The following is a 55993-nucleotide window of genomic DNA, read 5'->3' as shown; positions in this document are numbered from 1 at the left end:
GCCTACCGCGTCGAGCTGGCGCCCGACGAAGTGCTGCTCACCGCCGACACCATCGTGTGCCTAGACGAGCAGGTACTCAACAAGCCCCAGGATGAGGAAGAGGCCGTGCGCATGCTTACCCAGCTGCAGGGCCGTGCCCACGACGTGTACACCGGCGTGTGCCTGCTTACCGGCACGGGCCACCAGGTTGTGTTTTCCGACCAGACGCAGGTGCATTTCCGCGCCCTCAGCGAAGCCGAAATCCGCTTCTACGTGCAGCGCTACCAGCCGCTTGATAAAGCCGGGGCCTACGGGGCCCAGGACTGGATTGGGCTGGCCGCGGTAACCCGTCTGGAGGGCTCTTACTTCAACGTGATGGGGCTGCCGGTACACCGCGTATGGGAAGAACTGACGAAGCTGGCCCCCGGCCTTCTGCCCTGCTAACTGGCTGTCCACTTACACAAAAAGGCCGCTGAGAATACCTCAGCTGCCTTTTTTGTTGTGACATTGTGCCGTAAACCAGCTTAGTAGGGCTTGGCTTCGTGGCCTACTTCCTCAGCCTGCTGCGAGGCTTCGCGCTGCTGGCCTTCGTTGTACTGGTTCCCGCCTTCACTCTGCTGACCGCCGCGAGCCGCCGCCAGACCATCGGCGAGGCGCTTGCCCCAGTCCGGGTCGCAGTTCGTGCACAGCTCCACCATCTTGTCGCTCACCTTGCGGTCGGCATCGGCCAGGGCGCCCACCATGTTGCTGATCAGGTCGTCCCGCTCCCAGTCTTCGTGCAGGCGGTACCGCTCCCCGGCCTGCTTGAAGTTGTTCTGCCGGTCGAGGGTCTGGCGCACCACGCGGCCGCTGTACTGGGGCATGTGGTCGGGGGCGGTGCGGGGCGCTTCCTTCAGGCCGTTGAGGGAGCTGGGCTCGTAGTTGATGTGGTTGTTCTGCCCGGGCGCGGAGTCCACGTGGTAGGCCATCTGGCCGTCGCGCTGGTTCGTGGCCACGTGCTTTTTGGGCGCGTTAATGGGCAACTGCAGGTAGTTGGTGCCCACACGGTAGCGCTGGGTATCCGAGTACGAGAAGGTGCGACCCTGCAGCATCTTGTCGTCGGAAAAGTCCAGTCCATCCACCAGCACGCCGGTACCGAAGGCCGACTGCTCCACCTCGGCGAAGTAGTTTTCGGGGTTGCGGTTGAGCGTCATCTTGCCCACGGGCAGGTGCGGGAACTGGTCCTCAGGCCAGATCTTGGTGTCATCCAGCGGGTCGAAGTCCAGCTCCGGGTGCTCGTCGTCGCTCATGATCTGCACGCGCAGCTCCCACTCGGGGAAGTTGCCGGCCTTGATGTTGTCGAACAGGTCCTGGGTAGCGTGGTTGAAGTTCTTGGCCTGAATGGCTTCGGCTTCCTGGGCCGTCAGGTTCTTAATGCCCTGCAGCGGCTCCCAGTGGTACTTCACCAGCACGGCTTCACCGGCGGCATTCACCCACTTGTAGGTGTTCACGCCCGAGCCCTGCATCTGGCGGTAGTTGGCCGGAATGCCCCAGGGCGAAAACAGGAAGGAAACCATGTGCATGGCCTCCGGGGTGTTGCAGATAAAGTCGAAAATCCGCTCCCCCGTCTGGCGGTTGTGAACCGGGTCAGGCTTCTGGGAGTGAATCAGGTCGGGGAACTTCATGGCGTCCCGGATAAAGAACACCTTGAGGTTGTTGCCCACCAAATCCCAGTTGCCGTCCTCGGTGTAGAACTTCACCGCGAAGCCGCGGGGGTCGCGCAGGGTTTCGGGCGAGTGGCCGCCGTGGCCCACGGTGCTGAAGCGCACGAAAACCGGCGTCTGCTTGCCGGGGGTGTTGAACAGCTTGGCACGGGTGTACTTCTCAATGGGCTCATCCCCTACTTTGCCGTAGGCTTCGAATACGCCGTGGGCGCCGGCGCCGCGGGCGTGCACCACGCGCTCAGGAACCCGCTCCCGGTCGAAATGACTGATTTTCTCCAGAAACGCGTACTGCTCCAGCAAGGCCGGGCCGCGGTTGCCGAGGGTACGCAGGTTCTGGTTGTTGGTCAGCGGATGGCCCTGGCGGGTGGTCAGCGTCTGAGCGTTTTCGCCCTCGGCCGTGCGCTCATCCTGAGAAGAGCCGCTGCCCGTTACCGCAGTGCCGGTGCCATCGGCGGGAGTGTGCTGACCGTTGCCAGCAGAACCATTGTGGCCGTTTTGGGGAGGATTTTCGTGGGAAGTACTCATGTGCGGGCTGGTTGGTTAGTGGTTGCAAGTATACCAACGAGTAGCCCAGGTTGTTTATCCTAGTGGAGAATAATTCTTATCTAGCCCATAATACTGTACCTTCTCTCTGGTTGTTCGGTAGTCGTTTTTGGTTGTTGATTTTTAGCTGTTCCTACCGAAACACGAATTCCGATCTACGAATAACAAACAACCCATTAGTGCCCGCGTGCCAGCAGGGCAATGCCGCCTACAATAAGCAGCAGGCCCAGCATCTGCGGCAGCGTCAGTACTTCGCGGGCTACCACTACGCCGAGCACGGCCGTGAGCAGCACCGAGCCCCCCACAATGACGGGCGTACCCACCGAGGAAGACACACCCCGGCTGAAGACCACGAACGTCAGAATTTCGGCCAGGCCCACGCCCAGCCCGGCCGCGGCGGCCAGCCATAGTCCTTTGCTGGAGAGCGGCAGCGGCTGGCCCTGCAGCTTAAGCCTAAGCAGCCACAAGCCGCCCAGCCCTGCGGCTACCAGCTGCAGCACCACCGCACCCACGGCGGCCGGCACGTGCTCGGAGGCCAGCTTGATAAAAAAGTTATAGAATGCCAGGCTGAGGGCCGTCAGCAGGGCCAGAACAAGCCAGGGCATAGCCTATTCCTCCTCCAAACGGTTCAGCAGCCCCTGCAGCTCCTGCTGCCAGGCATCGGCGTCGGAGGTTTCGGCCCAAAGCTCCTGCAGCTCCGACTGCTTCCGCACGGCTTCTACGGCTTCCTGGGCCAACTCGCGCAGGTCTTCACTTTCGCCGGCATCGAGCTTCACAATCACCGGAATCAAGTCGGCGGGGAAGTCTTTGGATGGCTTTCCCAAGATAGCGGCCACAATTTCGGCGGCAGCCAGGGCCTCACTGGCATCGTCGGCGTCAATATATTCTTCTTCCTCGGCCGCTGTGGCCAGCGCTGCCAGCAGCAGCGCCTCGCTGGGCTGGTCGCGGAAGTCGGCGGCAAAGTCAGCGGCCGTGTCGTTGTCGAAGTTGCGGTATCCCCAGGTGCCCATAGAAAGCAGAAGTCAACGATGAAATAACATGAAAGACGTACCGGAGTGCTACCGGTACGGCAGCATCACTAAGAACCGGATGTTAGTCAGAAGTATCTACGGGGTCTTTTCATAAAGGTAGTACCGTCGAGGCGCCCCACTCTCCTGAATTCACTGCTGCATAGATCGTTCCACCGCCCAGTAGCTGCTGATAATCACCAGAGAAGATACAGTCACAGGAAGCATCTTACGCCACCAAGCAGAACCAACTACAGAAGCGCGAAATACGGCCACCATAAATACCGTCACTGCTAGGAGTAGTATTCCAGCTATTACCGGAGCCAAACCAGCAACCAGGTTGAAATACAGCACAGGTAGCAAATGCAGCCAAGCCAAAACCAGCAGCAATCCATTACCAATGTCAACTAGCCGCTGCCTCACTTCTACTTAAACTTCTCCTTGAGCAGCTCAATTTCCACGGCGGGCGAAATCTTCTCGTAGAGAATATGGTACGCAGCGGAGGTGATGGGCATAGGCACCAGCAGCTTCTTGTTTAGCTCGTGGATGCTTTTCACGGCGTAGTAGCCCTCGGCCACCATGTTCATCTCCATCTGCGCCGACTTCACGGAGTACCCGCGCCCGATCATGTTGCCGAAGGTGCGGTTGCGCGAAAACTGCGAGTAGGCCGTCACCAGCAGGTCGCCGAGATAGGCGGAGGCCGACAGGTCGCGGGGCTGGGGATTGAGGGCGTGCACGAAGCGGCGCATTTCCTGCACGGCGTTGCTCACCAGCACCGCCTGGAAGTTGTCGCCGTAGCCCAGGCCGTGGGCAATGCCGCTGGTAAGGGCAATGATGTTCTTCATCACGGCGCAGTACTCAATCCCGTCGAGGTCGTCCATGGGGTGGGCCTTCACGTAGCGGTTGCGCAGCAAGCGGCAGAAGTCCTCGGCCAGCGTGTGGTCGGGCGAGCCGATGGTGAGGTAGCTTTGCTTTTCCAGGGCCACCTCCTCGGCGTGGCAGGGGCCGGCCACCACGCCCAGCTGGGTGTGCGGGAGCCGGAACCGCTCGGCCACGTAGTCCGTCACCAGAATATTCTTGCCCGGAATCATGCCCTTGATGGCCGTAATGATGCGCTTGTGGCGCAGCTCGTCGCGGTCCAGCTTATCCAGTACGTCCTTCACAAAAGCGGCGGGTACGGCCAGCACCAACCAGTCGGCTTCACGAACCACCGCTTCTAGGTCGCTGGAGGGGAACACGCGCGTCAGATCGAAGGAAACCGACGAGAGGTAGCGCCGGTTGTGACGAGTGCGCTGCAGGTGCTGCACATCGTCCTTGCTGCGCATCCACCATCCTACGTGGGACCCGTTTTCCGACAGAATTTTGGCTAATGCGGTGGCCCAGGAGCCGCCGCCAATCATGGCAATCTTTTCCAAGCTGGGTGGGGCAGAATCTACAAATCCGGTAAAACAGGCCGCTTTTTACGGCCGGCCGATGGCCGAGTTTAGGCAAAAAAAACGGAAGGCCGGCTTCGTCTCCGAAGCCGGCCTTCCGTTGCGAGGCCGCGCGGACAGCCCCTCAGGCAGTTAGCCTGGTTAGTCTTCTTTGGGCTCTTCGGCCTTCATAGCGGCTTTGTTGATGCTCTTGGCATCTTTCACCGTTACCAGCTCACCGTCCTTGAGCGTTTTGGATACCGCCCGGAACGGCCCGCTTACTACTTCGTTGCCCGCAGCCAGGCCACTCAGGATTTCGATGTTCTGGAAGTCGCTGATGCCGGTTTTCACGGGCGTGAGTACGGCCTTGCCGTCTTTCACCAGGAAAACGACCTCCTGCACGTCGGCTTTGGGTGCTTTCTCCGCGTCGGCCTCACCTCCACGGCCCCGGCCTACCTTGATGCCACCTTTGTCGCTGTCGGCCCCGCCCTTGGCAAAGGCGCTGTCGGAGCGGGTGGTAACGGCGGCCAGCGGCACCGTCAGCACGTTGCTTTTGCGCTCGGTGATGATGTCGACGGAGGCCGTCATGCCGGGGCGGAACGGCACCTGCACGCGGCCATTGACCGTGCGCAGCAGGTGGCGGTAAGAATCGGGCAGCAGGCGGATGCGCACCTCAAACTCGGTTACGGCTTCAGCCGTGAGGGCATCCTTGGCCGTGTTGGCGATGCTGGTGACCAGGCCCCGGAATTTCTCGTCCTTGCTGGCGTAGGCATCTACTTCCACTTCCACCGAGTCGCCGAGGCTCACGTTGGTTACGTCGTTTTCGTTTACGTTCACGCGCACCTCCATGGAGTTCAGGTTGGCAATGCGCATGATTTCGGTGCCAGCCATCTGCGAGGTACCTACTACCCGCTCCCCGCGCTCTACGTTCAGCTTGCTGATGGTGCCGCTCACGGGAGCGTAGATAGTGGTTTTGTCGAGGTTACGGCGGGCCTCATCCAGGCCGGCCTGGGCGCTGCGCACCTGGCTCTGGGCTGCCCGAATGCTCTGGCGGGCCGAGTTGATTTCTTCCTGCGAGGCCTCGTAGGCGGCTTTGCTGGCTTCGAAGTCGGCCTGTGAAATTACCTTCTGCTTGTAGAGGGAGGCGTTGCGGCGGTACATCAGCTCGGTTTGCTTGGCGTTGGCAATCAGCTGCTGCATGCGGGCCTGGCTCTGGCCCACGTTGGCGCGCTGGGTGCCCACCACGGCGTTCTGCTGGTCTACCATGGCCTGGTAGTTGTCGGGGCGGATGCGTAGCAGCAGCTGGCCTTTCTTCACGGAGTCGCCTTCCTGCACGTAGAGCTCGGTTATTTCGCCGGACACGTCGGGCGAAATCTTCACTTCCGTTTCGGGCTGCACCTTGCCCGAGGCACTGACCTTCTCCACGATGGTAGCCGCCTTGGCCTTGGCCGAAATAACTTCGGTGCCCGTGGGGGCGCCGAGCCAGCCTTGTTTTTTGGCTACCACAAACCCACCCACCAGCAGCACTAATACTGCTATCAGGATGTACAGCGTACGGTTGTTTTTCATAGTTAGGGTATTAGGAACTTAGGGTCTTGGGGAGCTTCGATGGCGTTCTGAAAAAACAACCATGCGTAGGTTTACTGAAAGGGCAGCAATGTTACCAGCAACTTCACTTAGTTGCTTATGCAGTCTTTTACAGACTGATGGGGCGGCCCTGGTAGAAGTCCAGAACTTTGCGGCGGAAGATAAACTCGTACTTGGCCTGAATCATGCTCGACTCGGCAGCCGTGAGGTTGTTCTTCGAGATGTTGAACTCGGTGCCGTTGAGCAGGCCGTTGTTGAAGCGGATTTCGGCATTGCGGTAGGCCGTCGTCAGGGCCTCTACCTGGCGCTTGGCGGCCACGTAGCGGCGCTGGGCGGCCCGGGCGTCGGCGTAGGCCTGCTGGATGCTCTGGCGCAACGTCAGGCGCGTCTGGTCGGCCCGGAGCTGGGCCTGCTGCACCGAAACCTGCGCCCGCTGCATGTTGATGCGGGCCTGAAAGCCGTTTAGAATCGGCACGTTCAGGTTGAACTGCAGCTGCTTGCCCAAGTTGTCCTTGATCTGGTTGGAAAAAGCGGTGGGCTTCACATCGAAACGCGGCTGGGCCACCCCCGTCACAAACTGCGTAGGCACCGGTACGGAGCCCGGCGCGGTAGGGTCGTAGATGAATACCGGGGCGTAGTTGTAATCCACTTCTCCGGTCGGGATAAAGGAAGAACGGGCCGAGGAATACCCCGTGAAGATGCCGGCCGAAAACGTAAGGCGCGGGTAGTAGGCGCCGCGGGCCACATCCACGCCCAGGCTGCTGGCCCGCACGCGCTGGTCGGCGGCCTTCACCTCGGGCAGGGTGCTTTCGGCCGTGCGGTACGTTTCGTCCAGGTTCAGCGTCAGCGGGGCTTCGTCGTCGGGGTCAGGCAGCTGGGGCACGTCAATCTGGAAGCTTTCAGCCTCCGCCCCGGTCAGGTTCATCAACTGAATCAGCTGCAGGCGGGCAATGTCGCGCTGGTTTTCGGCCGTAATGACGTTGGTCTGGTCGGAGGCCTGCTGGGCCTGGGCGTCGAGCAGGTTGCTTTCGGCCACGGCTCCGGCGCGCAGCAGCTTGCGGGTGCGCTCAATCTGTTGCTCGGCACTGTTCACGCGCGTTTGGTTGGCCCGCACCAGCTCCTCGGCAAGCACCAGCTGCAGGTACTGCGAGGCCACGTTCAGGGCCAGGTCGTTGCGGGCCTTATCCACGTCGTTGCGGCCGGCTTCCAGCGTCAGGGCGTTCTGCTTGATGGTATTGCGCAGCTGAAAGCCCGAAAACAACGTCACCTGCGAAGACAGGGAAAAGTTGTTCGAGCGAATCGTCTGGGTAATGAACTCGTTGGTGAGCGGGTCGAGGCTGGTGCCGAAGTTCCAGGACTGGGAGGCGTTGGCCCCGGCGGTGGGCAGCAGGGCGGACCGGCTCTGACGGAGCGTGGCCTCGCTCAGATTGGCCGACAGCTGCGTCTGGCGCACATCCAGGTTGTTTTGCAGGGCGTGGTCCACGGCGCGCTGCAGCGTCCAGGCTCCGGCGGGCGCGGCCGGCACAGCGCCGGCGGGCGGCTGGGCGGGCGAGGTAGTTTGAGCCATTGCCGGCGTAGCCAGCAGGCCGGCACTTAGCAACCAATACAGATGTTTCATAGCGGAGTAAAAGAAAGAGCGGCGAAACAGAAGCCTGAGCAGAAACCCGGTGGCCGCCGGCCACGCAAGGTAGCAGCGCAGAACCGGGTGGCGGCGGCAGAATCTACCAACGCCGCCGCGCCAGCCCCCAACGGGCCCGTGCGGCGGGTTAGTCGAGGCTGGGAATGTAGGTAACGTGCTGCACCCAGCTTAGCTGGCGCAGGTACTCGAGGGTAATATCTTTCAGGCCGGAGTCGGTTTCGATGAACTGCCGGGCCAGCTCGTGCTTGCCTTTGCGACTCACAAACATGGTGGCAATGTTGCAGTCGTCGTGGGCAATGACCGAGGCAATGAAGGCAATGGAGCCCGGAACATCGGCTGCGTCAATGATGAGCGTGTGCAGGGAAGCCGAGAAATCGGACGGAAACCCATCTACCTCCACAATGCGGATGACGCCCCCGCCCCGGCTCTGGCCCACTACTTCCACCGCGTGGCCGGTACGCTCATCGCGCAGCTGCAGCTTAATGGTGTTGGGGTGCATGGTGGAGGCATTGCCCACGCTCTGAAACGTGTACTGCAGGCCGGCCTCGCGGGCGTGGTCGAAGGCCTCGCGGATGCGCACGTCGTCGGTGGCGTAGCCCAGCAGCCCGGCCACAATGGCGCGGTCGGAGCCGTGGCCCTCGTAGGTGCGGGCAAAGGAGTTGTAGAAGGTGATGGTGGCGTGCGTGGGCAAAGAGCCCAGAATGCGGATGGCGGCGCTGGCAATACGCACCACGCCGGCCGTGTGCGAGGAGCTGGGCCCGATCATCACCGGCCCGATCATATCAAAAATGCTGCTTTTCTCTGCCATGTAGCGCCGTCTCAAGGCCGGTTGCAGGCCAAAAGTAGAAGTTTCGGGCGGGAATGCAACTTCCCCGGTTGCCAACCTTTCCCGGCCGGTAAACTATTCGCGGGCCGGGCAGCGCCGGGGCACGAAGCTTTCGGGGCGTTTTTCGTTCTTTGCGCCTGCTTACCCGCCCGCTTTCTGCTTATGTCCTCTCCCACTTCCGTTTCGCCCGAAGAGTTTTCGCCCGCCGTGCTGGAGCAGCTGCGCCGCCTGCAGCAGAAATACGCCGCCGATGGGCAGGACCTGGCCGGCTACCTCGAAGGCCTCTACTACGCCGACTACGTCAACTACTGGGACTACATCGAGCTTGACACGCTGCTGAGTTTGCAGCGCCCCCTCACCCAGATTCCCGACGAGCGGATCTTCATCATCTACCACCAGATTACGGAACTGTACTTCAAACTCTGCCTCTGCGAGTACGAGCAGCTCGGCGACCTGCAGCAGCCCACGCTGCAGGAAGTGGTGCTGCGTCTGGGCCGCATCAACCGCTACTTCGAGAATTTGATTGACTCGTTCGACGTGATGGTGGACGGCATGGACAAGCAGCAGTTTCTGCAGTTTCGCATGAGCCTGATGCCGGCCTCGGGCTTTCAGAGTGTGCAGTACCGCATGATTGAGCTGGCCTCTACCTCGCTCTTCAACCTGGCCGACCGCGAAAAGCGCCGCCTGCTGGGCGAGGCCGCCGCCCATGACGAGCTGCTGGGCTGCATCTACTGGAAAGCCGGCGCCACCATCGAGGAAAGCGGCGCCAAGGCCCTTACACTGATACAGTTCGAGGAAAAGTACACCGACACCCTGCACGAGCACGCCCGCCGCTTCACGGAGCGCAACGTGTGGAGCGTGGTGCAGCGCCTCCCGGCCGAAGACCAGCAGCACCCCCGCCTGCTGCGTGCCCTACGCCAGCTGGATGTGAGCGTGAATGTGAACTGGCCGCTGATGCACTACAAGTCGGCGGTGCGCTACCTGGAGCGCGACCCTACGGCCATTGCGGCCACCGGCGGCACCAACTGGAAGAAATACCTGCCTCCCAAGTTCCAGAAGCGCATCTTCTACCCCGCCATCTGGAGCGAGCAGGAGCTCGAAGACTGGGGCAAGGGCTGGGTGGAAAGCGTGCTGGGCGAGCAGGGGTAAAGTGTTAGGCTCATGCCTTCATTAGTTATAGCGCTTGTACAGTCCTCCCATGAAGATTCTGCTTCTGCTTTGCCTGCTGCTTCCCGGCATAATCCGGGCCCAGGGACGGCGCCAACCCACGCCGGAGCAATTGTCCCGGCCGGCGGGCACCATCAACGAGCAGCCCCGCTTTGGCGGTCAGCCCAAAAACGCGGCCCAATTGGCATTTGACGCAGAGTTTATCCAGGATGCATTGCGCCGTAGCAACAGCAGTGCCCGGGCAACAGCCCTGATGCATGTTGGTTTTGGCTGGAGGTATTTGCAGGCTAATAATCCTATTACGGCTATTAAGCGCTTCAACCAGGCCTGGCTGCTGGACTCGACGCTGGCCGATGTGTACTACGGGTTCAGCGCCTTTTTGCAGCAGCAAAAGCGGGTACTGGAGGCTGAACAATACCGACGAATGGGTCAGCGGCACGACGTAGATAACCAAAGCCTCATCCGCTACTACAGTAACTTGGCCTACGGGCACGCTCATCGCCGGGAGTATGCCGAGGCAATTGCCATCAATGAGAAAATTCTCGGGCTGGATGCCAACAATTCCTATGCCTACGCTTGGTCGGGCCGTTGGTACATGCAGCAGGACACCGCCAAAGCCCGCGCCTACCTCACCCGCGCCGTGCAGCTTAATCCGCAGGACTCAACTTCCTTCCTGAACCGGGGCTGGCTTTCCTTCGGCCAGAAGCGCTACCCCGCCGCCATTGCCGATTATTCGGAGGCTATCCGGCTGAACCCGCGCTATATCAGCGCCTACGCCAACCGGGCCCTGGCCTACACCGAGCAGCAAAACTATGCCGCCGCCATTGCCGACTGGCAATCCTGCCTGAAGCTGGTGCCGCCCCGCGAAAAAGCCCCGCTGTTTGGCACTATCGGTGAGCTTAAGCTGAAAATGAATGACCAATCCGGCGGGTGTGAAAGTCTGCGCATGGCGCTGCAGTGGGGCCTCGACCCAGCACCGGAAAAGCAGGTCCGCAAGCTGATCAAGGAGAACTGCCGCTGAGCTTATGCAGCAATAAAACGCCGGCCCGGGGGCAGCTTCATGGATGAAGTGCCCCCGGGCCGGCGTTTTTGGTTTGATCCTGCAGCCTACTTGGCCGCACTCACCACGAAATCTACCTGGGCCTTTTCCCAGAGCAGCGTGACCTTGCCGGACTTATTTACCTGGAACGTGAGCTGTTCGGTAGGCGTAGCGGCGGTTTTGGCGGGTACTTTCACGCGTAGAGCGTCCTGGTCCTGCTTGTATTCGTAGGCGCCCCACTGGTCGGGTACTTTGTTGAAGATGATGGTCCACTCCTGCTCTCCGGGAATGGAAAACAGCGCATACTTGCCGGCGGGCAGTGCCTGGCCCTGCACCAGCACGTTTTTATCGACCGTGAACGTGGTGGCCTCATTAGCCCCGGTGCGCCACACCTGGCCCAGCGGCACCAGCTCGCCAAACACCTTGCGGCCCTTCACCGATGGGCGGCTGTAGTCGATGGTGATGGTGCCGGCCGGAGTTTTGGCCGTGGCCGCCGCGGGCGGGCTCGGGCGCTTGGACTTGTCTTCGGGCTTTTTGGCTTGCGCCAAGCTGTCAAACGACAGCAGCAGGCAGGCCAGCCAAAGCGTGGACAGCAGCCCGAAGCGAAGGAAATTTTTCATGGCAAAACGGGTTAGTAAGAAGTAATGGCGAAAAGATACGGGTTGCGGCGGTGGGTTGCACCAGCGGAAGCCAAACCCACGCCTCACGCATCGGCGGCCATGCGCGAAGTGGCCTGGGTGTCAGGCATGCGCCAGTAGACGAGCAGGGAAATAGCCGCGCAGGCCGTCACGTACCAGTAGTACAACGATTCTACGCCCTGCTGCTTGGCCAGCAGCGCCACGTACTCGGCCGTGCCGCCGAACACCGCCACCGTGAGGGCATACGGCAGCCCCACGCCCAGGGCCCGGATTTCCGTCGGAAACAGCTCGGCCTTCACCACCGCGTTGATGGACGTGTAGCCACTCACGATGGTGAGGGCCAGCACCAGCAGCCCGAAGGCCGCGCCCACGCTGGCGGCACTGCCCAGGGCCGTGAGCAGCGGCACCGTGCCCAGCGTGGCGCCTACTCCAAAAAACAACAGCACCGGCCGCCGCCCGATTTTGTCCGACACCGCCCCCATCAGCGGCTGCAGTACCAGGGCCACGGCCAGCGCCCCGAAGGATACCAGCGTGGCCTGGGCCTTGCTGAAGCCCGTCGTATTCACCAGAAATTTTTGCGCGTAGGTAGTAAAGGTGTAAAACGCCAGTGTACCGCCCAGCGTGAGGCCCACCACCGTCAGAATTTCGCGGGGGTGGCGCAGCAGCAGCGTCATCTTGCTGAACTCGACACCCGCCGGGGCCGCCATTTCCTGCTGCACAAACTCGGTGGTTTCGGCCATGTTGCGCCGCAGGTACAGCGCCGACACCGCCGCGGCCGCCCCCAGCACGAACGGCACGCGCCAGCCCCAGCTGCCCAGCTCGGCGGGCGTGAGCGTAGCCTGCAGCCCGAGCTGCACCAGCAGGGCCAGCAGCTGCCCGGCCAGCAGCGTCACATACTGAAACGAGGAGAAAAAGCCCCGGTGCCGGGCGCCCGCCATTTCGCTCAGGTAAGTAGCCGACGTGCCGTACTCCCCGCCTACGCTCAGGCCCTGCAGCAGCCGGGCCAGCACCAGCAGCACCGGCGCGGCCACCCCTATCTGCGCGTAGCCGGGCGTGAGGGCAATGAGCAGGGAGCCGCCGCACATAAGCAGCACCGAGAGCAGCAGGGCGGCTTTGCGGCCGTGGCGGTCGGCGTACACGCCCAGCAGCCAGCCCCCGAGCGGGCGCATCAGAAAGCCCACGGCGAAGATGGCGGCCGTATTCAGCAGTTGGGCCGTTTGGTTGCCCTCCGGGAAAAAAGCCGGCGCGAAGTACAGGGCAAAAGCCGAATACACGTACCAGTCGTACCACTCCACCAGGTTGCCGATGGAGCCACTCAGGATGGAGCGCAGGCGAGACGAGAGCAAGGGAGCAGCAGGCATAGGCTGGCAGAAGATAAGACCGGATACCCCGGCCCGCAAGGTAGTCAGCCAGCTACACTGCTACCGGGCAGACGTAGATAAAGGCAAAACGCTGGCACGAATTACATCTATTAACTTTCTCATCATCAACACTAAAGCAAGCTCACATCGGCAATATATCCTTACTACATTGAACCATTACCGTTGAATTGCCCGTTGTAGGCCCTGAATATTCCCTTCTCCCGATCTTTCACTGTATGGAACAGCCGCATGACCAACGGCTCAACGCTCGTTTGGAACAATCCTTTAAAGATGCGGACAAGGCCCGCGAAGAACTTACCGACTCGCTGGCCAACTCTATGGCTACCAACTGCGACCTGCTGCACCACGGCCTGGTAAGCGCCCGGGGCCTGGAAGTCACCACCGAAATGTACCGCTACATGCTGGCTCAGCTGCTGCGCCACCCCTCAGGCGAAGTGCGGGCCCAGGTGCTCAGCGCCTTCAACAGTTCCATGGAGAAGTTCTGGCCCCGCAAGCAGAATATCCACCACGAAGTGAAGCCCGCGGAGTAAGCCGAGTACCTGAAAAAAACAGAAAAGCCGCCGGATATGCATCCGGCGGCTTTTCTGTTTTTTTCAGTTGTCTGTTGCTAGTTGCCAGTGGCGGAAGTGTAATACTGGCAACTAGCAACAGACAACTGGTAACTGAACACGGACAACTCACTTACCAGCTTCCACCAGGCTGATGGCGTAGCCGCCGCCGGGGGCGCAGAGCTGCGTGAGCTTGGTTTTGCGGGTTACTGTTTGCTTGCGGATCTGGTAGGCCTGCGGGTTTTTCTCGTAGTGCGCATCCTTGCCGTCGGCGTAGATGGTGGCCGTGTACTTCTTGCCGGGCTCCAGGAAGCTCAGGTCGATTTTGGAGGTGCGGCCGTTTTCGTCGCAGGTGCTGCCCACAAACCAGCTGCTCTTGCCTTTGGCTTTGCGGGCGTAGGTGATGTAGTCGCCGGGCTCGGCTTCCAATACTTTGGTGTCGTCCCAGTCCACGGCTACATCCTTGATGAACTGGAAGGCATCGAGGTGCTTGTTGTAGGTTTCGGGCAGGTCGGCCGCCATTTGCAGGGGCGAGTACATCGTCACGTACAAGGCCAGCTGCCGGGCCAGGGTGCTGTGCACAAAGGAGTTGTTCTGCGGATTGTAGGCACTCACCTTGGTCTGGAAGATGCCAGGCGTGTAGTCCATCGGGCCCCCGACGAGGCGGGTGAAGGGCAGAATGGTGGTATGGTCGGCGTTGTTGCCCCCAAACGACTCGTACTCCGTGCCCCGGGCCGCCTCGTTGCCGATGAGGTTGGGATAGGTGCGCGAAAGGCCGGTGGGGCGCACCGCCTCGTGGCCGTTCACCATAATCTTGTGGTCGGCGGCCTTTTCCAGCACGTAGTTGTAGTGGTCAATCATCCACTGGTCGTAGTGGTGGTGGCCCAAGGGCACAATGTCGCCCACGTAACCGGTTTTCACGGCGTTGTAGCCGTTGTCGTTCATGAACTGAAACGCCTTTTCCAGGTGCCGCTCGTAGTTGCGTACCGAGCCGGAGGTTTCGTGGTGCATAATGATTTTTACGCCCTTGCTGGCCGCGTAGCGGTTCAGCTCCTGCACGTCGAAGTCGGGATAGGGCGTCACAAAGTCGAACACGTAGTCCTTGTGCTTACCGAACCAGTCTTCCCAGCCCGTGTTCCAGCCTTCTACCAGCACGGCATCAAACCCGTGCTGGGCGGCAAAGTCGATGTACTCCTTCACGTGGGCGTTGTTGGCGCCGTGGGTACCGTTGGGCTTCACCGTCTTGTAGTCCACGGAGTCCAGCTTGATGTTGTCCATGTTGGTATACGACCACGAGCTTTTGCCCGTAATCATTTCCCACCACACGCCCACGTACTTCACCGGCTTGATCCAGCTGGTATCCTTGATTTTGCTTGGCTCGTTCAAATTCAGCACCAGCTTCGAGAGCAGAATGTCGCCGGCTTTGTCGCTCACTATCACTGTGCGCCAGGGCGAGTTGGCGGGAGTCTGAATCAGCCCCTTGTCGCCTACCGCGTCGGGTGTCAGGTGCGACTCCAGCGTCATCGTCTTGTCGTCCAGCTCCAGGTGCATGCAGGAGTAGTCGATGAGGGCGGCCTCGTGGATGTTGATATACAGGCCATCCTGGCTTTTCAGCATCAGCGGGGTTTGCAGGCCGGTGGGCGAAAACGTGGTCTGGGAGGCGTTGCCGGTTACGGCGGCCTTCATCTTGCCGCGCACTTCGGAGAGCTTGGAGGTGACGGTGCTGTACTCCTGAGTATCGTAGTCGCCGGGCAGCCAGAAGGCCTTATGGTCGCCGGCCAGGGCAAACTGCGTACGCTCTTCCTTGATGGTGAAGTAGTCGAGCTTGGGCTGGCGCGGAAACTCGTAGCGGAAGCCCAGCCCGTCGTCGAATACGCGGAACCGGACGCGAATCGTGCGCTGGGTTTCGGCCTGCGTGAGCGTCACAGCCAACTCGTTGTAGTGGTTGCGGATGGTTTTAGCCTCGCCCCACACCGGCGTCCAGGTTTCGTCGAAGGAGCGGGTTTGCTTGTCGGTTTGCGCGAAGCCGGTCTGCAAACTGGTGGTGCCTTTCAGCTCCAGGCCCAGCTTGCTGGGTTTGATAACCTCGCGGCCCTTGTAGCTGAAACGGTACGTGGGCACGCCGCCCTGCACCTCGAAGTTGAGCGTGAGCTGCCCATTGGGCGACTTGATTTCCTCGGCCGTGGCCGCGTACCCGAGCAAGCTCAGGCAGACAAGCAGCAGCGGCGCGAACGGCCGGGGGATGGAGCGGGTTCCGAAAGTGGAAAAGGGTTGCATCATGCAGTAAGGGGAAAGAAAAATGTAAGGGGAAATGCCGGGGGAGTTCAGGTAAATGTACCCGGGAAGCCGGGCTCAAGGCCAAAGGTAACAGCAAACCGCAGCTCCTGCCGAACTGATTTCAGGGAGAATACGACGCCAAACGCCTTTACTGCACGCTAGCCAGCTGCCAATCAGGCCCGCGGGTTTTCGTACTTTTGCGGTTCGTTTATTTCCTGGTTTAAAGGATAACTGCCTTTCACCCCTCCGACATGCCCACTCCCCGCGAGATTGAAGTGCTGCTGCCCGCCGCGGTAGCCTACGACGAATACGCCCGCTACCGCGCCCTGCTGCAGGCGGCCGGCCTCCAACCCGGCGACGCCGACTTTGTGCACCTGCGCAAACGCTCTATCGACGCGCGCGGCCGCCAGCCCCTGGTGCGCCTGCGCGCCGACATCTACCCCACCGCCCCGCCCGCCGACCTTTTCGGCCCCTGGTTCACCTACCCCGATGTAAGCCGGGCGCACCGTTCGGTTATCATCGTAGGGGCCGGGCCGGCCGGGCTGTTCGCGGCGTTGCGCTGTATCGAGCTGGGCCTGAAGCCCGTGGTGCTGGAGCGCGGCAAGGACGTGCGCACCCGCCGCCGCGACCTGGCCGCGCTCAACAAAGACCACGTGGTGAACCCCGATTCCAACTACTGCTTCGGCGAAGGTGGCGCGGGCACCTACTCCGATGGCAAGCTCTACACCCGCTCCACCAAGCGCGGCGACGTGCAGCGCATCCTGCGCTTGCTGGTGCAGCACGGGGCCACGTCCGACATCCTGGTGGATGCGCACCCCCACATCGGCACTAACAAGCTGCCCGCCGTGGTAGCCGCCCTGCGCGACTCGGTGCGAGAGGCCGGCGGCGAGGTACGCTTCGGTACGCGGGTGGATGACCTTGTACTCACCGGCCAGCACCTGCGCGGCGTCGTCACCCACACCGGCGAGGAGCTAACGGCCGATGCCGTGATTATGGCCACCGGCCACTCGGCCCGCGACATCTACGAGCTGCTGCACCGGCGTGGTGTGCTCATCGAGGCCAAGCCCTTCGCCCTGGGCGTACGCGTGGAGCACCCCCAGCAGCTCATCGACCAGGCCCAGTACCGCCTGAAGGAGCGGGGGCCTCTGCCGGCCGCTTCCTACGCCCTGGTGCACCAGACGAAGTGGCAGAATCGGCAGCGGGGCGTGTTTTCGTTCTGCATGTGCCCCGGCGGGTTTATCGTGCCGGCGGCCACCGCTCCCGGCGAGGTGGTAGTGAACGGCATGAGCCCCAGCCGCCGCGACTCGCGCTTTGCCAATTCGGGCATCGTCACGGCCATTGAGCTGGAAGATATGGACCTGAAGCAACATGGGGCGCTTGCCGGGCTGCACCTGCAGCAGCAGATTGAGCAGCAGGCCTGCCAACTGGCGGGCAACACCCAGCTGGCCCCCGCCCAGCTGCTGGGCGACTTCCTCAGAAAGAAACCGTCCGCCAGCCTGCTCGAAACCAGCTACCAGCCCGGCCTGGTCTCGGTGCCGATGGACGAGGTGCTGGGCACCGGGCTGGCGGAGCGGCTGCGGCAGGGTTTTCAGAATTTCGGCCAGAAGATTCCCGGCTACGCCACCAACGCCGCCCAGATTGTGGGCGTGGAAAGCCGGACTTCCTCCCCCGTCCGCATCCCCCGCGACCGGGACACGCTGCAGCACCCCGAGGTGCGCGGCCTGTTTCCCTGCGGCGAAGGCGCTGGCTACGCCGGCGGCATCGTGTCGGCCGCCATGGACGGGGAGCGGTGCGCCGAAGCAGCTTTTGCCTTGGTGCGCAGTGCCTAGGGCTTGGGGCATCGTTGTTTTTCTGTTTAGCAGATACAGCCTGCTCTATTGGGCCCCTGGCTTTTTGTAGAAGAAGCCCGTATATACGTCCTGTAAACCGCTTTTCCTGGAGAGTCCAAGCACCAGGCACCAAGCATTAAGCACCCTTTTGCCATGAAAAAGACCCTAGTTCTCGGGGCGAGTGATAATCCGGCCCGCTACTCCTACCAGGCCGTACACCGCCTGCAACGCCACGGCCACGAAGTAGTGCCCGTGGGCATCCGCAAAGGCCAGGTGGCCGGCCTTGCTATTGAAACCGACCGGCCCGCCGCTCCCGATGTAGACACCGTAACCCTGTACGTAGGCCCGCAAAACCAGCCCGCCTGGTACGACTACATCCTCGACCTCAACCCCAAGCGCATCATCTTCAACCCCGGCACCGAAAACCCGGAGCTGGAGCGCCTGGCCCGCCAGCGCGGCATCGAAACCGAAGAAGCCTGCACTCTGGTGATGCTGAGCGCAGGCCAGTACTAATGTGTACAATGTGCTAATGTGGGTTGAATGTGCTGCGCTTCGCTAATGTGCAGAATGCGTTGAGGATGTTTCGGTGCGGGTGACTTCATTCGTACAGTTCAACTCCGGGCACTACTTTTTTCAGAACGCCCTTTCCTGTTGCATACGGGAAAGGGCTTTTCGTTTTATTTCGACTGAAAAAACGTGACTTCACTTAATGAAAAAGGAATTCGACCTTCTGTCACAATACACCTGTGAATCTGGATGTAAGGCCCCCTTACTTGCACAGGAGTAAAATATATTTCCCCATCAGCACATTAGCGAAGCGCAGCACATTTTCCACATCCCGCACATTCGCACATTAATTTTTCCTGGTCAGGCAACGGTCCGCCCCAGGCCCGCATCTACCCTGCCAAACGCCCGCTATTTGCTCCGAAACTCTACTACGCTGTGACCGAGGTTGAACTCATAACCGCCTGCCGCCAGGGCAGCAGCCGCGCCCAGAAACTGCTCTACGAGCGGTTTGCGGGCCTGATGCTGGGCGTGTGCCTGCGGTACCTGCGCCAGCGCGACGACGCCGAGGAGGTGATGCTGATGGGCTTCGTGAAGGTGTTTCGGGCCCTGGAGCAGTACCGCCACGAAGGCTCGTTCGAAGGCTGGATTCGCCGCATTATGGTGAATGAGGCCCTGGGCCAGTTGCGCCGCAAGGAGCCTCTGCACCTGGCCATCGACGACCTGACCTACGACGTGCCGGCCACGGCCGCCGAAGCCGAAAGCCAACTCAACGCCGACGATATGCTGGCGTTGCTGGCTGACCTGCCTGCCGGCTACCGCACGGTGTTCAACCTCTACGCGCTGGAGGGCTACTCTCACCCCGAAATCGGCGAGCTGCTGGGCATTTCGGAGGGCACCAGCAAGTCGCAGCTTAGTAAGGCGCGCGCCATGCTGCAGCGCCGGATTGCCGCCGCCAACATGGTGGCTATTTCCTCCACCCAACCGAAAGAACTGTATGCAACCGGAAGATATTGATAAGCTGTTTCGGCAGCGCCTGCAGGGCCACGCGCCTACGCCGCCCGCCGACCTCTGGAGCCGCCTGGAAGCGGAGCTGCAGCCCGAAAAGAAAAAGCGCCCGATGATGTGGGTGTACTCGATGGCCGCCGCTATTGCCCTGCTGTTGGTGGTGGGCGCCGGCTGGCTGCTGCGCGGCCCGCAAAGCCCCACCACGGGTTCTGAAACGCCGCTGGCTGCTACCCAAACACCCGCCAGTGCCCCGGCTTCGGTTATTGAAGCACCCGCCCCGGAAGTTTCTCAGGAAAAAATGATTGTCCAGGCAACGCCCTCCCCGGCCCCCGCATCTACCACTCCAGAAGCCCGGTCAGCCGCTGCAACCCGTCCCCAGGCTTCGGCCCCGGCACTGGTAGCCGCGGCCTCCCGCCCGGCCCGCCCCCGCTCTGCGGAGGCTTCTGCCAACCCCGCCACCAAGAGCTCTTTCACGGATGTAGCCGTGGTTCGGCAGCCCGCTGCGCAACCGGAGCGCACTCAGGCCCAGCCTACCCCCGCAACATCCACCAACACCTTCGTGGCTTCGGCTACGCCCGCTGCTTCCTCGGCCGCTCCGGTCGGCCCGATTGAAGTGGAAGTGCGTCGCCAGGCCGAAAAGCCCGTTGCCCTCGCGGCAGCTGCTCCCGACCGTCGGCCGCGGCTGGGAGGCATTCTCCGGCAAGTGCGCAACGCCGTGCGTGGCGACCAGGTGAGCCTGGCCGACGCCGGATTGCCGGAAACCCTGACGGTGCAGGCCCGCGTGGCCGGTCGTACCCTCTCCAAAACCATTCAACTCTAACAGTTTCTTCTCTTTTCAGCTATGAAACGCTTTTCTGCTCTGCTGGCTTTCCTGCTGCTGGCGGTGCTGGCTCCCTGCCGCTCCCTGGCCGCCTCTTCGGCCCCCGCCAACGACGACACGATTATGGTGAAGCTGCCGAACCAGGCCACCATGACCCTCTATGTAAAAAACAAGGAGCAGCTGCGCCAGATGCGCACCTACAAGCTCGACTCCCTCATGCTGCTGCTCGATGCCTACATCACCCAGGCCGAGGCCGTGGGCCAGAACTCGAAAACCGACCAGGTGACGCTGGAATTTTACCCCGCCAAGGAGCGCCCCGGTACCAATGCCCCCGAGCAGATTCGGGTGACGGTGCGCAGCCAGGACGGCAAAGGGCCCGCCAAAACCGACCGCGTGGACGTGATGCTGGGCCGCATGGGCGTGACGGTAAAAGACTCTGACAACGAAGACGGCGTGTCGGTACACATCGGCCGCTCGCCTTCGGAAGACTCCATCCGTAACGTGGAGCGCCAGGCCCGCCAGGAAGAAAAGCGCAACCGCCGCGTGCACCAGGACTTCACCCTCGACCTGGGCCTGAACACGCTTGTGCACCGCCCTCCGCTGCTCGGCGGCGAAGACTTCGAGCTGCGCCCGGTGGGGTCCCGCTACGTGAGCTTGAACTGGCACTACGATGTGCGGGTAGGTGACAAAAACTCGCCCCTGCACCTGATTACCGGCCCGGAGCTGGCCTTCAACAACTATATGCTGGATAAGAACTTCCGCTTCCGGGATGTGGACGGCGTGACGATGGCAACCAAGGAGCCTACGCTGAGCCTGGAGAAAAGCAAGCTGGCCGTGACGACCCTGAACCTGCCCCTGATGGTCCTGCTCGACTTTGACGACAGCAAAGGCCGGAACGTCTTCCGCATCGGGGCGGGCGGTTTTGTGGGCTACCGTCTGGGCGCCCACACCAAGCTGAAGTACGAAAGCGAAGGCAGCACCCGCAAAGACAAGGACCGCGGCAACTACAACCTCGAAGAGTTCCAGTACGGCGTGCAGGGCACCGTTGGCATCCGCAACATTGATTTGTTCGTGAAATACAACCTGAACGACACGTTCAAGGCCAGCCGCGGCCCCGGGGGCCAGACGCTGAGCTTCGGCCTCTCCCTCTGCAACTAACGGCGGCCGCTATGCAAGTCGTAGCTGCCCACGAAAGAAAAAGACCGTCCTGGTGCGCTTGACAAAGCAGGACGGTCTTTTGTGTTTTCATCCCTCACGCCCAACCGGTATGTCCATCCCTACAATTGAAACTTCCCCCAGCCGTATGCCCGCCTTGGCGGTGCGCTCTACCTGGCTATTATCCTGTTCGGGGCGTTTGCGGAAGGGTTTGTCACCAGCAAGCTGATCGTGGGCGGTGACGCCGCTGCCACGGCCCGCAACATTCTGGCGGAGCCGCTGCTCTGGCGCCTCGGTGTGGCCGGCAACGTGCTGGTGGTGCTCTGCGCCGTGCCGCTCCTGTGGATTGAGTACCTGCTGCTGCGGCCCGTGAGCAAAAGCCTGGTGCTGCTGGCGGTACTGCTGAATGTGGTTTCCCTGGCCGTGGAGGCCGTTAGCAAGGTATTTCTGCTTTTGGTACTGCCAACGCTGGAGAATACCGGCCACCTCAGCGGCCTTGGCTCCGGGCAGCTGCCCCTGCTGGCCGGCCTGGCCCTCAGGTCGCATGATGTTTCCTTCAACATTGCGCTTATCTTTTTCGGGGGCACCTGCCTGCTCAACGGCTACCTCATTCGGAAGTCGGGCTATTTCCCACCCGTGCTGGGCATACTGCTGCAGGTGGCGGGTGCAGGCTACCTGGTAGCCTGCTGTGCCGCGCTGTTTGCCCCGTTCCTGGCCGATATCCTCCTGCCCGGTATCCTGCTGCTGCCGCTGGTGGGCGAATCGGCCTTCTGCCTGTGGCTGCTGATTAAGGGCGTCAACCAGCAGAAGTGGCATGAGCGGGTACACGGGCCAGGCGCCCGCGCCGTCGCAGTCGCAGTCGCCTAATATCCGCAACCGCCCGCCAGCAACTGATACCTACAGCTGCCGAAAAAAATTATCCAGCAGAATACCCGCCGAAATAGCCACGTTCAGGCTTTCGGCCTGGCCCCGACCGGGAATGTGCAGGCGGCGCGTAAGGCACTGGTGTACCTCGGTCCGCAGGCCATGGCTTTCACTGCCCATCACCAGCACACCGCTGGGCGCCAGCGTGAGGCGATGCACGTTGTCGCCGGCCAAGTCGGCCCCGTAGATGGGGGCGGCGGTGGGCAGCGAGGCCAGCCAGGCCGGCAACTCGCGCTGCCACACCGGCACGCGGGTGAATGAGCCCATAGTGGCCGCCACGGTTTTGGGATTCCAGGCATCGGTGCAGGTTTCGGAGCACACCACGCCCGCCAGCCCGTACCAGTCGGCCAGGCGGATGAGGGTGCCCAAGTTGCCCGGGTCGCGCACTTCGTCCAGGGCCAGCAGCAGCGTATCGGTGGCGGCGGGCAGCGGTTTTTCGGCCGGAATGCGGGCCACGGCCAGGGCCGTGTTGTTGGTAGCCAGGGTACCCAGCTGGGTTAGCTCGGCTTCCGAAACAACCTCCATCGGTACGCCCGCGGGCGCTTCCTGCCCGATTTTTGCGGCAAATTCGGCGGTCAGGAACAAGCGTTCCGTTAGAAGTCCTGAACTTAGCAACTCCCGCACGCTCTTGCCGCCTTCTACCAGGAAGGCGCCGTGCCGCAGCCGGTACTTTTTCTGCTGCAGGGAGTGTACGTACTTGACAACTGCTTTTGACACCATATTCTTCTGTTGTGCTGTCTGCGCCCCGGCGAGTTATTTCCTGGCTGATTCTTGGATTGAGCCTGGCCGCGCTGCCGGGCTGCTCGCCCACGCGGCTGCTGGCCCCCGGGCAAACCCTGCTGTACCGCGCCCGTCTGGAGGGCGCCAGGGAAGTGAATGCCGACCGGCTGGAAGCCCTGTACCAGCAAAAGCCCAATACCCGGTTTCCGCTGCCAAAGCTAGCAATCTATCAGCTGGGGCAATACTTCTACAACCCCGAGCGCCTGCAGCGGCAGCTGGAGGAAGAGCGCACCAAGTACGATTCGCTGATCCGGCTGGCCGGCCGCGACTCCGTGACGGTGGGCAACCTGTTGCTCAAGCGCGAAAAGCACACGCAGCGGCACCAGCTGGTCCTTTCCAAGGGCAACGCCCTCATGCGCATTGGCGAGGCCCCGGTGGTGTACGACTCCTCGCTCACGGCCCGCACCGTGGAGCAGCTGGGTATTTTCCTTCGTTCCCAGGGCTATTTCCGCAGCCAGGCGCGGGCCGAGCAAACCGTGCGTGACCGGCGCGTGACGGTGACCTACCACGTGGTGGAAAATGCGCCGTTCCGCTACGCCCAGCTCGACTACCACATCGGCGACACGCTGGTGGCGGGCGTGGTGCTGGCCGGCAACAAAAACTCCCTGCTACACCTGGGCGACCGGTACAACGAGGAAGTTATTGGTCTGGAGCGCGCCCGGCTGGAAACCCTGCTCAAGAATGCCGGCTACTACGACTTCCGCCAGCAGTACGTGAGCCTGGAGGCCGACACCAGCTTTGCGCCCGGCACCGTGCGCCTGCGCACCATTGTGGCTAACCCCGGCCCCGGCGAACGGCATAAGGTGTACACCATCCGCCGCGTGAACGTGTTTACCGATGCCGGCACCACCCGCTTCGGGGTGAAGCGCGACACCGTGCGCCGCGACTCCATCAGCTTTCTGGCCTACCGGCACCGCTACAGCTCCAAGGTGCTCAACCAGCGGGTGGAAGTGCGCCCCGGCGCCCGCTACAGCCTTTCCAACACCCAGACCACCCAGCGCCAGCTCGCCGATCTGGATATGTTCCGCTTCAACAACGTGGTGTACCAGAAGGTAGCCGGCGACAGTGCCAGCGGCCTGGCCCGCCTGGATGCCAACATCTACGCCTCGCCCCTGAAGAAATTCCAGGAAACCACCGAGCTGGGCGCTACCTACTCGGCCGAGCAGCTTGGGCCCTTTGCCAACGTGCGTGTGAAAACGCGCAACCTTTTTGGTGGGGCCGAAATACTTGAAGTGAGCGTGCGGGCGGGCTTGGAGGGCCAGTACCGGCAAACCGTAGCCCCCGGGCAGGACGACACCTTTCTCACCACCCAGCTGGGGGGCAACGTGAGTCTGATTCTGCCGCAGTTTCTGGTGCCCTGGCGCACCAACCGATTTCTGACGCGCTACAACCCTAAAACCCGGATTTCCACTTCCTATACCTACGTTCGGCGCCCCGACTACACCCGCACCAATCTGGAGGGTAGCTATGACTATATCTGGCAGCGCAACGCGTACCAGCAGTACGTGGTAACCCCGCTGAACGTGAGTCTGATCAATACTAAGGACATCGTCGCCTCATTTCAGCAGTACCTTGATACCCTGGCCAACAACGGCGCCCTGCTGCGCAGCTTCAGCCGGCAACTGGTACCTAGTTCCAGCGCCACCTCGCTCTACAACAGCAACGACTTCAACCAGACCCGAAATGCCAGATATTTTCGCGTGACCACTGAAATCGGGGGCCTGGGCCGAAGCCTCTACACCCGCCCCGACCCTGAGGTAGGCGACCCACGTCTGGCTGGTATTGCAGTACTGGACTACGCCCGCTTTAACGCTGACTATCGCCGCTACTACAAGCTTACCCCGTTCACGTACCTAGCCTGGCGCCTGAATGGCGGCATCGCCCACGCGCTGTCCCGCACCAGCTACAAGGGGAAAGACGGGCAAACCAGCTCTTCCTTCGCCATTCCCTACGATAAGTACTTCTTCGCGGGCGGGGGCTCTAGCCTGCGGGCCTGGCGGCCCCGTCGCCTGGGGCCTGGCTCTTACCACGCCGACCTGCGCGAAAAAGGAGTGTTGCAGTACGACAGTCGCGGCAAGCTTATTCAGGACGAGAATGTAGAGCAACCTGGCGAACTGCTGCTGGAAGGCAGCGTGGAGTATCGCTTTCCTATCTACGACTACATCCACGGAGCCTTCTTCACCGATTTTGGCAACGTGTGGTCGTTGCGCACGGACGACCCCCGCAAGGGCGCCAATTTTGCCGTGAACCGTTTTTACCGGGAAATTGCCGTGGGCAGCGGCCTGGGCCTGCGCTTCGACTTCACTTTCCTGATTATCCGGCTGGACGTGGCAGCCAAGGTATACGACCCCACCGCGCTGCCAGGCGACCGGTGGGCGCTAGGCCGCTTTGCCCTCTGGCGCAACGATGCCAAGCCCTGGCTGAACACGCCCACCGTCAACGTAGGCATCGGCTACCCTTTCTAGGCTGCGTTGAGTCTGCTGGCTAATGGCTTAGGTGTTGATACAGAGCATCTTGCTTAATGCGCAGGATGCTCTGCTTTTTTAGCAGCAGCTTGGCTTTCCACACGCCCTCAATACGCCAGCAGCTCACGCAGGGCGGCGGCTACTTTGTCGGGGTTGGGTAGCATCTGCTTTTCCAGCTCCACGTTCAGGGCTATGGCGGGCAGATTGGCGGCACCCAGCGTAAACACCGGCGCGTCGAGCTGGCGGAAGCAGTGGCGCTGAATGCGGCCGGCTAGGCTTTCGGCGAAGGAGTTCATCAAGGGCTCCTCCGTCAGTACCAGCACTTTGCCGTGGCGTAGCACGGCAAAGTGCACAGCTTCCCAGTCCAGCGGATTGAGGGTGCGCAGATCCAGGATTTCAACCTGACCAGGAAACTGGCGGCTGGCCGTTTTAACCCAGTGCACACCCATCCCGTAGGTAATGACTACGCAGGTTTCGCCGCTCTGCAGCTTTTCCGCTAAGGCTTCCTGAGCTACGGCAGCTTTACCCATCGGAATAGCGTAGCCGGCGGCCGGCTCCACGGTTTTGGCGTCTTCGGTGCCGGGCACCTTGCTCCAGTATAGGCCTTTGTGCTCCAGCATCACCACCGGGTTGGGGTCGAGGAAGGCGGCGCGCATCAGGCCCTTCATGTCGGCGGCATTGCTGGGGTACACCACCTTGATGCCCCGGATGGTGAGCAGCGTGCTTTCAATGGAGCCCGAGTGGTAAGGCCCGCCCCCACCATAGGCCCCAATAGGCACCCGAATCAGGCTCTGCACCGGAAACTGACCGTTGGAGAGGTAGCACGACTTGCTCAGCTCCTCCACCAGCTGGTTGAGAGCAGGCCAGATGTAGTCGGCAAACTGAATTTCGACAATGGCCTTAGCGCCCACGGCACTCATGCCGGCCGTGCTGCCCACAATGTAGGCTTCCTGAATAGGGGTGTTGAATACGCGGGCGTCGCCGTACTTTTTGGCCAGCAGCGCCGCCTCCCGGAACACCCCGCCCAGCTCCCCACCCACATCCTGGCCGTAGAACAACGCTTCGGGAAACTCCCGCAGAATATCATCCACCGCGTGCAGAGCAGCATCTACCATCAGGGCTTTGTCGGCGCCGGCGGGGCTTCGCTCCCCGGTTTCCTGGGTGACGACCGGCGGGGCAAATTCGTGGTCGGCAAAAGTAGTCGGGTCGGGGTTGGGCGCCGTCAGGGCACGCTGGTAGTCAGCCTGCACGGTAGCGCGGGCTTCTTCCCCCAGCGCCTGCAGCTCCTGCTCCGTGAAATCCAACTCCAGCAGCTGCTGGTGGAAGCGTGGTAGAGGGTCCTGGATGGTGTGGTGGGCCAGGTTGTCGCCGCGGTACCACTCACGCCGCACCCCGCTGGTGTGGTGGCCCAGCAGCGGACACCTGGCGTGCACCAGCACTGGCCCCTGCCGCTGGCGCACGTAGTCGGCGGCTTCGCGCATGCCGGCGTAGCTGGCCAGGAAATCGGCCCCGTCGAACTGCAGGCGGTGCAGGCCTTTGAAGCCGGCCGCAAACTCGTAGGCATCCATGGAGCGCATTTCCCGGCCGGTGGCCGAAATACCCCACTCATTGTCTTGCACTAAGTAGATGATGGGCAGCTGATGCAGGGCGGCCATCTGCAGGGCCTCGCTCACCTCGCCTTCGGTCATGGCCCCGTCGCCAATGGAGCAGAGCACCAGCGGCTTCGCTGTTGAATTAGTAATTAGTAATGAAGAATGAGGAATTGTGTTTCCTTCAGTAGAAGTCAGCGTTTCTTTATCAGTCTTAATTACTGATTTCTCATTACTAATTACCTCCTGTCCTTCCAGGTACTTGATGCCGTGGGCCATGCCGGTAGCCGGTATGGCCTGCATGCCCGTGGCCGAGCTTTGGTGCGGAATGGTGGGCAGGCCGGCCCGCCGCAGAGAAGGGTGACTGTAGTACGTGCGGCCGCCGGAAAACGGGTCGTCGCGCTTGGCCATCAGCTGCAGCATCAACTCGTAGGGCGTCAGGCCCATCCCCAGCAGCAAGGCATCGTCGCGGTAGTAGGGCGCGGCGTAGTCCTGGGGGCCGAGAATACAGGCCGCGGCCAGCTGAATAGCTTCGTGGCCCCGGGCCGTGGCGTGCACGTATTTGGCCGTCACGGCCTTGTTTTCTTCGTAGAGGCGAGCCATTTCATCGGCCGTGCGCATCAGGCGGTAAGCCCGCAGCAGGGTGGCACGGCTGGGCTGGGCAGTGGTAAAGTCGGGCTCTGGGGTGAGGGCGGGGTGCGTGGGCATGTGCAAGGGGTGGAATGCAGGCCCGAAGGTACGAACCGGCCACTTGGGAAGGAACGTGGTGGCGCCGGCGGCGTACTTTTGCTTCTATGCTCCCCGAACTGCTGATTTCTTCCGCCACTGAAACCGACGTTCCCGCCCTCGTGCAGCTGGCCAACCGCGCCTACCGCGGCGACGCCTCCCGCCAGGGGTGGACCACCGAAGCCCACCTACTTGACGGCCAGCGCACCGACGCCGAAGACATCATTGATCTGATGAAGGTGCCCGGCGCCACCTTCCTGCTGGCCCGCACCAGCGCCGGGCAGCTCATGGGCAGCGTCTACCTCAAGCCCCAGCTCCCCGACCTCTACCTGGGCATGCTTTCCGTGGAGCCCGGGCAGCAAGGCCTGGGCATCGGCAAGCTGCTGCTGGACGCAGCCGAAACCCAGGCCCGGGCCCATTCTTGCACCGACATTCTGATTTCCGTCATTACGGTGCGCGCCGAGCTTATTGCCTGGTACGAGCGGCACGGCTTCCAACGCACCGGCGAAACTCTGGCTTTCCCCACCGATACCCGCTTTGGCATTCCGCGCCAGCCGCTGGAGCTGCTGCTGATGCGGAAGCAGTTGGCTCTTGCCTGAGAAATGATGGTCTGGCAGGCTAAGGTAGGCTAGTTATCCAGCCACCACACGTCCCGCAGCACCGGCCCGCCAAGGGTATAGGGCTGCCCGATGCGGGGCAGCGTGACGGGAAGACCGGCGGCATCGGCGGCGGGCAACAGCCGCTGCACGGGCTCATTCCAGGGGTGGTAAGCCAGCGTGAACTTGGCCCAGTGCACCGGCAGCAGCATTTTGGCTTCCAGGTCAAGGGCCGCCTGGGCGGTTTCCTCGGGCAGCATATGGATGGGGTGCCAGCTGAGGTTATATTGGCCATTTTCGAGCAGAGCCAGGTCGAATGGGCCGTACTGCTCGCCGATGGCCCGGAAGTGCGGACCGTAGCCACTATCCCCGCCCAGGAACAGCCGCGCACCATCCAATTGCAGCACATACGAGGCCCACAGGGTTTGCCGGGGCTTCAGGCTCCGGCCCGAAAAATGCTGGGCCGGGGTAGCCGTGAGCTGCACGCCCGGCACCGGGGTAGCCGTTTCGTGCCAGTTGAGCTCGGTAACCTGCCCGGGGGCGTAGCCCCAGGCCTGCAGGTGGCTGCCCACGCCCAGGGGCGAAACGACGTGACGCACTTTGGAACGCAGGGCTACCACGGTAGCGTAGTCGAGGTGGTCGTAGTGGTCGTGGGTGAGCACCAGCACGTCAATGGCGGGCATATCGGCGGCCGAGTAGGCATTGGCGCCGGCAAAGGCGCGCACGGCAAACGAGAAGGGCGAGGCGGCCCCACTGAACACGGGGTCCACCAGAATATTCAGCCCGTGGGCCTGAATCAGGTAAGACGAGTGCCCAAACCAGACAACCGTGGGGCGGGCAGTAGCCGGCGCGTGCAGGTTGGTGCGCACCGTGGGCAGCGGGCCGGCCGGGGCCACGGTGCGAGGCTTGCGCAGAAAATCCACCAGCATTTTGCCCATCGGAGCTTCCCCGGGGCTGAAGCGCACGCCCTCCAGGTTCTCGAACCGACCGTTCTGGTAGTTGGAAAGATTCGTGAATCGGTCTTTGGCTTGGCGGGAAGGGTTCTTCCCCAATACTTGCATCATAACGCAGAAGCCGTAAAAGCGGCCTTCAACGGTACAGACGCCGAACAGCTGGTTTTACTTTACGGCCCGGTGCATTCCTGCACCCGGCTTCGCTACCGTAGCTGCTCCCGTTGGGCTTGGCCGGAGTGGCAGCGCCGGAAATTTCTACCTTTGCCTTCTGTTGCTGACTTCGCCGCTATGGATTTCACTTCCTCTGCTTTCTTCCCCGCTCCCACCGTTCAACCCCGTTTCCGCAACACCGTGGAGCAGTGGATGCGCCAGTTTCAGGACTGGCTGTGCCAGCAGCTGGAAGCGGCCGATGGCATGGGCATGTTTCGGGAAGATGCCTGGATGCACCACAGCGGCGGCGGCGGCCGGAGCCGCGTGCTCACGGGCGGCCGTATCATCGAAAAAGGTGGGGTAAACTTCTCGGCTGTGGAAGGGCAGATGAGCGAGGCGGCGGCCCGCACCCTGCTCATGCCTGACCCGAACTACTTTGCCACCGGCGTCTCGGTCGTGCAGCACCCGGGCAGCCCTATGGCACCGATTTCGCACATGAACGTGCGCTACTTCGAGGCCGGCAACGGGGAAGCCTGGTTTGGCGGCGGGCTGGATCTGACGCCCATCTACGTGGAAGAGGCCCAGGCCCGTTGGTTTCACCGGCAGATTGCCGAGGTATGCGAGCAGCACAATCCTGCTTATTACCCGCGCTTCAAGCAGTGGGCCGACGAGTACTTCTTTTTGCCCCACCGCCAGGAAACCCGCGGCATCGGCGGCATCTTCTTCGACCGGCTGATTGTAGGCCAGGAAGCCGACGCCGACAGCCTGTTTTCCTTCGTGCGCAGCGTGGGCGAAGTGTACGGGCGCACCTACTGCGAGCTGCTGCGCCAGAACGCCGGCCAACCCTATACCGAACGGCAGAAGCAGTGGCAGCTGGTGCGGCGGGGCCGCTACGCCGAGTTCAACCTGGCCATTGACCGGGGCACCAAGTTCGGGCTGGAAACCGGGGGGCGCACCGAGAGTATTCTGATGAGCTTGCCGCCCCAGTGTGAGTGGCACTACAACTTCCCCATCGAGCCCGACTCCCCGGAGGAAGCCACCCAGCAGTGGCTGCGCAAGGGTGTTGATTGGCTAACTACTTCCCCCGCCGCCGTTTGATAGAGCAACTCCAACACCTGGACCGCTGGCTGCTGGTAGCGGCCAACTCCCGCCACACCGCCCGCCTGGATGCGTGGATGGTGTTCTTCTCCGACCGCCTGGTGTGGTTCCCGGCTTACTTTGTGCTGGTGGTGGTGCTGTGCTACCTCTACGGCCGGCGCGCTACGCTGCTGCTGCCCCTGCTGGGCCTTAGCGTGCTGCTGGCCGACGTCGTTTCCAGCCGCCTGTTCAAGCCCTACTTCGCCCGCCTGCGACCCTGCCACGACGCCGACCTCTCGGCCACGCTGAACCTGGTGAACGGCTGCGGCGGGCAGTTCGGGTTCTTATCCTCGCATGCAGCCAATGCCTTTGCGCTGGCCGTGTTTGTCGGGCTGCTGTTGCCCCGCCGCTACCGCGTGGCCAAGGTGCTGCTTTTTATCTGGGCCGCTCTGGTGAGCTACAGCCGCATCTACCTGGGCGCCCACTACCCTTCTGATGTGCTGGCCGGCCTCACGCTGGGCTCCCTCATGGCCTGGCTTTGCGCCCTGGCGTTCCGCTACCTGGCCCGGCGCTGGTGGCCACTATTGGGGCCCGAGGCATAAACTATTGACTGCAAACGCAAAAAGGCTCCGCGCATTAGTACGGAGCCTTTTTCATTGGTCGTTGAGCAGCAATTATTTGGCGGGCTTGCGGTTGCCGGTGTGACCGTCGCCTTTGTCGCCCTGCCCGGGTTTGCTGGTGACTTTGGAGTTGGTGCGGTCGTCGCCGGACAAGGAGCGGTTTAAATCGGCGGAGCTGGTGAACTTGCCTTCCTTGTCGCGGCGCACGTAGCGCTTGTCGCCGGGAATAGGCTCTATTAACTGACGTTTGGTTGACATGTCGGTAGGAGTTGATATTCCGAGTTAGATACGCAGGGGAAGCGAAAAGGTGCCTACAGCGCAGCTTAGCAGCCCGGCTGTTACTGCCTTACCCACACTTCACCTCCGCGCTGAAAACCAATCAGTCCCTGTCCTTTTTTCACCCATACTACTTCCGCCCCAGCCTGGGCTGTATCGAGTATTGCTAGTTCCAGCACATCCGAAACTGTTGTAGCCAGCAGCGTGATTGATGGTCGGCGATGCACGGTAAAAAGTGCCGATGAATACGAACCGACTGATGCATCTAACGTAGAGTCGCGGCTGCGAAACGAACTGAAGTCGCGCTGGGCCGAATACAACCGGTTTACGCCGTAATATACATTGCCATTGACGGCATCTGACTCGGCCTCCCCAGCATAATCTATGTCGCACTGAAACAGTAAACCCAGCATTTCGCAGGTATAGTCTGTCCGTAAATCGGCAGTACAAAGACACAAATGGCACCAACGCTTCTCAGCCGCTTCGCGCTCATACTCCGTGCGAACCAGTAGCACGCTCCTTCCCTGGCCGTTGACGAATGTGTAACTGGGCTGTAGATCGGCAAACCAGTGCCAGCCCATAAGCGGATGGTCCAGTTGAAATTCTTCGCACTCAATACGCCGGCAACCAGCCACTCCCCAGGCCGCTAGCAACAACCAGATTAACACACGCATAGCCGGGCTACTTAGGCTTAAAAGAAAGCCTAATATATTCCTTCTGAATGTAGTTCGTCAGTTTCTTTATCGTCCCAGCAATTTCGCCACGTACTTGCCTACGATGTCGAACTCCAGGTTGACGCGGTGGCCGGGGCGCAGGTCCTGGAAGGTGGTGTGCTCGTAAGTGTAGGGAATGATGGCCACGGAAAAGCCGTCGTCGGTGCTGTTGAAGCAGGTGAGGCTGGTGCCATTCACGCAGATGGAGCCTTTTTCCACCGTTACGCGGCCGGGGCCCGGCTCGTGGCGGAAGCGGAACACCCAGGAGCCGTGCTGGTCTTCCACCGACTCGCACTCAGCCGTGAGGTCCACATGCCCTTGCACGATGTGGCCATCGAAGCGGCCATTGGCGGCCAGGCAGCGCTCCAGGTTCACGCGGCGGCCCGGCGCCCACTGGCTTAGGTTGGTTTTCTGCAATGTCTCGTCGATGGCCGTAACCACGTGCGTGCCGGCCATGCCGTCCACGGCTACTACCGTAAGGCACACCCCGTCGTGGGCCACGCTCTGGTCGATTTTCAGCTCCTGCGCGAAGCCGGATTCTACGGTGAAATGAATATTGGTTTCCTCCCGGCGCACGGCCGTGATGGTACCCAGGGTTTCGATGATGCCGGTAAACACTTCGTTAATGTGGTTTGAATGTGCTGCGCTTCGCTAATGTGGAGAATGCGGGTTGAATGTGCTGCGCTTCGCTAATGTGAAAAATGTACTGATGTGCTAATCAACGGAATGCTGAAATGTTCAAAAGGTGCAATTCTACTTTACAAAGCATTAGCACATTAGCGGAGCGAAGCACATTCAGCCACATTAGCACATTATTTCCCGCGGCCTTCCACAATGATTTTGAGGGTATAAAGCATGACGCGGAAGTCCATGGCCAGGCTCATGTTTTCGATGTAGAGAATGTCGTACTTGAGGCGCTCCACCATCTGCTCCACGGTTTCGGCGTAGCCGTATTTCACCTGGCCCAGGCTGGTGATGCCGGGGCGCACGCGGTGCAGGTGGCGGTAGTGCGGGGCCACGGCCACAATCTGGTCGATGTAGAACTGCCGCTCGGGGCGCGGGCCCACCAGGCTCATGTCGCCCTTCAGCGCGTTCCAGAACTGGGGCAGCTCATCCAGTCGCACCTTGCGCATAAAGCGGCCCCAGGGCGTGATACGCGGGTCGTGCTGCGAGGAAAGCGACGGGCCCTGCCGTTCAGCATCCACGTACATCGAGCGAAATTTGTAGATGCGAAACGGCTGCCCGCCCTTGCCGATGCGGTCCTGGGAGTAGAAAATCGGCCCCGGTGAGGACAGGCGCACCATCACGGCCGTGAAGGCGTATACGGGCGAGGCCAGCAGCAGAAACAGCGCCGAGCCCACTACGTCGAGCCCGCGCTTGGTGACTTCCTGCCATAGGGGCAGCAGATCCTGCTTGATTTCGATGAGGGGCGTCCCAAACAGGTGGTTTACCTTCACCGAGCCCAGCAGCATCTGGTAGAGGTCGGGCAGGATGCTGATGCGTACTGGTTCGCCCTCCAGCAAGGTCAGGATTTCCTGGATGAGGCGGTGCTCACTCGGCTCGGTGGCAATGATAATCTGCTCTACGTGCAGCTCCGCAATCAGCCGGGAAAGCTCCCGGTAGCTGCCTTTGTGGGGCAGGGCTGCCGCCAGCGCGGCATCCACCGTTTCGCCCACCGACACAAACCCGATAATGCGCAAACCCAGGTAGCGGGTGGCGTGCACCAGCTCCTGGCGCACGTCGCGGGCCAGAGCATTGGCCCCCACGATAAGCGTGTTGAAGGTGATGACGCCGCTGCGCACGAGCCGCTGCACGCTGCTCACGGCCCAGGTGCGCAGAATGGCCGACACGGTGAAATGCAGCAGGAAGTACGCCGAAATGGTGCGGTAGTAGAGCCGGTAGTTGCTCACGCCCTCATCATCGAGCAGCAGCGCGAAGAAAATAACCAGCGCCCCCAGAATGGATACCTGGGCCAGCCGGATGATTTCGCCCAGGCGCGACTTGCGAAAAATGTCGCGGTACTCGCCAATGAGCGTGTAGAGCACCAGCCAGAAGCCGGCAATAAGCAGGGCCGAGCCTACCAGCGTGAAAACCTCTTCGTTGGGCGTGAAACTCTCGTTGAGCAGGTACTTGCGCAGGAGGTAAAACCCCATCCAGGCCAGCAGCGCCGCCCCGAAGTCGGCGGCCATGAGTTTGAGCTTCTGCAGGGTACGAATCAAGCGGCGGAAATCGAAAGCAAAGAAAGAGCCCCGACGAGGCCGGACACATGCGGTTTATGGCCTGAAAACGGTAGTTTCGCGCTCCACTCTCCGGGGCCGCGCCCGCCGGGCCCCGCAAAGGTAAGCGCATTCTCCGTGTCCCTGCAATCTGCTCTTCCGGCTTCCGATAGTTACCGGCACCGCGGCCAGCGCCGCGCCCTGGTGGCCGAGCTGCGCCGCAAAGGTATCCACGACGAGCGGGTGCTGCGGGCCCTGGAGCAGGTGCCGCGCCATGTGTTTTTCGAGCCGGCCTTCCGGGAGCACGCCTACCAGGACAAGGCCTTTCCCATCGGCGAGGGGCAGACGATTTCGCAGCCTTACACCGTGGCCTTCCAGACGCAGCTGCTGCAGGTGCAGCCCCAGGACCGGGTGCTGGAAATCGGGACGGGCTCCGGCTACCAGTGCTGCGTGCTGCTGGAGCTCACGCCCCACGTCTGGAGCATCGAGTACAACGCGGTGCTGTTTGCCCGCACCCGGCGCCTGCTCGCGCAGCTGCACCACCCGGCCCACCTCTTCTGCGGCGACGGCAGCCTCGGCCTGCCCGACCAGGCTCCGTTCGATAAGATTATCGTCACGGCTGGCTCGCCTACCCTGCCCCGGCCTCTGCTTCGCCAGCTGCGCGTGGGCGGCTCCCTCGTTATTCCGGTGGGCACGGAGCACAGCCAGCGCATGGTGCGCGTAGTGCGCGAGTCGGAAGAAAGCTTCGTGCGCGAGGGTTTCGAGGAGTTCCGCTTCGTGCCGCTCCTGGGCCAGGCTGGGTGGGGAGCATGAATGTGCTGATGTGGAGAATGTGCTAATGTGGAGAATGTGGGAATTGTGAGGAATGTGCTGAGGAGAGTAGAACGTGTCGGTGAACTTGGAGTCCATTCGATAAGCACATTCTCCACATTAGCGCAGCGCAGCACATTCAACCCACATTAGCGCAGCGCAGCACATTCAACCCACATTAGCACATTCCCTATCCTATCTTTGCCGGAACTTACTGCTGACTCTTTCCCTTACATGATGCGCAAACAAAAGCCCGTAAAAGACTCCTTCGTTCGGATGACCGAGCTGGTGCTGCCCAACGACACGAACACGCTCAACAACCTGATGGGCGGCCGCATGATGCACCTGATGGACGTAGCCGCCGCTATTTCGGCCCAGCGCCACTCCAACCGCATCGTCGTTACGGCTTCCGTCGATAACGTTTCGTTTCGGGAAGGCATCAAGCTGGGCAACGTTGTGACCCTGGAGGCGCAAGTAACGCGCTCCTTCAGCTCCAGCATGGAAGTACACATTGATGTGTGGGCCGAGGACATTCCCAACGGCACCCGGTTCAAGTCCAACGAAGCCTTCTTCACCTTCGTGGCCGTGGACCAGGCGGGCCGCCCGATTGACGTGCCCGAGGCCGTAGCCGAAACCGAGGAGGAAATCCGCCTGTACGATGGCGCCCTGCGCCGCCGCCAGCTGCGCCTGGTGTTGGGCGGCCGCATGAAGCCCCAGGACGCCGTTGAGCTGAAGTCCCTGTTTGATATGCAGTAAAGATTTCCAGGGTGCGGCCGGCTGCTTTGTCTTCCAGAAAGGTCCTGTCACTTCTCCTAAGCTTTGCGTCAGCACAGCAATTATCAGAAAGGTGTAGAGACGCATACTTGCGTCTCGTCGTTGAAGGCTTTCGCCCTGACGACGCGGCCAGAGAGACGCAACTAGGCGTCTCTACACCCAGCGGGCGGCCGCAGTATTAATTCAAACAACTTCCTGGAACCCGTCCCTCAGCACCCATAGCCCGCCAAGTTTCCTATTTGCTATCTTCCGGTCAGCCTTTGTACTGCTTATGGATACCGCCGCTACGCTTTCCTTTTTCCAGAGCTTCTACGCCAACACCCCGCTATACGTGGTGGCCGAACCCAGTAGGCCCGAGCCAGTTGCGACCGAAGCGCCCGTAGGGCTGTCTGCTACTCCCATTGTTGAGGCGCCAACTGCAGCGTCAGCCATTTCCGCGGCTCCTCGGGCAGCCGAAGCAGCATCGGTGATTTTACCGACTGCCGCGCCGGCCCTGGCACCGCCGCAGGCAACGGCATCAAAACTCCCTTCGCTGGGCAGCCTCAAAGCAGCCAGCCCGACAGTTGGGCCAACGCTGCCGCCGGTTGCTGCGCCAACGCCCCCGCAGCCTGCCATCCCGCCGCCTGCCGCGCCGGCTCCTGTAGAGGCAGCGGCTTATCAACCTACCAACCTTACGCTGGCCGAGCTGCCCGCGGCTACACCTGCCCCGGCAGCCCAGGCCGGGCGCATTCAGCCCACGCCTACTCAGTCGCCGGTGGCGCACGTGCCATTTGCTACCCTTGGCAGCAATGCCCGGGGCTTGGTCATACTGGTGCGCATGTCGCCCGAGCAGTTCCGCAAGCTGCCGCGCAACGTGTTTCTCAACAACCTGCTTAAAGCCATCCGCTTGGTAATGGAAGACGTGGTGCTGGTGAACGTGGAGCACGAGAAGTTTCCGGTGGCGCTGTGCAGCCTGCGCCAGCACCTGCACGCGCGGCAGTTCCTGGCCTTCGGCAAAAACCTGCTCGACGTGGCCGTGTACACCACCCAGCCCTATGAACCAGTGCTGCTCTACGGCGACACAGCCTTCCTCGGCGCCGGCGAAATCGACATGCTCGAATACGACGCCGGCCGCAAAAAGCAGCTCTGGCAGGCTATCCAGCGGATGTTTCTGGGGTAGAACAACATGGCTTCGCAGCCCTTGCTTCAATAAAAAAGCCAGCCGCATTTGCGGCCGGCTTTTTTATTGAAGCTTCGTTAGACACTGCTTACTTCAGCACCGAGGCTAGGGTGCTTTCCAACTGGGCGCCGCGCAGGTTTTTGGCAATGATTTTTCCCTGCGGGTCAATCAGGATGGAAAGCGGAATGGACTTCACGCCGTAGGTCTGGCCGGCAGCCGACTCCCAGCCTTTCAGGTCCGATACGTGGGTCCAGGTCAGCTGGTCGTCCTTGATGGCCTTCAGCCACTTGTCGCGGCTCTGGTCGAAGCTCACGCTGTAGATTTCGAAGCCCTGGCCCTTGCTCTTGAACTTCTGGTAGGCGCGCACCACGTTGGGATTTTCCTTGCGGCAGGGGCCGCACCAGGAGGCCCAGAAATCGATGAGCACGTACTTGCCGCGCAGGCTGCTCAGGGCTACTTCCTTGCCGTCGGGGGCCAGGAGCTTGATTTCCGGGGCCGTCTGGCCTTTGGCGGTGGAGCGCAGTGGGTCGAGGCGGGCCACCAGCGCCTTGGTATAGCGTGAGTTGGGCAGGGAAGTCTTAAACTGGTTGGCCATGGAGTCGGCAAACACGAACTCCTCGTCGGGGTTCAGCAGGTTGCTCACGACAAAAGCCGAGGCTACCGATTTGGGGTTGCGCCGCACCAGCGCCTTAATGGCCGCGTTGCTGCGCGCCTGGGTCGCCATATACTGGGCTTCCACGGCCTGCATAGAATCGGCGCGGCCGGTTTGGGCGGCCTGGTTGTAGCGCTGCTCCAAGGCCTGGGCCTGCACGCGGCTGCGGCCCATCACGGTGCCCAGCTGCTGCAGCATCTCCGAGTCGGGGGAGCCTTTCACGGTGTAGCCTTCCGAGAGGCGGGCGGCGTCGCCGCTTAGGGTGAGCTTGGTGCTGTTGTCGAGGGCCAGCAGCACCTGGTTCTGGTCGTTCACCTTCACCTGGTAGAGGCCGGCCTCGGGCACGGTGCCTTTAAAGGAGAATTCGCCTTTGTCGTTGACGGTGGCCGTATCGCGCGACACAAACTGGGTTTCGCCCAGTTCGGCCAAATACACCTGGCTGCCAGCCGCGGCGTTGGTCAGCTGGCCGTTGATCTGAAAGCCGGTGGCTGCGGCCCCGCCGTCGGTGGTGGGCACGCTGGATTTGTTGCAGGCATTGGCCATGCCCAGCACGGCGCCCATGTAAAGCAGACTCTTCATTTTACGCATCATTCAAAAAGCAAACCGGCCAAAGAAGGCGCCGGGAAAGTAGCAGACAAGGAAATCGGGCGCAAGTTGCCTATTCCTGGGGAATAGCGGAGCCAGTACCGGCCGTAATTGCTTAGCATAACCCGCAAATCCGGTGCAGAGTTGCAGCTGGCAAAGCGCCGCAGACGAAGAAGAAGGCAAAACAGGTCGGGCAATTTACCGCCCTCAGTCCAGCGGAATGTATTCCGAAATCTTCTGACCCAGGGCGCGGCCGTGCAGGTCGGTGGCCAGAATCCGGCCTTCGGGGCTCAGCAGCAGGTTGAAGGGCAGGGCCGTGACGCCGTAGGCACGGGCCCCGCTGCTCTCCCACCCTTTCAGGTCCGACACCTGGGGCCAGCTAAGCTGGTCGGCGGCCACGGCCCGCAGCCACTTGTCGCGGTTCACATCCAATGACACGCTGTAGATTTCCAGCCCCCGCGAGTGAAACTGCCCGTAGATTTTGCGCAGGTTGGGGCTTTCGGCCCGGCAGGGCCCGCACCAGGAGGCCCAGAAATCAACCAGTACGTACTGGCCGCGCAGGCTGCTGAGCTTCAGCGGCTGACCTTCAGGCGTAGGTAGCTGCAAATCGGTGGGCGCTACCGCGCTGTCCATCGTTTCGTGGTTGGCGGGGGCCGCGGCCCGCTGGCAGCTGATGGAGGTAAGCAAGAGGCTGCAGACGAGAAGAACACGTGCGCGGAAAGGCATGCTCAATATTCGGAAGCTCCACGGTAAATAGCAAACGCCCACCAGCCGCAGGGCAGTTGGTGGGCGTTTTACACATTCCTAGAGCTGTTGGGGCGCAAATCGTTCAACGACGAGACGCCAAGGCGGGCGCCTCTACCCTGATTAAGCGTCGAGCTTCTGGCGCAGGAGCTGGTTGGCGAGCTTGGGGTCGGCTTTGCCGCCGGTGAGCTTCATCAATTCGCCCATGAACATGCCGGTGAGGCTCTTTTTGCCGGCCCGGTACTCGGCCACCTTAGCCGGGTTGGCATCGAGCACCTGCTGTATCATGGCTTCCAGCGCCCCGGCATCCGACTGCTGCAACAGGCCCTGGGCCTCGGCAGCGGCGGCGGCGGTTTGCGTGGGGTTGTCAAGCAAGAACGGGAACAGCTGCTTGCTGGCTACTGAGTGGCCCACCTTGTTGTCGTCGATGAGCTGGATGATGTCGGCCAGGTGCCGGGGCGTGAGCGGGAATTGCTCCAGCGTGAGGGCCCGCTCGTTCAGGTAGGCCTTCACGGGGCCGGTTACCCAGTTGGCGGCGGCTTTGGCGTTGGAAGTCAGGCGCGTCAGCTCGTCGAAGTACAGGGCCATGTCCTTGTCGGCCGTCAGCACGGTGGCGTCGTAGTCGGACAAACCCAGCTCACCGGTGAAGCGGGCGTAGAGCTGCTGGGGCAGCGCGGGCAGCTCGCTCTGGATGCGGTGCAGCCAAGCGTCGTCGATGATGACCGGGGGCAGGTCGGGCTCCGGGAAGTACCGGTAGTCGTTCATGGTTTCCTTGCTGCGCTGCCCGCTGGTAGTGCCGGTTTGCGCGTCAAAGCCGCGGGTTTCGCTGATGATTTCCTCCCCGGCTTCGAGCAAGGCAATCTGCCGCTCTATTTCATACTCGATAGCGCGCTGCACGTTGCGGAAGGAGTTCATATTCTTCACCTCCACCTTGGTGCCGTACTGCGCGGCGCCTTTCAGCATCACCGACACGTTGGCGTCGCAGCGCAGAGAGCCTTCCTCCATGTTGCCGTCGCAGATTTCGAGGTACTCCACCAGCTTCTTGATTTCGGCCAGGTAGGCGTAGGCTTCCTCCGAGGTGCGAATGTCCGGCTCCGACACGATTTCGATGAGCGGCACGCCGGCCCGGTTCAGATCTACCAGGGTTTCTACCTCACCCGCCAGGTGCATGGATTTGCCCGCGTCTTCCTCCATGTGAATGCGCGTAACGCCGATGCGGCGCTCCGAGCCGTCGGAGAGGCGGATGTCCACGTGGCCCTCGTAGCAGATGGGGGTTTTGTCCTGGGTTATCTGGTAGCCCTTCGGGAGGTCGGGGTAGAAGTAGTTTTTGCGCGCAAACAGGTTGTCGCGGCGGATGTGGCAGTTGGTAGCCAGGCCCATTTTCATGGCGTACTCCACGGCTGTGTAGTTCACGCGGGGCAGCGTGCCGGGGTGGCCCAGCGTAATCACGCTTAGGTTGTTGTTGGGCAGGGCGCCGTACTCGTTTTCATCCGAAGAGTACATTTTGCTGCGCGTGAGCAGCTGGGCGTGTACTTCCAGGCCGATGACGGGCTGGTATTTGGCTTTAATAGCTTCGTCCATGTAGCACAGGTTGGCTTGCGCCGAACTTTGATTTCCGCAGCAGCTGCGGCGGGGCTGATTGTGGGTGCAAGTTAAGGACTCGGCCGCTAGGAGCACGAAAGCAGGCCGCAGGAAAGTTTTCCCGCCGCCCGCTTTCATTTCGTGGGTTCTGTGGCTTCCTCTGGTTTCCGGCAATTTGCCAAGGCATTGGCCTCGTTAGCCGAATAGCAGCCAGAACGGCTGTAGAGACGCATACTTGCGTCTCGTCGTCTGCGCCGTAACAACGATTGTCGTTTAACAGAAGTCGTTCAACGAGAAGACGCAAGTATGCGTCTCTACAGCCACTTGCTCAGTCGTTGAACACTGGCACGTTGGAATCCAGGAAGGCGGTGCTGGCTTTGTTGTAGGCCTCGTTGAACTTCTGGCCCTGGGTGTTCAGGGTTTTGATGTAGCGGTTGTAGTCCTCCACGTCGGCCCGGGTTAGCTGGTCTTTGCGCACCAGCAGCTCCTGCAGCTTGCGGAAGTCGTTGCCGCACTCCACTACGTAGAAGTTAGCCAGGTTCTTCGCCGCGTCGCGGTACTGATTCTGCTTGCCCCGGAAGGCGGGCAGGGCCGCCAGCTCGGCGGCTGAAGTTTCGGCCGCCGCTTCCAGCTGGGTGCGGGCCGCTTCGAAGGCCACAGCGTCCTGCTTGCTGAGGGCGGCGGAGAAAGCCGCATTAACCTTTTCGAGGCGGAACGTGGTCAGGTACACTTTGTGGTGGTAGGCGCTGACCTCGGAAATCTGCCGCATCGTCTCCCCCATTTTCCGGCTGGCGGGCGTTTCCTGCATGGTCAGGCCGAACTGCCGGGCGAAGCGCTGCTGAGCCGCTTCCACACTGTCGCCGGCGGCTTCCAGCTTGGCTTCGGCCTGCTCCATGATGTCGAAGTACTGCTGCATGGCTTCCAGGCTCTGGGTGCGGCCGGCGGCCAGGGCGTTTACCTTTTTGTAGTCGAGCGAGTACACGCTCAGCATCTGCTGGAACGAGGCTTTTGCTTTGTCGCGGAAGTCGGTGTTGCCTTTGAAGGCGGGCAGGTGCGAAATCTTGGCCAGGGAGAGTTTATTCTGGGTGATGACGTCCTGCAGGCGGGCCGCAATCTTCTTCTCGTTTTCGCTGTGCGCCGATTTGCTGATGTAGCGCAGGCACTTCTGCATCATCACCTGCTGCTCGGCCACGATGAAGTTGTTGTACTCCACGGGCTCCGTGAACTTGGTTTGGGCCGTGGCCGTGGTACCGGCCAGCAAAAGGAACGCGGCGGTAAAAAGGGTAGAAAGGCGCATAGAATGCTATAAAATGTGAAAGTTTATTGAATTTGAAAGGTCACCGGCACTGTAAAATCCGCGCTAGCCGGTTTTCCATCTAGCTTGCCAGGGGCCCAACCATGCAGCATTTTTACCACCCGTAAAGCTTCTGCATCCAGGCTCGGACTCACACTTTTCACAACGCGCGCATTGACTACCTGTCCACGGGAGCTAATTGTGAAACTGACCATAGACTTACCTTGCTCTCCGTTGCGAAGGGAGTTAGCAGGATATACTGTTGCTGAGCGGATAGCTTCCAGCAAAGCATTTATGCCGCCCGGATACTCTGGAAGTTGCATGAAAGGAATCCAGGTGGTGGATTTGCCGGCCGCATCAAAACACTGCGAAACTATGCGTTTACCTAGTTTAAATTCTTCCTGACGGCGCAAAACCCCGTTGAAATAATACACCAATACCTTTCCCTGACGTTTTCCAGCTACGAATCCTTCTTGGGTATATACCTGCCCCGACTCGAACCAGCGGCGATGGATACCATGTAACATACCCTTGTCCAGGTTGCTATAGGGAATTTCTTCCTGCTTTTTCCCCGAAGCATAGTAGCGGGTAATTACGGCTGCCGCCTTTGCCAGTCGTGTCGTATCAGTACGAGCGGCTTGCCAAGGGTGAAAACCTACGCTACTATTCTCACCTAACTCAGTTTTGAAGAATCCATTAATGGATTGCCCAGCCGCAGAATAAGTACCTAGCAAAGAAAAAGTTATACTAACTATCCAAGCACAATGCTTAACAACACCAGAGAAGGACATTATTCAATAGTAATAACGAATATAAAAAATGGGTACTGTAAGATACTCTGCCTTACAATGCCCTTTGTGGTTTAGTAGCCGAATAGTCAAAGCTATTACACTAACTATTGATTAGCAACTACACCAGCAGCTCGCTTGCTGGCTTGGCCAGCCGCGTTCTTGCCGCCGGCCAAGCCAGCAAGAGCACAGCGGCAGTAAAAAGGCTGGAAAGTCGATTATTCAATCCTTAGCTTCTCAAAAGTCATCTGATTTTGAAAGTAACAGGCACCGTCATATTTACTACTATCGGCTCCCCGTCCAGTTGACCTGGAATGAATGATTTCACTTTTTGCACTGATTGCATGGCCGCCGCCTGCAGATAAGTGTAGACCCTTCGTACCTCTGGTGTGGCGTCAGCGGGCAATTCTGCAGGCTTGATGTTTTCTACTTTGCCGTCCTTTGCCACCTGGAACTTCACCAGCACTATTCCCTCTACATGGGCGCGAACCGCCTCAATCGGATATATGATGCGCCGGCCGATATCATTCAAAAAAGCGTCCTGGCCACCCGGGTATGTTGGCATGACCATATAAGGGAAATAGGGCACTGGCTTACCATCAGGGCCGAAGCATTCGCCGCTGGCTTCTTGACCAGATATGATTTGCTCTCGGCGCCGAAGCGTACCAGTGGGATAAAAAGTAACCCGTTCGCCCTGCACCTTGCCTAGCACAAAGCTTTCCTGCAATCGAATCTGGCCGTTTTCATAGTATTCCAAGTGAGCCCCATGCCATACATGGGATTTGCGATTCAGGAAACCACGGAAAGAGGACAGTTTACCGCTGGGCAGGTAGAATTGCTTTTCAATACCTCGGATGCTATCTGTTAGTATTGTTTCAACCCTAAAAACTGCTCCTACAGGTGAACTCACCCGTTGATGCTTACCATCTAAGTATTCGGTGCGACGATTAATTTGCGTGCTGTCGGGCAAAGGGGCGCCCGACAAGGCACCTGCTAACCCCAGGGCTAACAGTAACATGACATATTTCAAAATCAAAAAGAATCAACGTTAGAGTAGATATTTGCTCGGCTATCTGTACAGCTAGCTTTTGAAAACAGCCTTCAGAGTAGCCGAGCAAATTACAATACATCTTTTTCGACAACATCTACCCCAGCAGCCCGCTCACCAGCGCCTCGGCCTTGCTGATAGCGGCACTCAAACCAGCCACGTTCTTGCCGCCGGCCGTGGCGAAAAACGGCTGTCCGCCGCCCCCGCCCTGGATTTCCTTGGCCAGCTCGCGCACCAGCGCCGAAGCGTTGAGCTTGCCGCCTTTGGCCAGCTCGTCGTCCAGCATCACGGCCAGTTGGGGCTTGCCGTCGATTTCGGCGCCGAGCACGGCTACCAGGTTCGGCACGGCCTGGCGCAGGTTGAAGGCCAGGGTTTTGAGCGAGTCGGCAGAGGACGCCTGTACCTGGGTCGCCAGGAAGTTTACGCCGTTCAGCGCCTTCACCTGGCCGGCGAGCTGGTCTTTCTGCTGGTTGATGCTCTGCTGAGCAAACTGGTCGATCTGCTTGCGCAGGCCGGCAATTTCCTCGGTTTGCTTCTCGATGCTGGAAATAAGGTGCTGGGGGTTTCCCAGGGCCTCACGCACCTGCACCAGCAAGTCCAGCTGCTGGTTTACAAAGGCTTCGGCGGCTTCGGCCGTCACGGCCTCAATGCGGCGCACCCCGGCCCCTACGGCGCTTTCCGAGGTGATTTTGAAGAAGCCAATGTCGCCGGTGGTGCGCACGTGGGTGCCGCCGCAGAGCTCCACCGAGAATTCGCGGTCGAAGGTGATGACGCGCACGAACTCCCCGTACTTCTCCCCGAACAAGGCCGTAGCGCCCAGGCTCTTGGCTTCGTCGATGGGCACGTTGCGGCGCTCATCCAGCGGAATCTGCTGGCGAATACGCTGGTTGACGATGGTTTCGACCTGCCGCAGCTGGTCGTCGGTTACCTTGGTGAAGTGGGAGAAGTCGAAGCGCAGCAGCTTCTCGTTCACCAACGAGCCTTTCTGGGCTACGTGCGTGCCTACCACCTCGCGCAAAGCTGCCTGCAGCAAGTGCGTAGCGGTGTGGTTGCGACGGATCTGGTCGCGGCGGGCGGCATCGAAACGGGCCGTAAACTCGCCTTCCAGGTCCTGGGGCAGCTCCAGCACGGTGTGCACGATGAGGTCGTTTTCCTTCTTGGTGTCCAGCACGCGCACCTTGCTCAGCGCCGACTCCAGGTAGCCCGTGTCGCCAATCTGCCCGCCCGACTCGGCGTAGAACGGGGTCTGGTCGAGCACCACCTGGTATTCGGTTTTGCCTTTGCGGTCGGTGCGGCGGTAGCGCAGAATGCGGGCCGGGGCCTGCTCTTGGTCGTAGCCCACGAAAGCCGGCTGCTCCTCCGAGTCGTGCACGATTACCCAGTCGCTCTGCTCGGCCTCCTGGGCGTTGCGGGAACGGTTTTTCTGCACGGCCAACTCCTTGTTGAAGTCAGCCTCGCTCACCGTAAAGCCTTTTTCCCGCGCCAGCAGGGCTGTCAGGTCGAAGGGAAACCCGAATGTATCGGACAACTCAAAGGAAATCTTGCTGTCAATAAGGTTGCCATTCTGTCGAAAGCTTTCTTCCAGAGCATCAAAACGCCGAAGTCCTGATTCCAGCGTTTTAAGAAAAGCTATTTCTTCTTCTTCAACTACCCGTTGAACAAACTGCGTTTGCGCTTTCAATTCAGGAAATATGCCGGCCATATGGTCAGCAAGGACCGGGACTATTTTGTATAGGAACGGCGTTTTAATACCTAACCAAGAATAATAGTAACGCACGGCCCGACGCAGAATGCGCCGAATAACGTGACCAGCTTTTACATTAGAAGGCAGCTGACCATCGCTAATTGCGAAGCTGATTGTTCGGATATGATCTGCAATGACGCGGACAGCAATATCCGTTTTCTCATTTTCAGTGGTTGGCAAATCCGTCACTTTGGCCGGAGAAGTGCCATGATATTCTACTCCTGCTTCCCTAGCAATGAACTGAATCAGCGGCTGGAATACGTCAGTGTCGTAGTTGGACTTCACGCCCGAAACGGCCATCATCAAACGCTCGAAGCCCATGCCCGTATCTACGTTCTGCTGAGGCAGTTTTAGCAGCGACTTATCGGCACGGCGCTCGAACTCCATGAACACGTTGTTCCAGATTTCAACAACCTGGGGGTGGTCGGCATTCACCAGCTCGGCTCCACCTTTCTGAGCAATTTCCGCCTCGTCGCGCAGGTCGATGTGGATTTCGGTGCACGGACCACAAGGACCCGTATCGCCCATTTCCCAGAAGTTATCTTTCTTGTTGCCGGGCAGAATACGGTCGTCAGTGGTGTACTGGCGCCACAAGTTCTGCGTCTCCGTATCGGGGCCGAGGCCGTCACCCTGGTCGCCCTCGAAGTAGGTAACATATAGCCGCTCCTTAGGCAGCTTGTACACTTCGGTGAGCAGTTCCCAGGCCCAGGCAATGGCGTCCTTCTTGAAATAATCCCCAAACGACCAGTTGCCGAGCATCTCGAACATGGTGTGGTGGTAGGTGTCGTAGCCTACCTCTTCCAGGTCGTTGTGCTTGCCCGACACGCGCAGGCACTTCTGGGTGTCGGCAATGCGCTTGAAGGGCGCGGGCTTGTTGCCCAGGAAGTAATCCTTGAACGGGGCCATGCCCGAGTTGATGAACAGCAGCGTAGGGTCGTCCTTGACCACGATGGGCGCCGAGGGCACGATGTGGTGACCTTTGGAAGCAAAGAAATCCAGGAATTGCTGGCGGACGTGGCTGGCGGTGTGCAGTGACATAACGGGAATAGATGACGGCGGGCGCAGAAATTGGCCGCGGCCGGGATTTTGGCTACTTTTCGCCTTTCCTGCGGAAAGGCGCTTCCGGCAAAGGTAGCCGACTTTACAGAAGTGAGAAATCAGAAAGTAGAGCTTAGATCGGTTCCGACCGGTTTTCAGCCTTTATTCCTCTCTCTAGCTACCCGCTCTAAGTTCTATTTTCTCAGCTCTGAGTTCTACCAGAATGCCCTACAAAGACCGCGAAATCGAAAAGCAGTACTTCACCATCGGCGAGGTAGCCGCGCAGTTCAACGTGGCGCCTTCGCTGATTCGCTTCTGGGAAACGGAGTTTGAGGAGCTGCGCCCGCGCAAAAGCAAGAAAGGTAACCGCCTCTACACGCCCCAGGATATCGACACGTTCCGCACCATCTACCACCTGGTGAAGGAGCGCGGCTACACCATTCCAGGCGCCCGCGACATGCTCAAGCAGAAAGGCCCCCAGCTCAAGGAGAAAATCGACGTGATTCAGAGCCTGGAACGGGTGCGCAAGTTCATGGTGACGATGAAAAAGGAGCTGGACGCCATTGGAAAGGCGCAGCAGGGATAAATAGAAGAGGTGAATTCAGTATTTATTATTTTAAATCCTTGACTTACAGCAAAAAATATATCCATCAATTCCTTACAGTAATCTGGGTAGTGAGCCTGATACTGGTATTGCTCACCTCATTCACTCCACTAGAGTTCAATCCGATTCAGCTAACATACATACCGAGATGGGGACTCTGGTTTTTGGTTATTCCAGCGACACAGTGGCTCAGAACGTCTACCAAGATTTTGCCGAGGTTCTGGAAATCTATACCATGGCTACTCTGGGTACCCCTTTTGCTACTGCAGTTACAATACAGCATTAATCATTATAGGTATAATGACCATATACCACTTAGATATAGTGACCCCAGATTTTTCAGAAAAATCCGCTTCAGCTTACTCAGACTTGATGAAGTTTTTGCTGCCCAGTTGCGCACCCCGTATCATTTCTACGATTGGCATACAATTTCAATCCATTACCGCTGGGGAAACCGGGTAGTTGCTCATCAACTGCTGCATACTCCATGGGGTGGCCAGCCACGGCGGGTAATCGTTAGTCCAATTCTTCCTGGCCTACAATGGTGTACACCAATTCCTTACGATAGTCTTCTAAAGATACCTTGGCAGATTACCGATACTACCAAAGTTCGTGCATTTGAACGCGCCTTTGCGCATTGATTCGATGGAATGACTATTCCTACTTCTGCTGATATCCTAATCCACGAAGTCGCGCTGACGCTGTTTCCCGGCGTGGGGCCGCAGCTCACGCGGCAGCTGATGAGCTACGGGGGCTCGGCGCGGAACGTGCTGCACCTGCCAACGGGCAAGCTTCTCAAGATTCCGGGCGTGGGGCCGGCCACGGTGGCCGTGCTGACCGGCAAGGAGCGTACGGCGGCCCTGCAGCAGGCGGAAGCAGCGGTGCGGAAAGCGGAAAAGGAAGGCATCCAGCTGCTATTCTACACCAGCAAGCAGTTCCCGGCCCGCCTTAAGCAGATTCCCGACGCGCCGGTGCTGCTCTACTACCAGGGCACCGCCGACCTCAACCAGCCCAAATCCCTGGCGCTGGTAGGTACCCGCCAGGCCACCGACTACGGACGCGAGCAAACCGAGCGGCTGGTGCGCGGCGTAGCCTCCCACCGCCCGCTGATTGTAAGCGGGCTGGCCTACGGCATCGACATTGCCGCCCACCGCGCGGCTTTGCAGGAAGGGCTGGAAACGGTGGGCGTCATGGCCACGGGCCTCGACGTGATTTACCCCCACGCCCACCGCAAAACCGCGGAGAAGATGCTCACCCAAGGCGGTTTGCTTACCGAATTTCCCTTCGGCACTCCGCCCGACAAGTACAACTTCCCCGCCCGCAACCGCATCATCGCCGGGCTGGCCGATGGCACCGTGGTGATTGAAGCCGCGAAAAAAGGCGGGGCGCTGATTACGGCCGACCTGGCCCAGGGCTACGACCGGGACGTGCTGGCGGTGCCCGGGCCCTTGGGCTCGGCGGCCTCCGAAGGCTGCCACGAGTTGATCAAAACCAACAAAGCCGCGCTGTACTCCGAGCCAGCCGACATCGAGCAGGTGCTGAACTGGGACCTCGCCCTCCACCTCACCGGCAAGCCCCAGGCGCCTGCCACATTCGACCCACTGGATTTCACGGCGGAAGAATTCGGGTTGCTGACCGTGCTACAGGCCGCGCCCAACCGGGAGGAACACCTCGACACCCTGGCCTGGAAAGCTCAACAGCCCGTGCATCAGGTAGCTTCCCTCCTGCTGGGGTTGGAGTTTCGGGGGCTGGTGCGGGCGCTTCCGGGCAAACGGTTTGGGCTCGTCTAAACTATCCTGACCTGTTTAACGCCCGCTATGCGCCCTATTAAAAAGCTTCTTTTACTTGCCCTGACATCCGCTGCTTTCGGCACGGCGGGCTGGGCCTACTATCGTGGGCCTGTGCGGCAGCGGGCCGTAGTGCGGCAGTTTACCCAACTCGACCTCCGGTTAGCGGCTAACAATCGGCTGGCAGAGCAACAAGACCGGACCACAATCCGAGGAATTAAGCGGGTAGTTGGTCGCAACCGTAACAATATCCGCGATGTGGCGGTGCTCCGCAGGGCCGAGCAAATCGGCTTCCGCACCCAAACTATTATTGATACCCTGCAAACCTTGCGGCGGCAGCTCAGCACGGCTAAGGCCAGCACCCAAAATTCATCTACCCTGGTGACAGTGGCTCCGGCAAGTATCACCGTGTTGGCTGCCCACCTCGATAGTTACGTTGCTTTCATCCGGCAATTTGTTCCCAACGCCGCCCCGCTAACGCAGGTCTTCGCTACCTACTCCAAGCCAAGCGAGTTCGGAGCCTTTTACTTTAAGAATAGGCCCCTGGCAGCCGTGCTCTCTACCTTTACTCAGGTGGAGGCGCAGATAAGACGCTACAGTGAAGAAGCTTTGATGAGTCAAATCATGAGAGTCAATTCTGAAGGCATCTTTAATATGATTGCCCTGCAGGCAGTGGCCGAATCCAAGACGGTGGCACCTGGTGCTGCCTACCGTAGTCAATTGTTTTTGGGCCAAACTATTTCCGATGGCCATTTTCAGAAAGCCACTGTCAACGGTAAACCAGTGCAACTGCTGTACCCTGGGCATGCTAAGGTTGAGCTTCAAACCGCACCCGCCGGCCCAGCGCAGCCCGATACGGTACGGGCCCAGTGGCAGGGAGTTATCCGAGCGGAGGGGTATCCATCTGATACTGCCTGGCAAGTGACGGTGCCTTATTTCATCGTTAAACCAACTGCGCCATGAGCCGACTCTCCAAAATATTGGTTGGCCTGACCGTGGCAGTACTATGCGCTATGGTGTATGCTTTCTACCAGCAGCAGGCCCTGCAAAACCGGTTGGACAGGCAGCTGGAGGAACTCGACTGGACTCTCGCCGGGCTGAATGAGCGCAATAATCAGGCAGCAGAAGGCCGCTTAAAAGGCATAGAGGCGTCTGTTCTTAAAAATCGGAGCCAGCGTAGCGACCTAGCCGTCCTTCATGCCGCCGAAAGCTTGCGCAGTCAGACCAACGCCTTGCTCAATGCCCTGCAGGCTCACCGTGAAGCACTGCTTCGAGCTACGGGCAACGTGCCGGGGGCCCCTGGGCTGCGCCGCTACAACAAGGCCGACAACGTAACGCGGTACATAGGGTCGGGTACACCAGCCGAACGGCAGCTGCAGCAACAAGTGGCTCAATACGCAACCCAAACCCGGCAGCCATACCTCCGCGACTCGGTGCAACTGACTTTCCCTCTTTTTCAAAATACTCCCGTGGTAGTGGCCCTGGCGTCTCTCACGCAGCTGGAAGCAGATGTACTGACCCGTGAAATGGGGATTCAGCAGGAAATGGCCCGCCGGGTTGGGGCAGAGCAACTACCCAGCAACTTAAGAATTATGGCCTCGGCGGAATCCAGCACCGTGGCCCCCGGTGAAGTATACCGCGCTGATTTTTTTGTAACGAAGGTGCTGGCCGTAAAGGGTGCCCAGATGTTCTGCAACGGGCGGCCCGTAGAAGTAGATGCCGATGGCATAGGGCACGTAAGTTTTCAGGCCCCAACCCGCCCTGGACCCGCCAGCTGGCAGGCATCAATGCGCATTCGCATCAATGGTCGTGACAGCACGTTCCAGCTGCGGGTGCCGTACCACGTAGCCCGCCCTTAATTTCTGCTGATGCTGCTTCTCAACGGCCACTTGCTGCCCACTGCCGCCCTTCCCCTGCCCAACCGCGGCTTCACCTTCGGCGACGGGTTCTTTGAAACCCTGATTTTTGCGGGAGGGCAGCTGCGCTTTGGCGTCCAGCACTTTGCCCGGATGCAGGCCGCCGCCGCCGCCCTTTACCTGGAACTACCGGAAGCCCTGGCATCGGCCGAGCAACTGGAGCTGGAAATGGGGCGCCTGGCAGCGGCCAATGAGCTGACGGCCGCCCGGGTGCGTCTGCAAATCTGGCGGGCCGGGGGGGCCTCTACACCCCGGAAACATCCTCCGCCGAATGGCTGGCAACGGCGGCTCCCTTCGTGCCGAATGAAGCTCCAATTGCGCGGGTGGCCTTTGCGCTGGGCACGCACGCCATCTATTCTCCTCTGAGCTTTTGCAAAGGGCCGCAGGCATGGCTGTACGTGCTGGCGGCCCGGGAGCGGCAGCAGCGCGGCCTCGATGAGCTGGTGCTGCTGTCGGCAGCCGGGCACGTGGCCGAAACCACTTCAGCCGCCATTTTCTGGGTGAAGGATGAGCAGCTTTACACCCCGGCCCTGGCCACGGGCTGCGTGGCGGGCGTACACCGGGCCCACCTGCTGGCCCGCGCATCGTCGCTGGGCATAGCTACTCACGAAGTGCTGGCCGCGCCCGAGGAGCTGCTCCAAGCTGAGGCAGTATTGACGGCAAATGTGGCGGGCTGGCGGTGGGTTGCCCAGCTACAGGAGCACCACTATGCGCCCGAGCACCCGGCTATGCTCACTCACCTGCTGGCCAGTAAATGAGCTATGAGTTTGCTGTTGCCCGTTGCTAGTTGTCAGTAGCGAATGAACTAACTGGCGCTGACAACTAGCAACGGGCAACTTCCAAGAGGCAATTTATGCCGAGGCGGCCAGGGCAAGCCGGGAGGGGTGCTGCTGACGCCGGGCCCGCATGGTGCGCCAGCTTTCTTCGTGCTCGCGCAGGTCAGCTTCCGTTACGTCATTTTCCTCCAGAATCTGAGGCAGCGGCTTGTCGCCCGCGGCTACGGAGTACAGGGCCACCCATGCCCGCTGCTGGCGGGTCAGCGCAGTTATCGAAGATGCTTGCAGTGCTGCCATAACCGAGAACGTAAGAACGAACAACTCCTGGTTCATCTTACGAACTGGCAATGGCAGTCGGATTCATTTACTTATAACTTTCTTATAAAGAATAGGCCTATACCTATAGAAGGAAGCCTGACAAGCAGTTGGCTGGGCAACACGCCTATACCGCAACCGGAGCTTTGATGGCCGGGTGGGGCTCGTAGTTTTCCAGCGTAAAGTCCTCGTACCGGAAGCTGAAAATATCCTGCACTTCGGGGTTCAGACGCATCTGGGGCAAGGGGCGCGGCTCCCGGGTGAGCTGCAGGCGGGCCTGCTCCAGGTGGTTGCTGTAAAGGTGCGTGTCGCCGCCGGTCCAGATGAATTCGCCGGGCTCCAGGCCGGTCACCTGCGCCATCATAAGGGTGAGCAGGGCGTAGGAGGCAATGTTGAAGGGCACGCCCAGGAACACATCGGCGGAGCGCTGGTAGAGCTGGCAGCTGAGCTTGCCGTCGGCTACATAGAACTGAAACAGGGCGTGGCAGGGCGTGAGGCGCATGAGGGGCAAGTCGGCCACGTTCCAGGCCGATACCACCATGCGGCGCGAGTCGGGCTGGGTGCGCAGCAGGTGCACCATCTGGCTGATCTGGTCGATGCTCTGCCCGTCGGGGGCCGACCAGCTGCGCCACTGCTTGCCGTAGATGGGGCCCAGCTGCCCGTTTTCGTCGGCCCACTCTCGCCAAATCGACACGCCCACGTCTTCCAGGGACTGGTTGCTGGTGTCGCCGCGCAGAAACCACAGGAGTTCGTGAATGATGCTTTTGAGGTGGACTTTTTTGGTTGTCACCAGGGGGAAGCCCTCGGCCAGGTCGAACCGCATCTGGTAGCCAAACACCGAGAGCGTGCCCGTGCCGGTCCGGTCGGTTTTCCGGGTACCGTGGTCGAGGATGTGTTGGAGCAGGGCGTGGTACTGGCGCATCGGAAGGGAAAGCTAAGAAGGATACAGCTTCAAAAGTAAAGAAAGTAGCCCGAGGCCGACAAGGTTTATTGACTCTAATGCCGGCTTAGCGAATATGGCTGTGCAAGAAAAAGCCGCTCGGGTTGGAGCGGCTCTTCACGCGGGGTTAGCACAACGTCCGGTCATTATGCTGTCCTACAAAGTAGTATCCAAGCTCCTGTTGCCGCTATTTATTTGCGCCCAGCTTCTTCAGGTGCTCTACCGCGCCGGTATTCTTCGGATTCAGGGCCAAGGACTGCCGGTAGTTGCTAATGGCCAGCGCGGTATTGCCCTGCATTTCGTAGGATTCGGCTAGGCTGTCGTAGGTGTTCCAGCTGCCAGGGTGCAGGCTCACGTTGAGCTTGAACAGCTCAGTGGCGTAATTGACGTTGCCCTGCCGGGCCAGCGTATAGCCCCATTCGTTTACAAATTCTTCCGACAGGTGCAGCTCAGGGTGTTTTTTTCTGACAGCCTTAAATACCTCAAGTGCCTGCTTATACTCCGTAGCTGCCAGGCTGTTTCGGAAGGCCTGGAGGGCCGGCGGCGCGCCGTACACGCCTTCCTGTATCTGGTCGGCCAGGGCCCATAGCCGCCCCTGCGTTGCCCGGTCCGATTCGTTGACCAGCAGCACGAGGCCGAAGCCCAGTTCAGGGTAAAAGCTGCAGTAGCTGGCAAAGCCGAAGGTGCCGCCGGTGTGTACGAACTGCCGTTTGCTGTCCGGGGTCTTGCGCACACTCCAGTTCAGGCCAATGGCCTCTTCGTCCACGCTTCCCCAGGTTGTCTGATGAGTTAGGGCTACGGCCTTGTTGGTTTCTGCGAGCTGATATGCCAGGTACTTCGCCATGTCAGCCGCGCTGTAGCGCAAGCCCCCGAAGGCTCCAGGCTCTCAATGAAGTGGTACGGCATCCGGTGGCCTTTTTCGTTGTGCCCCACCGCCAGCAGGCTGTTCCCGGCTTTTGCCTGCAGAGTGCTGCGCATCTGGAGCGGCTGCGCAATGTATTTCTCCACCAGCTGCTCAAAGGGAGCCTGGTAGACGCTTTCCAGAATGTAGGCCAGCAGCTGCGCCCCGGTGTTGGAATGCCGCGGAATCAGCCCGGGCATGGTATCCACCTTAACGGAGTGCAGTTCGGCGTAGAAATCCTGCCTGGTGTAGGCGCGGTCCGCCCTGAGAATAAGGAACGGCACTGAATCGGACGGGGCTTGCTGCAGCATAGCGCTCCGGTCGGGCACATTGTCGGGCAGGGCCGAGGTAGTGTTAGCCAAATGCACGAGCCGGATGGGCTTACCGGCGTAGGCCAGGTTCGGGTACTTCCCGGGCAGGTACTTGCGGATGTCATCCGCTAAGCTCACCCGCTTTTCCAGCACGGCCTGGGCCAGCAGAAGGCTGGCAAACGTCTTGCTGACCGAGCCGATTTCGTAGATAGTATGCTGGGTGGGCACCTTGCCTGTACCCTTCTCCGTGGTGCCGAAATTGTAAAAGTAGGTTTGTCCGTCTTTAACAATGCCTATCGAAAGGCCCAACGCGGTAGGCTCTTTGATGAACGCCTCCCCCACCCGTTGCATTACTAAGTCAAGCTGTTTTTGGGCGTTGCTGCTTGCGGCGGGCCCCGTGGGTTGGCCAAACGCAAAGGAAGCTTCCAGCATCAACAGGCAGGTAAGCAGGATAGCGCGGTTTGCAGTCATAGAAGTCTGTATTTCCCCAGGACACTGCCGCTACCCGAAAAGGTTACAGCCCGTCATCAAGTTTTTAATTAAATAATTACTACCCTAGCATTGTGACTCCATGAGGCCGCAGCAGAAAGCCACTTAGCTATAACTCCGAAAGACGGGCAATTTCCGGCAATACTTCCCGCCAAGCATCTGTCTCGGCGTAGTGCTTTACTACACGCCCCCGCTCTTCCAGAAAACGGCTTAGGTAGCGTTTCAGCACCAATGCATCGACTAGTTTACCTAGCCAACCTAATGGAGACTCAAACTGGAAAACGTCACGCATGACGGTAACCGAATCTACAGACGTGAAATGATGCTCATGCCGCATAGACCGAAAGGCTCCCTGTTGCATTTCATCACAGAAAAAAGCCGGTGCCTCGAGCTCGGTTATTTTACTTGTCAGGCGTTGCCACACCCCGAAATGACGAGCCCGAAATGTAACAGAGTCGCCCAACCTCAGTAGGCCACTTCGAATGTCGCCTATGATTTCTTCCTGTGTCTTACTTGCAGAAACCGCGTGCAGATCAACGCTCAGCGCCAGATAGAAGCATCTTTCCTGAGGAGCGTTGATGCGTGTGAGGACCTCAATAGTTGACATGCTTACGTGTTGCTGCTTACTCATCTTGTATTATGTACCAGGCATGCTTCTCTGAAGCCTAGTGCACCTTGCTTTTCAGCCTGCTTCAAATATCTCTTAATAGGCGCGTATTTGACCGTTTGAGGCACATTAACCGAAAAGTAACCAGGCAAATGGCTGCCTTCCCAACTGCACCCGAGCTTCTCCAATGCCTGCTGTATACTACCTGCTACATCTGCTTGCATAGCTATAATATGCAGCGTTGTGTTGCCGGATTCAACCACCAAATCTTTCACAACCAGTTCTCCTTCCTCTTCTTCCACTAGCACGACATCACCTAAAGCATAACCCGTCACAAAAAACGGGATATTATCCAGCTGGTATAAGCCCTGCTCTTGATTTACTATCTGAGCCCACATACTCTCCACATAGTCCTCATCAAGAACGGTGTTGAAGAAGCGGAAAATTACTTTAACAGCTCCTGCTGTTTCTATTGGCTTCATATTCTTTGTAAATTCCTTGAAAACAAAAACACCCCGTAAGCCTATGGCCCGGGGTGTTTCCATTCATACGTATATCCCTTACATCGACTTCACGGCCGGTGCAGCCGCTGGCGCCGGCGTTACCGCGGCAGTTTTGGCGCCTTTCTTCGCGCAGCAGGAACCGCCCGCAGCTGGTTTCTCGCCGGGCGTGCAGCTGCCTTTGGTAAGGCTGGCGGTGGCTTTCTTGGACTTTTTGCCTTTGGCATCGTTGGGGCCTTCGTTGGCCGAGGCCGAACCTACAAAAGCAAACAGGGCGAGGGCGAGCAAAGCGTTTTTCATGGCAGTACTTGGGGAAAACAGGAAACAAAACCGGAAAAGCAGCGGTTGGCTATCCGCCTGCTCTAAGGTAGCAAATAACCGGCGGCCCGTTGCACGCCTCGGCCGGTAAGCCCCTGAGCGCAGCGCGTTTTCTTTGCCTATGCCCCTTCGCCGACTCGCGCACCTTACTCTGCTGGCCCTCG

Annotated in this window: 52 protein-coding genes and 2 pseudogenes (2 of these 54 running past the window's edge); 23 read left to right on the top strand and 31 right to left on the bottom strand. The window is 60.2% G+C overall.

The annotated features are described in order from the left end of the window. On the top strand, positions 1–423 hold the 3' portion of the coding sequence (locus LRS06_RS20545; protein ID WP_308239929.1) for a Maf family nucleotide pyrophosphatase. 72 nt of this gene lie to the left of the window's left edge; 423 of the gene's 495 nt are visible here — the last part of the coding sequence; the start codon falls outside the window, past its left edge; the stop codon is at positions 421–423. 80 nt (positions 424–503) lie between these two features. Here LRS06_RS20545 and LRS06_RS20540 read toward each other — a convergent pair whose 3' ends face one another. The 7 genes from LRS06_RS20540 to sdaAB form a co-directional block, all read right to left on the bottom strand. Next, positions 504–2207: a catalase gene (locus LRS06_RS20540; protein WP_257873235.1), complete on the bottom strand. Its 1704-nt coding sequence runs from the start codon at positions 2205–2207 to the stop codon at positions 504–506. 194 nt (positions 2208–2401) lie between these two features. Next, positions 2402–2830, bottom strand: a complete 429-nt coding sequence (locus LRS06_RS20535; RefSeq protein ID WP_257873234.1) for an EamA family transporter — start codon at positions 2828–2830, stop codon at positions 2402–2404. Positions 2831–2833: 3 nt separating this feature from the next. Beyond that, positions 2834–3235 carry a DUF4259 domain-containing protein gene (locus LRS06_RS20530; protein ID WP_257873233.1) on the bottom strand — a complete coding sequence of 134 codons (402 nt, stop codon included), beginning with the start codon at positions 3233–3235 and terminating at the stop codon, positions 2834–2836. A 422-nt stretch (positions 3236–3657) separates the two neighbouring features. Further along, positions 3658–4647 (bottom strand): NAD(P)H-dependent glycerol-3-phosphate dehydrogenase, encoded by a 990-nt coding sequence (locus tag LRS06_RS20525; RefSeq protein ID WP_257873232.1) that lies wholly within the window; start codon positions 4645–4647, stop codon positions 3658–3660. Positions 4648–4806: 159 nt separating this feature from the next. Beyond that, complete coding sequence (locus tag LRS06_RS20520; protein WP_257873231.1) at positions 4807–6213, bottom strand: efflux RND transporter periplasmic adaptor subunit; 1407 nt, start codon at positions 6211–6213, stop codon at positions 4807–4809. A gap of 127 nt (positions 6214–6340) precedes the next feature. Next, the gene (locus LRS06_RS20515) at positions 6341–7849 is read right to left on the bottom strand and encodes a TolC family protein (protein WP_257873230.1); all 1509 of its coding nucleotides are present in this window, start codon (positions 7847–7849) and stop codon (positions 6341–6343) included. A 148-nt stretch (positions 7850–7997) separates the two neighbouring features. Continuing rightward, positions 7998–8678, bottom strand: a complete 681-nt coding sequence (gene sdaAB / locus LRS06_RS20510; RefSeq protein WP_257873229.1) for an L-serine ammonia-lyase, iron-sulfur-dependent subunit beta — start codon at positions 8676–8678, stop codon at positions 7998–8000. Positions 8679–8858: 180 nt separating this feature from the next. Between sdaAB and LRS06_RS20505 the strand changes: the two genes are divergently transcribed. Together LRS06_RS20505 and LRS06_RS20500 are read left to right on the top strand one after the other, a co-directional pair. Continuing rightward, positions 8859–9845 carry a tryptophan 2,3-dioxygenase family protein gene (locus tag LRS06_RS20505; RefSeq protein ID WP_257873228.1) on the top strand — a complete coding sequence of 329 codons (987 nt, stop codon included), beginning with the start codon at positions 8859–8861 and terminating at the stop codon, positions 9843–9845. Positions 9846–9894: 49 nt separating this feature from the next. Then, a complete protein-coding gene (locus LRS06_RS20500; protein ID WP_257873227.1) occupies positions 9895–10884 on the top strand; it encodes a lipopolysaccharide assembly protein LapB in 990 nt (329 codons plus the stop codon). An 86-nt stretch (positions 10885–10970) separates the two neighbouring features. On the opposite strand, the gene LRS06_RS20495 is transcribed toward LRS06_RS20500, so the two are convergent. Continuing rightward, positions 10971–11522, bottom strand: coding sequence for a DUF2911 domain-containing protein (locus tag LRS06_RS20495; RefSeq protein WP_257873226.1), 552 nt, complete (start codon positions 11520–11522; stop codon positions 10971–10973). Positions 11523–11605: 83 nt separating this feature from the next. Further along, positions 11606–12901: an MFS transporter gene (locus LRS06_RS20490; protein ID WP_257873225.1), complete on the bottom strand. Its 1296-nt coding sequence runs from the start codon at positions 12899–12901 to the stop codon at positions 11606–11608. A gap of 236 nt (positions 12902–13137) precedes the next feature. On the opposite strand from LRS06_RS20490, the gene LRS06_RS20485 reads away from it, so the two are divergent. Beyond that, entirely contained in the window at positions 13138–13452 is a 315-nt protein-coding gene (locus LRS06_RS20485) for a hypothetical protein (protein ID WP_257873224.1), read from the top strand. 147 nt (positions 13453–13599) lie between these two features. On the opposite strand, the gene LRS06_RS20480 is transcribed toward LRS06_RS20485, so the two are convergent. Next, the gene (locus LRS06_RS20480; RefSeq protein ID WP_374679452.1) at positions 13600–15747 is read right to left on the bottom strand and encodes a glycoside hydrolase family 97 protein; all 2148 of its coding nucleotides are present in this window, start codon (positions 15745–15747) and stop codon (positions 13600–13602) included. 251 nt (positions 15748–15998) lie between these two features. Here LRS06_RS20480 and LRS06_RS20475 point away from each other — a divergent pair, with 251 nt between their 5' ends. The 6 genes and pseudogenes from LRS06_RS20475 to LRS06_RS20450 all read left to right on the top strand — a co-directional run. Further along, positions 15999–17576 (top strand): NAD(P)/FAD-dependent oxidoreductase, encoded by a 1578-nt coding sequence (locus LRS06_RS20475; protein WP_257873222.1) that lies wholly within the window; start codon positions 15999–16001, stop codon positions 17574–17576. 153 nt (positions 17577–17729) lie between these two features. Continuing rightward, positions 17730–18089 (top strand): CoA-binding protein, encoded by a 360-nt coding sequence (locus LRS06_RS20470; RefSeq protein ID WP_257873221.1) that lies wholly within the window; start codon positions 17730–17732, stop codon positions 18087–18089. A gap of 429 nt (positions 18090–18518) precedes the next feature. Next, positions 18519–19097 carry an RNA polymerase sigma factor gene (locus tag LRS06_RS20465; RefSeq protein WP_257873220.1) on the top strand — a complete coding sequence of 193 codons (579 nt, stop codon included), beginning with the start codon at positions 18519–18521 and terminating at the stop codon, positions 19095–19097. Beyond that, a complete protein-coding gene (locus tag LRS06_RS20460; protein WP_257873219.1) occupies positions 19078–19908 on the top strand; it encodes a hypothetical protein in 831 nt (276 codons plus the stop codon). The genes LRS06_RS20465 and LRS06_RS20460 overlap by 20 nt, the downstream gene beginning before the upstream one ends. A gap of 21 nt (positions 19909–19929) precedes the next feature. Next, positions 19930–21066 carry a porin family protein gene (locus tag LRS06_RS20455; RefSeq protein ID WP_257873218.1) on the top strand — a complete coding sequence of 379 codons (1137 nt, stop codon included), beginning with the start codon at positions 19930–19932 and terminating at the stop codon, positions 21064–21066. A gap of 168 nt (positions 21067–21234) precedes the next feature. Further along, a pseudogene (locus tag LRS06_RS20450) lies at positions 21235–21930 on the top strand (DUF4386 domain-containing protein); the annotation flags it as partial. A 30-nt stretch (positions 21931–21960) separates the two neighbouring features. Here the strand turns inward: LRS06_RS20450 and LRS06_RS20445 are convergent. Next, positions 21961–22707: an RNA methyltransferase gene (locus LRS06_RS20445; protein WP_257873217.1), complete on the bottom strand. Its 747-nt coding sequence runs from the start codon at positions 22705–22707 to the stop codon at positions 21961–21963. An 11-nt stretch (positions 22708–22718) separates the two neighbouring features. On the opposite strand from LRS06_RS20445, the gene LRS06_RS20440 reads away from it, so the two are divergent. Beyond that, on the top strand, positions 22719–25232 hold the full coding sequence (locus LRS06_RS20440; protein WP_257873216.1) for a BamA/TamA family outer membrane protein: 2514 nt from the start codon (positions 22719–22721) through the stop codon (positions 25230–25232). A gap of 107 nt (positions 25233–25339) precedes the next feature. Here the strand turns inward: LRS06_RS20440 and LRS06_RS20435 are convergent, their stop codons facing one another. Further along, a complete protein-coding gene (locus LRS06_RS20435; RefSeq protein WP_257873215.1) occupies positions 25340–27529 on the bottom strand; it encodes a thiamine pyrophosphate-dependent enzyme in 2190 nt (729 codons plus the stop codon). A gap of 86 nt (positions 27530–27615) precedes the next feature. Between LRS06_RS20435 and LRS06_RS20430 the strand changes: the two genes are divergently transcribed. Beyond that, positions 27616–28146, top strand: coding sequence for a GNAT family N-acetyltransferase (locus LRS06_RS20430; protein ID WP_257873214.1), 531 nt, complete (start codon positions 27616–27618; stop codon positions 28144–28146). Positions 28147–28175: 29 nt separating this feature from the next. Here the strand turns inward: LRS06_RS20430 and LRS06_RS20425 are convergent, their stop codons facing one another. Beyond that, a complete protein-coding gene (locus LRS06_RS20425; protein ID WP_257873213.1) occupies positions 28176–29207 on the bottom strand; it encodes an MBL fold metallo-hydrolase in 1032 nt (343 codons plus the stop codon). 177 nt (positions 29208–29384) lie between these two features. On the opposite strand from LRS06_RS20425, the gene hemF reads away from it, so the two are divergent. Together hemF and LRS06_RS20415 are read left to right on the top strand one after the other, a co-directional pair. Then, positions 29385–30344 (top strand): oxygen-dependent coproporphyrinogen oxidase, encoded by a 960-nt coding sequence (gene hemF, locus LRS06_RS20420; protein ID WP_257873436.1) that lies wholly within the window; start codon positions 29385–29387, stop codon positions 30342–30344. Then, positions 30341–30925, top strand: coding sequence for a phosphatase PAP2 family protein (locus LRS06_RS20415; RefSeq protein WP_257873212.1), 585 nt, complete (start codon positions 30341–30343; stop codon positions 30923–30925). The genes hemF and LRS06_RS20415 overlap by 4 nt, the downstream gene beginning before the upstream one ends. Positions 30926–30997: 72 nt before the next feature. Here LRS06_RS20415 and LRS06_RS20410 read toward each other — a convergent pair whose 3' ends face one another. From LRS06_RS20410 to LRS06_RS20395, 4 genes are all read right to left on the bottom strand, one after another. Further along, positions 30998–31201: a hypothetical protein gene (locus LRS06_RS20410; protein WP_257873211.1), complete on the bottom strand. Its 204-nt coding sequence runs from the start codon at positions 31199–31201 to the stop codon at positions 30998–31000. 80 nt (positions 31202–31281) lie between these two features. Then, on the bottom strand, positions 31282–31893 hold the full coding sequence (locus tag LRS06_RS20405) for a hypothetical protein (RefSeq protein WP_257873210.1): 612 nt from the start codon (positions 31891–31893) through the stop codon (positions 31282–31284). Positions 31894–31959: 66 nt separating this feature from the next. Continuing rightward, a complete protein-coding gene (locus LRS06_RS20400; protein WP_257873209.1) occupies positions 31960–32550 on the bottom strand; it encodes a riboflavin synthase in 591 nt (196 codons plus the stop codon). 194 nt (positions 32551–32744) lie between these two features. Continuing rightward, the gene (locus LRS06_RS20395) at positions 32745–34151 is read right to left on the bottom strand and encodes a sugar transferase (RefSeq protein ID WP_257873208.1); all 1407 of its coding nucleotides are present in this window, start codon (positions 34149–34151) and stop codon (positions 32745–32747) included. 135 nt (positions 34152–34286) lie between these two features. Between LRS06_RS20395 and LRS06_RS20390 the strand changes: the two genes are divergently transcribed. The 3 genes from LRS06_RS20390 (at position 34287) to LRS06_RS20380 (ending at position 36891) form a co-directional block, all read left to right on the top strand. Then, positions 34287–34961: a protein-L-isoaspartate(D-aspartate) O-methyltransferase gene (locus tag LRS06_RS20390; protein ID WP_257873207.1), complete on the top strand. Its 675-nt coding sequence runs from the start codon at positions 34287–34289 to the stop codon at positions 34959–34961. Between the two features lie 234 nt (positions 34962–35195). Further along, positions 35196–35714, top strand: a complete 519-nt coding sequence (locus LRS06_RS20385; RefSeq protein ID WP_374679451.1) for an acyl-CoA thioesterase — start codon at positions 35196–35198, stop codon at positions 35712–35714. A gap of 289 nt (positions 35715–36003) precedes the next feature. Further along, positions 36004–36891, top strand: a complete 888-nt coding sequence (locus tag LRS06_RS20380; protein WP_257873205.1) for a hypothetical protein — start codon at positions 36004–36006, stop codon at positions 36889–36891. Between the two features lie 88 nt (positions 36892–36979). Here LRS06_RS20380 and LRS06_RS20375 read toward each other — a convergent pair whose 3' ends face one another. From LRS06_RS20375 to alaS, 7 genes are all read right to left on the bottom strand, one after another. Then, the gene (locus tag LRS06_RS20375; RefSeq protein WP_257873204.1) at positions 36980–38122 is read right to left on the bottom strand and encodes a TlpA disulfide reductase family protein; all 1143 of its coding nucleotides are present in this window, start codon (positions 38120–38122) and stop codon (positions 36980–36982) included. 213 nt (positions 38123–38335) lie between these two features. Continuing rightward, positions 38336–38815, bottom strand: a complete 480-nt coding sequence (locus tag LRS06_RS20370; RefSeq protein WP_257873203.1) for a TlpA disulfide reductase family protein — start codon at positions 38813–38815, stop codon at positions 38336–38338. A gap of 180 nt (positions 38816–38995) precedes the next feature. Then, positions 38996–40453 (bottom strand): Asp-tRNA(Asn)/Glu-tRNA(Gln) amidotransferase subunit GatB, encoded by a 1458-nt coding sequence (gene gatB / locus LRS06_RS20365; protein WP_257873202.1) that lies wholly within the window; start codon positions 40451–40453, stop codon positions 38996–38998. A 328-nt stretch (positions 40454–40781) separates the two neighbouring features. Next, complete coding sequence (locus tag LRS06_RS20360; protein WP_257873201.1) at positions 40782–41750, bottom strand: hypothetical protein; 969 nt, start codon at positions 41748–41750, stop codon at positions 40782–40784. A 23-nt stretch (positions 41751–41773) separates the two neighbouring features. Beyond that, positions 41774–42538 (bottom strand): energy transducer TonB, encoded by a 765-nt coding sequence (locus LRS06_RS20355; protein ID WP_257873200.1) that lies wholly within the window; start codon positions 42536–42538, stop codon positions 41774–41776. Positions 42539–42779: 241 nt separating this feature from the next. Next, positions 42780–43553 (bottom strand): energy transducer TonB, encoded by a 774-nt coding sequence (locus LRS06_RS20350; protein WP_257873199.1) that lies wholly within the window; start codon positions 43551–43553, stop codon positions 42780–42782. Positions 43554–43680: 127 nt separating this feature from the next. Further along, positions 43681–46365 carry an alanine--tRNA ligase gene (alaS, locus tag LRS06_RS20345; protein WP_257873198.1) on the bottom strand — a complete coding sequence of 895 codons (2685 nt, stop codon included), beginning with the start codon at positions 46363–46365 and terminating at the stop codon, positions 43681–43683. A 223-nt stretch (positions 46366–46588) separates the two neighbouring features. Here alaS and LRS06_RS20340 point away from each other — a divergent pair, with 223 nt between their 5' ends. From LRS06_RS20340 to LRS06_RS25630, 5 genes and pseudogenes are all read left to right on the top strand, one after another. Next, positions 46589–46951 carry a MerR family transcriptional regulator gene (locus LRS06_RS20340; RefSeq protein WP_168679806.1) on the top strand — a complete coding sequence of 121 codons (363 nt, stop codon included), beginning with the start codon at positions 46589–46591 and terminating at the stop codon, positions 46949–46951. Between the two features lie 668 nt (positions 46952–47619). Beyond that, complete coding sequence (gene dprA / locus LRS06_RS20335; protein ID WP_257873197.1) at positions 47620–48759, top strand: DNA-processing protein DprA; 1140 nt, start codon at positions 47620–47622, stop codon at positions 48757–48759. 27 nt (positions 48760–48786) lie between these two features. Next, positions 48787–49719 (top strand): hypothetical protein, encoded by a 933-nt coding sequence (locus LRS06_RS20330; RefSeq protein WP_257873196.1) that lies wholly within the window; start codon positions 48787–48789, stop codon positions 49717–49719. Next, complete coding sequence (locus LRS06_RS20325) at positions 49716–50615, top strand: hypothetical protein (protein ID WP_257873195.1); 900 nt, start codon at positions 49716–49718, stop codon at positions 50613–50615. Before LRS06_RS20330 ends, LRS06_RS20325 begins: the two co-directional genes overlap by 4 nt. A 9-nt stretch (positions 50616–50624) precedes the next feature. After that, a pseudogene (locus LRS06_RS25630) lies at positions 50625–51430 on the top strand (aminotransferase class IV). Positions 51431–51523: 93 nt separating this feature from the next. Here LRS06_RS25630 and LRS06_RS20310 read toward each other — a convergent pair. The 7 genes from LRS06_RS20310 to LRS06_RS20280 form a co-directional block, all read right to left on the bottom strand. After that, positions 51524–51745, bottom strand: coding sequence for a hypothetical protein (locus LRS06_RS20310; RefSeq protein WP_257873193.1), 222 nt, complete (start codon positions 51743–51745; stop codon positions 51524–51526). A gap of 145 nt (positions 51746–51890) precedes the next feature. Beyond that, on the bottom strand, positions 51891–52685 hold the full coding sequence (locus LRS06_RS20305) for a thymidylate synthase (RefSeq protein WP_257873192.1): 795 nt from the start codon (positions 52683–52685) through the stop codon (positions 51891–51893). Positions 52686–52890: 205 nt separating this feature from the next. Further along, positions 52891–53547 (bottom strand): serine hydrolase, encoded by a 657-nt coding sequence (locus LRS06_RS20300; RefSeq protein ID WP_257873191.1) that lies wholly within the window; start codon positions 53545–53547, stop codon positions 52891–52893. Further along, the gene (locus tag LRS06_RS20295) at positions 53499–54386 is read right to left on the bottom strand and encodes a serine hydrolase (protein ID WP_257873190.1); all 888 of its coding nucleotides are present in this window, start codon (positions 54384–54386) and stop codon (positions 53499–53501) included. Before LRS06_RS20295 ends, LRS06_RS20300 begins: the two co-directional genes overlap by 49 nt. Positions 54387–54513: 127 nt before the next feature. Continuing rightward, positions 54514–55011 carry an SRPBCC family protein gene (locus LRS06_RS20290; RefSeq protein ID WP_257873189.1) on the bottom strand — a complete coding sequence of 166 codons (498 nt, stop codon included), beginning with the start codon at positions 55009–55011 and terminating at the stop codon, positions 54514–54516. Positions 55012–55031: 20 nt separating this feature from the next. After that, positions 55032–55556, bottom strand: a complete 525-nt coding sequence (locus tag LRS06_RS20285; RefSeq protein WP_257873188.1) for a DUF4265 domain-containing protein — start codon at positions 55554–55556, stop codon at positions 55032–55034. Positions 55557–55571: 15 nt separating this feature from the next. Further along, positions 55572–55811: a hypothetical protein gene (locus LRS06_RS20280; RefSeq protein WP_257873187.1), complete on the bottom strand. Its 240-nt coding sequence runs from the start codon at positions 55809–55811 to the stop codon at positions 55572–55574. Positions 55812–55950: 139 nt separating this feature from the next. On the opposite strand from LRS06_RS20280, the gene LRS06_RS20275 reads away from it, so the two are divergent. After that, on the top strand, positions 55951–55993 hold the 5' end (the start) of the coding sequence (locus LRS06_RS20275; protein WP_257873186.1) for an RND family transporter. The gene runs 2258 nt beyond the window's last position; only the first 43 of its 2301 coding nucleotides appear in the window; the start codon lies at positions 55951–55953; its stop codon lies beyond the right edge, outside the window.

Source organism: Hymenobacter sp. J193, assembly GCF_024700075.1.
Lineage (GTDB): Bacteria > Bacteroidota > Bacteroidia > Cytophagales > Hymenobacteraceae > Hymenobacter.
The sequence above is the reverse complement of the archived record's forward strand: the minus strand, read 5'-3'. Positions and strand labels throughout refer to the sequence as shown.

What these genes read in the sequence shown, in the direction of transcription:
- LRS06_RS20325 (WP_257873195.1), top strand. Translation starts at nt 49,716, where the DNA reads ATGAGCCGACTCTCCAAAATATTGGTTGGCCTGACCGTGGCAGTACTA.
- LRS06_RS20490 (WP_257873225.1), bottom strand. Translation starts at nt 12,901, where the DNA reads ATGCCTGCTGCTCCCTTGCTCTCGTCTCGCCTGCGCTCCATCCTGAGT.
- LRS06_RS20350 (WP_257873199.1), bottom strand. Translation starts at nt 43,553, where the DNA reads ATGTTACTGTTAGCCCTGGGGTTAGCAGGTGCCTTGTCGGGCGCCCCT.
- LRS06_RS20385 (WP_374679451.1), top strand. Translation starts at nt 35,196, where the DNA reads ATGCGCAAACAAAAGCCCGTAAAAGACTCCTTCGTTCGGATGACCGAG.
- LRS06_RS20515 (WP_257873230.1), bottom strand. Translation starts at nt 7,849, where the DNA reads ATGAAACATCTGTATTGGTTGCTAAGTGCCGGCCTGCTGGCTACGCCG.
- LRS06_RS20530 (WP_257873233.1), bottom strand. Translation starts at nt 3,235, where the DNA reads ATGGGCACCTGGGGATACCGCAACTTCGACAACGACACGGCCGCTGAC.
- LRS06_RS20410 (WP_257873211.1), bottom strand. Translation starts at nt 31,201, where the DNA reads ATGTCAACCAAACGTCAGTTAATAGAGCCTATTCCCGGCGACAAGCGC.
- LRS06_RS20535 (WP_257873234.1), bottom strand. Translation starts at nt 2,830, where the DNA reads ATGCCCTGGCTTGTTCTGGCCCTGCTGACGGCCCTCAGCCTGGCATTC.
- LRS06_RS20505 (WP_257873228.1), top strand. Translation starts at nt 8,859, where the DNA reads ATGTCCTCTCCCACTTCCGTTTCGCCCGAAGAGTTTTCGCCCGCCGTG.
- LRS06_RS20495 (WP_257873226.1), bottom strand. Translation starts at nt 11,522, where the DNA reads ATGAAAAATTTCCTTCGCTTCGGGCTGCTGTCCACGCTTTGGCTGGCC.
- LRS06_RS20380 (WP_257873205.1), top strand. Translation starts at nt 36,004, where the DNA reads ATGGATACCGCCGCTACGCTTTCCTTTTTCCAGAGCTTCTACGCCAAC.
- LRS06_RS20480 (WP_374679452.1), bottom strand. Translation starts at nt 15,747, where the DNA reads ATGCAACCCTTTTCCACTTTCGGAACCCGCTCCATCCCCCGGCCGTTC.
- LRS06_RS20540 (WP_257873235.1), bottom strand. Translation starts at nt 2,207, where the DNA reads ATGAGTACTTCCCACGAAAATCCTCCCCAAAACGGCCACAATGGTTCT.
- LRS06_RS20305 (WP_257873192.1), bottom strand. Translation starts at nt 52,685, where the DNA reads ATGCGCCAGTACCACGCCCTGCTCCAACACATCCTCGACCACGGTACC.
- LRS06_RS20375 (WP_257873204.1), bottom strand. Translation starts at nt 38,122, where the DNA reads ATGAAGAGTCTGCTTTACATGGGCGCCGTGCTGGGCATGGCCAATGCC.
- LRS06_RS20360 (WP_257873201.1), bottom strand. Translation starts at nt 41,750, where the DNA reads ATGCGCCTTTCTACCCTTTTTACCGCCGCGTTCCTTTTGCTGGCCGGT.
- LRS06_RS20475 (WP_257873222.1), top strand. Translation starts at nt 15,999, where the DNA reads ATGCCCACTCCCCGCGAGATTGAAGTGCTGCTGCCCGCCGCGGTAGCC.
- LRS06_RS20280 (WP_257873187.1), bottom strand. Translation starts at nt 55,811, where the DNA reads ATGAAAAACGCTTTGCTCGCCCTCGCCCTGTTTGCTTTTGTAGGTTCG.
- LRS06_RS20340 (WP_168679806.1), top strand. Translation starts at nt 46,589, where the DNA reads ATGCCCTACAAAGACCGCGAAATCGAAAAGCAGTACTTCACCATCGGC.
- LRS06_RS20405 (WP_257873210.1), bottom strand. Translation starts at nt 31,893, where the DNA reads ATGCGTGTGTTAATCTGGTTGTTGCTAGCGGCCTGGGGAGTGGCTGGT.
- LRS06_RS20435 (WP_257873215.1), bottom strand. Translation starts at nt 27,529, where the DNA reads ATGCCCACGCACCCCGCCCTCACCCCAGAGCCCGACTTTACCACTGCC.
- LRS06_RS20485 (WP_257873224.1), top strand. Translation starts at nt 13,138, where the DNA reads ATGGAACAGCCGCATGACCAACGGCTCAACGCTCGTTTGGAACAATCC.
- LRS06_RS20470 (WP_257873221.1), top strand. Translation starts at nt 17,730, where the DNA reads ATGAAAAAGACCCTAGTTCTCGGGGCGAGTGATAATCCGGCCCGCTAC.
- LRS06_RS20430 (WP_257873214.1), top strand. Translation starts at nt 27,616, where the DNA reads ATGCTCCCCGAACTGCTGATTTCTTCCGCCACTGAAACCGACGTTCCC.
- LRS06_RS20455 (WP_257873218.1), top strand. Translation starts at nt 19,930, where the DNA reads ATGAAACGCTTTTCTGCTCTGCTGGCTTTCCTGCTGCTGGCGGTGCTG.
- LRS06_RS20460 (WP_257873219.1), top strand. Translation starts at nt 19,078, where the DNA reads ATGCAACCGGAAGATATTGATAAGCTGTTTCGGCAGCGCCTGCAGGGC.
- sdaAB (WP_257873229.1), bottom strand. Translation starts at nt 8,678, where the DNA reads ATGGCAGAGAAAAGCAGCATTTTTGATATGATCGGGCCGGTGATGATC.
- LRS06_RS20425 (WP_257873213.1), bottom strand. Translation starts at nt 29,207, where the DNA reads ATGATGCAAGTATTGGGGAAGAACCCTTCCCGCCAAGCCAAAGACCGA.
- gatB (WP_257873202.1), bottom strand. Translation starts at nt 40,453, where the DNA reads ATGGACGAAGCTATTAAAGCCAAATACCAGCCCGTCATCGGCCTGGAA.
- hemF (WP_257873436.1), top strand. Translation starts at nt 29,385, where the DNA reads ATGGATTTCACTTCCTCTGCTTTCTTCCCCGCTCCCACCGTTCAACCC.
- LRS06_RS20285 (WP_257873188.1), bottom strand. Translation starts at nt 55,556, where the DNA reads ATGGAAACACCCCGGGCCATAGGCTTACGGGGTGTTTTTGTTTTCAAG.
- LRS06_RS20295 (WP_257873190.1), bottom strand. Translation starts at nt 54,386, where the DNA reads ATGACTGCAAACCGCGCTATCCTGCTTACCTGCCTGTTGATGCTGGAA.
- dprA (WP_257873197.1), top strand. Translation starts at nt 47,620, where the DNA reads ATGACTATTCCTACTTCTGCTGATATCCTAATCCACGAAGTCGCGCTG.
- alaS (WP_257873198.1), bottom strand. Translation starts at nt 46,365, where the DNA reads ATGTCACTGCACACCGCCAGCCACGTCCGCCAGCAATTCCTGGATTTC.
- LRS06_RS20520 (WP_257873231.1), bottom strand. Translation starts at nt 6,213, where the DNA reads ATGAAAAACAACCGTACGCTGTACATCCTGATAGCAGTATTAGTGCTG.
- LRS06_RS20300 (WP_257873191.1), bottom strand. Translation starts at nt 53,547, where the DNA reads ATGGCGAAGTACCTGGCATATCAGCTCGCAGAAACCAACAAGGCCGTA.
- LRS06_RS20355 (WP_257873200.1), bottom strand. Translation starts at nt 42,538, where the DNA reads ATGTCCTTCTCTGGTGTTGTTAAGCATTGTGCTTGGATAGTTAGTATA.
- LRS06_RS20290 (WP_257873189.1), bottom strand. Translation starts at nt 55,011, where the DNA reads ATGTCAACTATTGAGGTCCTCACACGCATCAACGCTCCTCAGGAAAGA.
- LRS06_RS20445 (WP_257873217.1), bottom strand. Translation starts at nt 22,707, where the DNA reads ATGGTGTCAAAAGCAGTTGTCAAGTACGTACACTCCCTGCAGCAGAAA.
- LRS06_RS20500 (WP_257873227.1), top strand. Translation starts at nt 9,895, where the DNA reads ATGAAGATTCTGCTTCTGCTTTGCCTGCTGCTTCCCGGCATAATCCGG.
- LRS06_RS20330 (WP_257873196.1), top strand. Translation starts at nt 48,787, where the DNA reads ATGCGCCCTATTAAAAAGCTTCTTTTACTTGCCCTGACATCCGCTGCT.
- LRS06_RS20310 (WP_257873193.1), bottom strand. Translation starts at nt 51,745, where the DNA reads ATGGCAGCACTGCAAGCATCTTCGATAACTGCGCTGACCCGCCAGCAG.